General features: G+C 62.0%; 46 protein-coding genes and 1 pseudogene (2 of these 47 running past the window's edge). 29 read left to right on the top strand and 18 right to left on the bottom strand.

Annotated elements, in window-relative coordinates:
* Positions 1–659, bottom strand: partial view of an SDR family NAD(P)-dependent oxidoreductase gene (locus LB532_RS21215; RefSeq protein ID WP_140642490.1) — the 5' portion only. It extends 31 nt beyond the left edge of the window; only the first 659 of its 690 coding nucleotides appear in the window; the start codon lies at positions 657–659; its stop codon lies beyond the left edge, outside the window.
* Positions 660–983: 324 nt separating this feature from the next.
* On the bottom strand, positions 984–2,003 hold the full coding sequence (locus tag LB532_RS21210) for an isopenicillin N synthase family dioxygenase (protein ID WP_140642489.1): 1,020 nt from the start codon (positions 2,001–2,003) through the stop codon (positions 984–986).
* Between the two features lie 373 nt (positions 2,004–2,376).
* Here LB532_RS21210 and LB532_RS21205 point away from each other — a divergent pair, with 373 nt between their 5' ends.
* Complete coding sequence (locus LB532_RS21205) at positions 2,377–4,233, top strand: ABC transporter ATP-binding protein (protein ID WP_140642487.1); 1,857 nt, start codon at positions 2,377–2,379, stop codon at positions 4,231–4,233.
* The gene (locus LB532_RS21200) at positions 4,233–6,125 is read left to right on the top strand and encodes an ABC transporter ATP-binding protein (protein ID WP_140642485.1); all 1,893 of its coding nucleotides are present in this window, start codon (positions 4,233–4,235) and stop codon (positions 6,123–6,125) included. The genes LB532_RS21205 and LB532_RS21200 overlap by 1 nt, the downstream gene beginning before the upstream one ends.
* A 198-nt stretch (positions 6,126–6,323) precedes the next feature.
* Here LB532_RS21200 and LB532_RS21195 read toward each other — a convergent pair whose 3' ends face one another.
* The 4 genes from LB532_RS21195 to LB532_RS21180 form a co-directional block, all read right to left on the bottom strand.
* The gene (locus LB532_RS21195; RefSeq protein ID WP_140642483.1) at positions 6,324–8,603 is read right to left on the bottom strand and encodes a xanthine dehydrogenase family protein molybdopterin-binding subunit; all 2,280 of its coding nucleotides are present in this window, start codon (positions 8,601–8,603) and stop codon (positions 6,324–6,326) included.
* A gap of 2 nt (positions 8,604–8,605) precedes the next feature.
* Positions 8,606–9,625: an FAD binding domain-containing protein gene (locus tag LB532_RS21190; RefSeq protein ID WP_140642481.1), complete on the bottom strand. Its 1,020-nt coding sequence runs from the start codon at positions 9,623–9,625 to the stop codon at positions 8,606–8,608.
* A gap of 1 nt (position 9,626) precedes the next feature.
* Complete coding sequence (locus tag LB532_RS21185) at positions 9,627–10,247, bottom strand: (2Fe-2S)-binding protein (RefSeq protein WP_140642479.1); 621 nt, start codon at positions 10,245–10,247, stop codon at positions 9,627–9,629.
* Positions 10,248–10,466: 219 nt separating this feature from the next.
* On the bottom strand, positions 10,467–11,300 hold the full coding sequence (locus tag LB532_RS21180) for a 3-keto-5-aminohexanoate cleavage protein (protein ID WP_224557140.1): 834 nt from the start codon (positions 11,298–11,300) through the stop codon (positions 10,467–10,469).
* A gap of 80 nt (positions 11,301–11,380) precedes the next feature.
* Between LB532_RS21180 and LB532_RS21175 the strand changes: the two genes are divergently transcribed.
* A complete protein-coding gene (locus LB532_RS21175; RefSeq protein WP_140642475.1) occupies positions 11,381–12,796 on the top strand; it encodes an amidase in 1,416 nt (471 codons plus the stop codon).
* A gap of 10 nt (positions 12,797–12,806) precedes the next feature.
* On the opposite strand, the gene LB532_RS21170 is transcribed toward LB532_RS21175, so the two are convergent.
* From LB532_RS21170 to LB532_RS21150, 5 genes are all read right to left on the bottom strand, one after another.
* Positions 12,807–13,568, bottom strand: coding sequence for an ABC transporter ATP-binding protein (locus LB532_RS21170; RefSeq protein WP_140642473.1), 762 nt, complete (start codon positions 13,566–13,568; stop codon positions 12,807–12,809).
* The gene (locus tag LB532_RS21165) at positions 13,565–14,320 is read right to left on the bottom strand and encodes an ABC transporter ATP-binding protein (RefSeq protein WP_140642472.1); all 756 of its coding nucleotides are present in this window, start codon (positions 14,318–14,320) and stop codon (positions 13,565–13,567) included. Before LB532_RS21165 ends, LB532_RS21170 begins: the two co-directional genes overlap by 4 nt.
* Positions 14,310–15,290, bottom strand: a complete 981-nt coding sequence (locus LB532_RS21160; RefSeq protein WP_224557137.1) for a branched-chain amino acid ABC transporter permease — start codon at positions 15,288–15,290, stop codon at positions 14,310–14,312. The genes LB532_RS21165 and LB532_RS21160 overlap by 11 nt, the downstream gene beginning before the upstream one ends.
* A 10-nt stretch (positions 15,291–15,300) precedes the next feature.
* Positions 15,301–16,200: a branched-chain amino acid ABC transporter permease gene (locus tag LB532_RS21155; protein ID WP_140642468.1), complete on the bottom strand. Its 900-nt coding sequence runs from the start codon at positions 16,198–16,200 to the stop codon at positions 15,301–15,303.
* Between the two features lie 77 nt (positions 16,201–16,277).
* Positions 16,278–17,507: an ABC transporter substrate-binding protein gene (locus tag LB532_RS21150; protein ID WP_140642466.1), complete on the bottom strand. Its 1,230-nt coding sequence runs from the start codon at positions 17,505–17,507 to the stop codon at positions 16,278–16,280.
* A 107-nt stretch (positions 17,508–17,614) separates the two neighbouring features.
* On the opposite strand from LB532_RS21150, the gene LB532_RS21145 reads away from it, so the two are divergent.
* Positions 17,615–18,499 carry a MurR/RpiR family transcriptional regulator gene (locus LB532_RS21145; RefSeq protein ID WP_140642464.1) on the top strand — a complete coding sequence of 295 codons (885 nt, stop codon included), beginning with the start codon at positions 17,615–17,617 and terminating at the stop codon, positions 18,497–18,499.
* Positions 18,496–19,827: an aspartate aminotransferase family protein gene (locus LB532_RS21140; protein ID WP_140642462.1), complete on the top strand. Its 1,332-nt coding sequence runs from the start codon at positions 18,496–18,498 to the stop codon at positions 19,825–19,827. Before LB532_RS21145 ends, LB532_RS21140 begins: the two co-directional genes overlap by 4 nt.
* A 25-nt stretch (positions 19,828–19,852) precedes the next feature.
* Here LB532_RS21140 and LB532_RS21135 read toward each other — a convergent pair whose 3' ends face one another.
* Positions 19,853–20,878: a substrate-binding domain-containing protein gene (locus LB532_RS21135; protein ID WP_140642460.1), complete on the bottom strand. Its 1,026-nt coding sequence runs from the start codon at positions 20,876–20,878 to the stop codon at positions 19,853–19,855.
* 200 nt (positions 20,879–21,078) lie between these two features.
* On the opposite strand from LB532_RS21135, the gene LB532_RS21130 reads away from it, so the two are divergent.
* The 13 genes from LB532_RS21130 to LB532_RS21070 all read left to right on the top strand — a co-directional run bounded on the left by LB532_RS21130 (position 21,079) and on the right by LB532_RS21070 (position 35,837).
* The gene (locus LB532_RS21130; RefSeq protein WP_140642458.1) at positions 21,079–21,915 is read left to right on the top strand and encodes an inositol monophosphatase family protein; all 837 of its coding nucleotides are present in this window, start codon (positions 21,079–21,081) and stop codon (positions 21,913–21,915) included.
* 34 nt (positions 21,916–21,949) lie between these two features.
* A complete protein-coding gene (locus LB532_RS21125) occupies positions 21,950–22,996 on the top strand; it encodes an ABC transporter substrate-binding protein (protein ID WP_140642456.1) in 1,047 nt (348 codons plus the stop codon).
* Between the two features lie 102 nt (positions 22,997–23,098).
* Positions 23,099–25,285 (top strand): ABC transporter permease, encoded by a 2,187-nt coding sequence (locus tag LB532_RS21120; RefSeq protein ID WP_140642688.1) that lies wholly within the window; start codon positions 23,099–23,101, stop codon positions 25,283–25,285.
* Between the two features lie 13 nt (positions 25,286–25,298).
* On the top strand, positions 25,299–26,408 hold the full coding sequence (locus LB532_RS21115; RefSeq protein WP_140642454.1) for an ABC transporter ATP-binding protein: 1,110 nt from the start codon (positions 25,299–25,301) through the stop codon (positions 26,406–26,408).
* Positions 26,409–26,646: 238 nt separating this feature from the next.
* Positions 26,647–27,855, top strand: coding sequence for an ABC transporter substrate-binding protein (locus LB532_RS21110; protein ID WP_140498402.1), 1,209 nt, complete (start codon positions 26,647–26,649; stop codon positions 27,853–27,855).
* Positions 27,852–28,652 (top strand): ABC transporter ATP-binding protein, encoded by an 801-nt coding sequence (locus LB532_RS21105; RefSeq protein WP_181169469.1) that lies wholly within the window; start codon positions 27,852–27,854, stop codon positions 28,650–28,652. The genes LB532_RS21110 and LB532_RS21105 overlap by 4 nt, the downstream gene beginning before the upstream one ends.
* The gene (locus LB532_RS21100; RefSeq protein ID WP_140642453.1) at positions 28,645–29,349 is read left to right on the top strand and encodes an ABC transporter ATP-binding protein; all 705 of its coding nucleotides are present in this window, start codon (positions 28,645–28,647) and stop codon (positions 29,347–29,349) included. Before LB532_RS21105 ends, LB532_RS21100 begins: the two co-directional genes overlap by 8 nt.
* A gap of 7 nt (positions 29,350–29,356) precedes the next feature.
* Positions 29,357–30,244 (top strand): branched-chain amino acid ABC transporter permease, encoded by an 888-nt coding sequence (locus LB532_RS21095; protein WP_140498405.1) that lies wholly within the window; start codon positions 29,357–29,359, stop codon positions 30,242–30,244.
* 1 nt (position 30,245) lies between these two features.
* A complete protein-coding gene (locus LB532_RS21090; protein ID WP_140642451.1) occupies positions 30,246–31,223 on the top strand; it encodes a branched-chain amino acid ABC transporter permease in 978 nt (325 codons plus the stop codon).
* Between the two features lie 227 nt (positions 31,224–31,450).
* Positions 31,451–32,533, top strand: a complete 1,083-nt coding sequence (locus LB532_RS21085; protein ID WP_140642685.1) for an ABC transporter ATP-binding protein — start codon at positions 31,451–31,453, stop codon at positions 32,531–32,533.
* Positions 32,534–32,571: 38 nt separating this feature from the next.
* Positions 32,572–33,897, top strand: a complete 1,326-nt coding sequence (locus LB532_RS21080) for an ABC transporter substrate-binding protein (RefSeq protein ID WP_140642449.1) — start codon at positions 32,572–32,574, stop codon at positions 33,895–33,897.
* Positions 33,898–34,042: 145 nt separating this feature from the next.
* Positions 34,043–34,942, top strand: coding sequence for a carbohydrate ABC transporter permease (locus LB532_RS21075; RefSeq protein WP_411908888.1), 900 nt, complete (start codon positions 34,043–34,045; stop codon positions 34,940–34,942).
* Between the two features lies 1 nt (position 34,943).
* Positions 34,944–35,837 (top strand): carbohydrate ABC transporter permease, encoded by an 894-nt coding sequence (locus tag LB532_RS21070; RefSeq protein WP_140642448.1) that lies wholly within the window; start codon positions 34,944–34,946, stop codon positions 35,835–35,837.
* Positions 35,838–35,847: 10 nt separating this feature from the next.
* On the opposite strand, the pseudogene LB532_RS30335 reads toward LB532_RS21070, so the two are convergent.
* The 4 genes and pseudogenes from LB532_RS30335 to cysT form a co-directional block, all read right to left on the bottom strand.
* Positions 35,848–35,959: pseudogene (locus LB532_RS30335) on the bottom strand (enolase C-terminal domain-like protein); the annotation flags it as partial.
* A gap of 45 nt (positions 35,960–36,004) precedes the next feature.
* Entirely contained in the window at positions 36,005–37,171 is a 1,167-nt protein-coding gene (locus LB532_RS21065; protein ID WP_224557132.1) for a sulfate/molybdate ABC transporter ATP-binding protein, read from the bottom strand.
* A 68-nt stretch (positions 37,172–37,239) separates the two neighbouring features.
* Positions 37,240–38,124 carry a sulfate ABC transporter permease subunit CysW gene (cysW, locus tag LB532_RS21060; RefSeq protein ID WP_140552357.1) on the bottom strand — a complete coding sequence of 295 codons (885 nt, stop codon included), beginning with the start codon at positions 38,122–38,124 and terminating at the stop codon, positions 37,240–37,242.
* A complete protein-coding gene (gene cysT / locus LB532_RS21055) occupies positions 38,117–38,980 on the bottom strand; it encodes a sulfate ABC transporter permease subunit CysT (RefSeq protein WP_140581282.1) in 864 nt (287 codons plus the stop codon). Before cysT ends, cysW begins: the two co-directional genes overlap by 8 nt.
* Before the next feature lie 616 nt (positions 38,981–39,596).
* Here cysT and LB532_RS21050 point away from each other — a divergent pair.
* From LB532_RS21050 to LB532_RS21040, 3 genes are all read left to right on the top strand, one after another.
* Positions 39,597–40,271 (top strand): hypothetical protein, encoded by a 675-nt coding sequence (locus LB532_RS21050; RefSeq protein WP_140642911.1) that lies wholly within the window; start codon positions 39,597–39,599, stop codon positions 40,269–40,271.
* A gap of 535 nt (positions 40,272–40,806) precedes the next feature.
* The gene (locus tag LB532_RS21045) at positions 40,807–42,156 is read left to right on the top strand and encodes a UDP-glucose dehydrogenase family protein (protein ID WP_140642912.1); all 1,350 of its coding nucleotides are present in this window, start codon (positions 40,807–40,809) and stop codon (positions 42,154–42,156) included.
* Positions 42,153–43,181 (top strand): NAD-dependent epimerase/dehydratase family protein, encoded by a 1,029-nt coding sequence (locus tag LB532_RS21040; protein ID WP_140642914.1) that lies wholly within the window; start codon positions 42,153–42,155, stop codon positions 43,179–43,181. Before LB532_RS21045 ends, LB532_RS21040 begins: the two co-directional genes overlap by 4 nt.
* A gap of 56 nt (positions 43,182–43,237) precedes the next feature.
* Here LB532_RS21040 and LB532_RS21035 read toward each other — a convergent pair whose 3' ends face one another.
* Positions 43,238–44,137, bottom strand: coding sequence for a formyltransferase family protein (locus LB532_RS21035; RefSeq protein ID WP_140642915.1), 900 nt, complete (start codon positions 44,135–44,137; stop codon positions 43,238–43,240).
* 433 nt (positions 44,138–44,570) lie between these two features.
* Between LB532_RS21035 and LB532_RS21030 the strand changes: the two genes are divergently transcribed.
* The 8 genes from LB532_RS21030 (at position 44,571) to LB532_RS20990 (ending at position 57,031) form a co-directional block, all read left to right on the top strand.
* A complete protein-coding gene (locus LB532_RS21030; RefSeq protein ID WP_140642917.1) occupies positions 44,571–45,554 on the top strand; it encodes a sulfotransferase domain-containing protein in 984 nt (327 codons plus the stop codon).
* A 17-nt stretch (positions 45,555–45,571) separates the two neighbouring features.
* Positions 45,572–46,675: a glycosyltransferase family 4 protein gene (locus tag LB532_RS21025; protein WP_140642918.1), complete on the top strand. Its 1,104-nt coding sequence runs from the start codon at positions 45,572–45,574 to the stop codon at positions 46,673–46,675.
* Positions 46,676–47,054: 379 nt separating this feature from the next.
* Entirely contained in the window at positions 47,055–48,875 is a 1,821-nt protein-coding gene (locus tag LB532_RS30220; protein ID WP_140642920.1) for a sugar transferase, read from the top strand.
* 289 nt (positions 48,876–49,164) lie between these two features.
* Positions 49,165–50,568: a lipopolysaccharide biosynthesis protein gene (locus LB532_RS21015; RefSeq protein ID WP_263491766.1), complete on the top strand. Its 1,404-nt coding sequence runs from the start codon at positions 49,165–49,167 to the stop codon at positions 50,566–50,568.
* The gene (gene cysD, locus LB532_RS21010) at positions 50,569–51,525 is read left to right on the top strand and encodes a sulfate adenylyltransferase subunit CysD (protein WP_210239925.1); all 957 of its coding nucleotides are present in this window, start codon (positions 50,569–50,571) and stop codon (positions 51,523–51,525) included.
* A complete protein-coding gene (gene cysN, locus LB532_RS21005; RefSeq protein WP_140642921.1) occupies positions 51,525–53,456 on the top strand; it encodes a sulfate adenylyltransferase subunit CysN in 1,932 nt (643 codons plus the stop codon). Before cysD ends, cysN begins: the two co-directional genes overlap by 1 nt.
* Before the next feature lie 6 nt (positions 53,457–53,462).
* Positions 53,463–54,680, top strand: a complete 1,218-nt coding sequence (locus LB532_RS21000; RefSeq protein ID WP_140642923.1) for a glycosyltransferase family 4 protein — start codon at positions 53,463–53,465, stop codon at positions 54,678–54,680.
* A gap of 155 nt (positions 54,681–54,835) precedes the next feature.
* On the top strand, positions 54,836–57,031 hold the full coding sequence (locus tag LB532_RS20990) for an acyltransferase family protein (protein WP_140642925.1): 2,196 nt from the start codon (positions 54,836–54,838) through the stop codon (positions 57,029–57,031).
* Positions 57,032–57,128: 97 nt separating this feature from the next.
* Here LB532_RS20990 and LB532_RS20985 read toward each other — a convergent pair whose 3' ends face one another.
* On the bottom strand, positions 57,129–57,671 hold the 3' portion of the coding sequence (locus LB532_RS20985; protein WP_140642926.1) for a sulfotransferase domain-containing protein. 336 nt of this gene lie beyond the right edge of the window; only the last 543 of its 879 coding nucleotides appear in the window; the start codon falls outside the window, past its right edge; the stop codon is at positions 57,129–57,131.

The following is a 57,671-nucleotide window of genomic DNA, read 5'->3' as shown; positions in this document are numbered from 1 at the left end:
AGTTCCCAGGTCCAGGCACTGCGGTGCTGGCGATGGATGGAGAGATAGGCTTCTGCGATCGCGTCCGGCAATAGCCGCCGATCCTGAGGGTCGGGAGCCTCTCCCGGCGCGGTCGACGCAATGGCGCCATCGATGATGAAATGCGCGACATGGATGTTCTTGGGAGCCAGTTCCCGAGCCATGGATTGCGCCAGTCCACGCACGCCGAATTTAGGCATCGCGAAACCGGCCGAGCCGGCGAATCCCTTGACGCTTGCCGTCGCGCCCGTGAAGAAGATCGAGCCCGAGCCTTGCGAAAGCATCCGGCGGGCCGCCTGCTGGCCAACCAGGAAGCCGCCATAGGCCCCGACCAGCAAGGCCTGCCTGACAGCTTCGGGATCGAGCTCGGCGAGCGGCCCACGGGCGCGTCCACTGGCGTTGAAAACCACGAGCGACAACGGACCGGTCTCCTCGGCGACGTCAAACAGGCGCTGCACCGACGCGGCATCGGAGACATCTGTTGCCACGGCTTGGGCGCCGGTCTGCGCCAGCAACGGGTCGAGCTTCTCGACGTTGCGGGCGGCCAGCACGACACGAAAACCTTCCCTTGCGAGAAGGCGCGCAAGCGAGGCGCTCAATCCGGGTCCCGCTCCGGCAATGACGGCGACATTGGATGTCATGAGCATCTCTCTTTCGCGGTGGTGACTGGATTGGACAGGTTGCGCCTTCCCAAGTGGAACGCAAGAGAAAGCATTTCCAAGAAAATCGCGTGTCGTCGTGGCGCGCTTCCCAGGCCCCAAAAACTGCTCCCGGCAAAGAAAAATGGCCGGGCGCGAGGACGGCCCGGCCAGAAAGAAGGTCATAACCTTCAGAGGGGAACATCGTTCGGAGGAATGGAGGAAACCTCGAACGATAATTTTATCTTGAGCCCATTTTCGCGCGCTGGCGACGAATACGATCCTAAAATCGTGCTGTCCTACAAAAATTTCTACCTGCCGAATGGCTCAGCCTGCCGGGGTCTCGGCCTCAAGCAGATCGGCATAATGACGCCGCGCAACGTCGGGATGGGAGCGCAGCCTGCTCTTCAGCACATTGGTTCCGACATCGCGAAACAGCGGATTGTCGGGATCGCTGGCCGGCCCGCGCGCCTGCGCCGCCAGTTCCTCGGGAAGCTCCAGCAGCGGTATCGTGGCATCGAGCCTGGCGCTGAAGAAGAACGGCACCGAGATGCGTTCGACGCCGGCGGGCGGCGTCACGACTCGATGTATGGTGGCTTTCAAATAGCCGTTCGAGGCGAGCTCCAGCAGCTCGCCGATGTTGACGACGAGCGTTCCGGGAATCGGATCCACATCCACCCAGCTTCCGTCATAGTCGACCTGCAGCCCCTTGTTGTCATCCTGGAGCAGCAGCGTCAGGAAGCCACCATCCTTATGCGCCCCAACCCCCTGGTCGCCACCGGTCGCTTCGCGGCCGGGGTAACGCACAATCTTCATGCGATGATTGGGCTCGCCGCGATAGATCGGATCGAAAGCGTCCTCGGCCTGGTCGAGCGACAGCGCGAAGGCCTTGAGCAGGCGGATGGCCACGGCCGTCGCCTTGGCCTGCCAGGCCAGCAGCGCCGGCTTGAGCTCCGGCAATGCCAACGGCCACTGATTAGGGCCCTGCAGCCGCGTCCAGGCAGGAATCCCCGGACTTTGCGCGATGGACGGGCGTTCGACCCCGATGTCGAGCTGCTCGCGCCAGTCGGCCTTGCCCTTGGTCAGTTCACCGCCGGCGCGGGTATAACCTCGGAATTGCGAGGAATTGACCATCTCGATCGCCAGCTTGTCGGCTTCCGGCAGGGCAAAGAAAAGCCGCGAAGCGGCGAGTACCTCGCTGATGTCGGCCCATGGGATGCCGTGGCCCGCCAGATAGAAAAAACCGATGTCGCGCGACGCGGAGCGCAGATCCGCCAGAAACGTCCGGCGCTCCGACGCGCCTTGTTCGAGACGGCTCAGATCGAGCACGGGCACTATTCTGGGCATATCAGCTCCTTCCCGGGTTCTTTCCGGATGCTGCTTGAAAACTTCACCCGGAAAAACCGGGCCCGTGGATGTGCTGCTCCCTTTTCAGCGGACGAAGCCGCCATCGATGCCTCAAATCTCATGGAGTTAAGCTCGCCGGGAAAGGAACGATCGGCTTTTCGATGCGGCCGGGACGAACAATTTTTCTATTTGGGCGGGCAGCGTGATGATGAGCGCGATCATTGCGCGAAATACGGGCGTGTCATTTCAGGCACAGCGCGAAGCTGTCATTGGCCCTTGAACGGCCGCGTGGGAGGCGCGTAACATCACGCCACTTGAATTTGAGTCTGTTTCATTCGTCCGGGCTAAAGTCCGGATCGGTTTGGATAATTCCTTGAACACGCAAGCAATCGGCAGCGCGGCGGGGCGCGGCAAATCGTTTGCCCATGTGGCGCAAGCCTCCTGGGGCAAGGGCCTTGGCACCTTGCTGCGTATCATGCGCATGACGCTGCGCCATCCCTGGCAAGTCGCCATCACCATCGTCTCGACCTTCATCGCCGCGACGCTGCAGCTTTTCATTCCGCGCCTGCTGGGACGCGCCATCGACCAGGCGCAAGGCGTGGTGGCTGCCGGTGCAAATGCCGCGGCCGAGCAGGCGCTGTGGAATACGGCGCTGACGCTGCTCGTCGTCAGCATCCTGCGCGGCCTCTTCACCATGGCACAGAACTATTTTGGCGAGGCGGTCGGCCATCGGACCGGCTATGAGCTGCGCCTGGCATTCTACGAGAAGATCCAGCGACTGAGCTTCTCCTTCCACGACAAGGTCCACACCGGCGACCTCATCACGCTCGGGCTGCTCGACCTCGACGGCGTGCGCATGTTCTTTTCCACCGGCATACTGCGCGTCGTGCTGCTTGGCGTGCTGATCGGCGTCGGCGCCTATCTCTTGATCAGCACCGATCTCGTGCTCGGGCTCTTGAGCCTGAGCTTCGTGCCGTTCGTCGCCTGGCGGTCTTCGGTTACCCAGCTCAGGCTGCGCAGCACCTGGCTGATGCTGCAGGAGCGGCTGTCGGTGCTGAGCCGGGTGATGGACGAGAATCTCGGCGGCATCCGTGTGGTGCGCGCTTTCGCGGCGCAGAAGCACGAGATGGAAAAGTTCGACCGGGCCAAGCAGAACGCGCTGGACCTCGCCAATGAGCGCGTCGATATCCGCGTCAGCAACACCAGCGCCATGAATTTCTCGTTCCTGGCTGCCATGGGCCTCGTGCTGTGGTTTGGCGGCCAGAAGGTGATGGCAGGCCAGATCAGCGTCGGCACGCTGGCCCAGTTCCTCACCTTCATGACCATTTTGCAGATGCCGGTTCGCCAGCTCGGCCTGATGGTCAACTCCTTCGCGCGCGCTTCGACCTGCGGCACGCGGCTGTTCGAACTGCTCGACGCCGAACTCGACATCAAGGATGCGCCCGACGCCAAGGACCTCGTCATCAGTGACGGCGTGCTGCGCTTCGAGGATGTCGGCTTCCGCTATGAGGGTGCGGGCGAGCGTCCGACGCTTTCCGGCATTTCCTTCGAGGCCAGGTCCGGCAAGACGATCGGTATCGTCGGCCCGCCAGGCAGCGGCAAGTCGACCATCGCACACCTGATCCCGCGCTTCTACGACGTCACCTCGGGCGCTATCACCATCGACGGCCAGGACATCCGCGGCGTCACGCTGCAATCGCTGCGCAAGGCGGTCGGCGTGGTGCAGCAGGACGCATTCCTGTTCACGACCTCGATCGAGAACAACATCGCCTATGGCAATCCCTGGGCGCGGGAGACCCGCATCGGCCAAGCCGCAGAGTATGCCCAGCTGCACAATTACATCATCGGGCTTCCGGCGGGCTACACCACGGTCGTCGGCGAACGCGGGGCGTCGCTCTCCGGCGGCCAGCGCCAGCGCCTGACCATCGCGCGCAGCCTGATGCTGCGACCATCGGTGCTGGTTTTCGACGATTCGACGGCCGCGATCGATGCCGGCACCGAGCAGCGGATCCGGACGGCGATGAAGCGCTTTGCCAAGGACCGCGTGACGCTCATCATCTCGCACCGGCTGAGCTCGCTGATGCATGCAGACCATATCCTGTTCGTGGAAGGCGGCCGCATCGTCGAGCGCGGCACGCATGAGGAATTGCTGGCGCTCGGTGGCCGTTACCGCGCGCTCCACGACCTGCAGCTGCAGCCGGACGACGACCGGCTCGAGGGAGCCGCATGATGTCGACGCAGGACGATGACGAGAAGGAAGACAAAAGCGGGCGGCCGACAAAGGCGGTCGTCGGTTCGCACCGCGACGAGGAAGAGGTTTTCGGCAAAGCCTATGACCCGCGCATCGTGCGGCGCATCTGGAGCTTCGTGAGCCCGTATCAGGGGCGGATTTACATCTCGGTCGCGGCGGTGCTTGTGTTCACGCTGACGCAACTGGCGATCCCGCTGATCATCCGCTACGCGATCGACCATGGCATGGCGCCGGGCAGGCTCGACCGGTCGGTGATGATCTGGGCGACTGGCATCTTCGCCGTCATCATCCTCATCAACTATGCCGCCAGCCATGTGCAGGAAAGCGTCGTAGGCAAGGTGGCCGAGAACGTGCTGTCGGATCTGCGCCGCGCCATGTTCGGCCACCTCCAGCGTGTCTCGCTGAGCTTCATGGACAAGACCGAGGTAGGCCGCCTGATGTCGCGCCTGCAGGGCGACGTCAATTCGATGCAGGAGTTCCTCGAAACGTCGGTCATGTCGGTGGGCGATATCGTGCTGCTGTTCGGCATCGTCAGCGTGCTTTTGTGGCTCGATTTCCGGCTCGGGCTGCTGACGCTGTCGACCATGCCGATGCTGTTCATCGTGCGCCTGTTCTGGCTGCCACGCGCCAAGGTCGCCTTCATGGCGGCGCACGAAACGAATTCAATCGCCAACGGCGCGCTGGCCGAAGGCATTCACGGCGTGCGCACGGTACAGAGTCTCGAACGCCAGCACGTCAATTTCGACCTCTATGACGAGAAGGTGCTGTCCAATCTCAATGCGCATCTCAGGTCGGCGAAATACGCGCAGGTAATGGTGCCGATCGTCGACACGCTGACCGGCATCGCCATGGCCACGGTCATCGTCGTCGGCGGCTCCATGGTGCTCTCGCACGGTCTCGATGTCGGCATCATGGTGGCGTTCCTGTTCTATATCCAGCGCTTCTTCGACCCGATCCGCTCGCTCACCATGCAGTACAGCGTCATGCAGCGCGCCATGGCTTCGGGCCAGCGCATCTCCGAAGTGCTCGACGTGCCGGTGGAGGTCAGCGACAGGCAAGGCGCCATCGCGCTGTCGGGCGACATGGACGGCTCGGTCGAGTTCAGGAACGTCACCTTCGGGTACCGGCAGAACCAGCCGGTGCTGAAGAACATCTCCTTCCGCGTCAATCCGGGCGAGACCGTCGCCCTGGTCGGCCCGACCGGCTCGGGCAAGTCGAGCTCCATGGCGCTGGTCCACCGCTTCTACGATGTCTGGTCGGGCCAGGTGCTGGTCGGCGGGCATGACGTGCGCGACCTCACTCAGGACTCGCTCGGCGAGCAGGTGGCGATGGTGCTGCAGGAGCCGTTCCTGTTCTCCGGCACGGTGCTGGAGAACATCCGCTACCACAAGGCCGACGCCACCCGCGAAGAGGTGGTGCGCGCCGCGCAGGCCGTTGGCGCGCACGACTTCATCGAGGACCTGCCCGACGGCTACGACACCGAACTCGAGCAGCGCGGCGGCAATCTGTCGCTCGGCCAGCGCCAGTTGATCAGCTTCGCGCGGGCGCTGGTGGCCGATGCCAAGATCCTTGTCTTGGACGAAGCCACGGCCAGCATCGATTCCTACACCGAGATGCTGATCCAGAAGGCGCTGGTAAAACTGCTGGAGGGCCGCACCGGCCTGGTCATCGCCCACCGGCTGGCCACCATCCGCGGCGCCAACCGCATCATCGTGCTGCAGAACGGCGAGATCGTCGAAAGCGGCAATCACGACCAATTGATGCAAAGACAGGGCCTCTACGCCCGCCTCTACAACATGAACTACGCCTCGTTCGACGACATTTCGGAAGGCGAGATGGAAATGGACGTGGCCGTCGGCAAGGCGACGTGACCGCGCATTGACCCAACGCTGAGCGCTCTTACGGCCAGTTCCATCCGATGGGGCGGGAAGGATTCCGGCTGTTCCGGATCACCCTGGCACGAACAGTCGGATCTCCTGACGCATCGCATCCCGATCCACAAGGCAGTGAACTTGGACGGGGATAAATCCGTGCCTGTTGCGGCGGAGCAATCCTCATCGCCCCGGTCTTCAAACGATCAGATCGTCAATTCTGATCGGCAAGTCGCGGATCCGCTTGCCTGTCGCGTGGTAGACGGCGCTGGCGACGGCAGCGGCGGTACCGACATTGCCGAGTTCGCCCAGGCCCTTCACACCAGCCGGATTGACCTCATGGTCGATCTCCGGGACCAGTATCACCTCGAGATCCCTGATATCGGCATTCACTGGGACGAGATAATCCTGCAGGTCGCGGTTGACGTAGCGGGCATAGCGGGTGTCGATCTCGGTCGCCTCATGCAGGGCCTGGCCAATGCCCCAGATCATGCCTCCCATCAGCTGGCTGCGCGCGGTGCGCGTGTTCATGATGCGGCCGGCCGCGAACGCCCCGACGATGCGCGGCACACGGATTTCGCGCGTGTAGCTGTTGATGTGCACCTCCACGAATTCAGCCCCGAACGCATATTTCACCGAATCCGCATCGGACTCGCCGCCGTGGAATTCCGACTGGCCGGCATAGAGCTTCTTGAGCGCTTCGGGGGTCGAGCCCTTCGGCGCGAATTCGGCATATTCCTCGATAGCGCCTACCTGCATGGCCTTGAATATGTCGGCAGTGCTTGCCGATGCCCCGCCCTTGGTGAGAATCCGTCCCTCGTGGAGGTCCAGCTCCTCATTGTGCGAGCCTGCAAGAGGGCCACCCTCCGCTACCGCTGCCGCGAACAATTTCGTGCGCACAGCATCACACGCCTTGAGCACGGCCGAACAGACGCTGGCAGTGGATATCGAACCTCCCGATACCGGTGCCGGCGGCAAGGCACTGTCGCCCATCTCGACGGCGACCTTGCCGATGTCGACACCGAGGCGTTCCGCCGCCATCTGGCCGGCAACGGTTCGCACACCGGTGCCGATTTCATGCGAGCCGCACTGCACGCGCACGTCTCCTTCCGACGTCAGGCGCACGCGGGCCGCGCATGGCGCGGCCGCGGTCGGGTAGACTGCCGTCGCGCATCCCATGCCGACGAGCCAGTCGCCGTCACGCATCGAGCCGACTTTCGCATCCCGTCTCGTCCAGCCGAAGGCATCGGCGGCCTGATCGTAGCATTTCATCAGCGACCGGCTGGAGAACGGCTTGCCGCCGATCGGCTCCTTCTGGGGCTCGTTGGTCCGGCGAAATTCGACCGGATCCATGCCGAGCGCGACGGCCATCTCGTCCATGGCGTTCTCGAGCGCATAGACGTAGGGCGTCTCGGGCGGCGAGCGCATATAACCGGGCGTGTTGCGATCCGCCTGAACGAGCGAGACATGCGTCAGCACCGAGCCATAGGCATACATGCGACCGGTGGCCGAAGTCCCGCCGACGACATAGGGATCGGGCCTGGAGGTCACCTCCCAGCCTTCATGGCCGAAAGCAGTGATGCGGCCGTCCTTGCCGGCGCCGATGCGGATGCGGTGCCGGGTTTCGGCCCGATAGGTCTGGGTGCCGAACGCCTGCATGCGGCTGACCACACAGCGCACCGGCCGGCCAAGCCGCCTGGCGGCCACAGCCACGATGGCCGTTCGCGCCGTCATCGGCCCCTTCGAGCCGAACGCGCCGCCTACGTTAGGGCAGACGATGCGCACATTCGCGGGGTCGAGCCTCAATTGCCGCGCCAACTCGACCTTCCAGCCGGTCACGTTCTGGGAGGGCTCGTAAACGGTCAGCTGGTCGCCTTGCCAAACAGCGGTGGTCGAGAACAGCTCTATCGGGTTGTGATGCTGGGTCGGCGTCGAATACCGCGCATCGATCTTCACCGGGGCCAATTCATAAGCGGCATCGAAGTCGCCGGCCTTGACGTCCTCCTTGAACAACGGGCTTTTGCCGGCGGCGTCGATAGTCTTTGTCCCCGGCATGTCGAAACTGGCAGTCGGTTTTTCCTCGGTATAGTCCGCGCGGATTCTTTGCGCCGCCTCCTCGGCCGCCTCGAAGGTCTCGGCGACCACCAGCGCAATGATCTGACCGTCGTGGAAGATCGCCTTGTCATGCAGCGGCCCGATAGAACTCGCGCCGGTGTTTCCGAATTTCGGCGCCTCGACCTTGTCGAGGTCGCCATAGGTGACGATGTCGAGGACGCCGGGCACCAAGCGCGCGTCATCCAGGTAAAGCCTGGCGACCTTGCCCCTGGCGATGCTGCTCGTCGCGAGCACGGCGTGCGCAATGTTGGCGGCCGGGAGATCCGCCGCATATTCGGCCTGACCGGTCACTTTCAGCCGCGCATCGATACGCGGCAGCGGCTGTCCCATATTTTCCTTCGGCTGTGGAGCGGCGACGTTCATGATCACACCTTCATGTCACGGGTTTCGAGCAGCCCCCTGATCAAGGTTCGCTTGCCGAGTTCTATCTTGAATGCGTTGTGCCGACGCGGCTGGGCCTCGGCGAACGCGGCTTCGGCCGCCTCGGCCGCCGCTGCCTCGTCGAGCACCTTGCCGCGCAGGATCTCCTCCGCCGCTCTTGCCCGCCAGGGTACGGTGGCCACGCCGCCAAGCGCGATGCGCGCCTCGTTCACGGTCTCGCCGTCGAGGTCGAGGGCGACCGCGGCCGATGCAAGGGCGAACGCGTAGGATTGCCGATCGCGGATCTTGAGATAGCGCGAGCGCCTGGTCCATGCGCCGGCGGGCACCTCTATGGCGGTGACGATCTCGTCGGGTGCCAGGTCGGTCTCGATGTGAGGGCTGTCCTCGGGCAGGCGATGCAGGCTGGCAAACGGAATCTTTCGCCGCCCGCTATGCCCCTGTACATGAACCGTGGCGTCAAGCGCGATCAGGGCCTGGGCAAAATCACCGTGATAGGTGGCGATGCAGTTCTCACTGGTCCCCAGCACGGCATGCTGGCGGTTGAATCCTTCCATCGCGGCGCAGCCCGAGCCTGGCTCGCGCTTGTTGCATGGCCATGAGGTTTCGCGGAAATATTCGCAGCGGGTCCGCTGCAGGATGTTGCCGGCAAGACTTGCCATGTTGCGCAGCTGGCCGCTTGCCGCCAGTTGCAGGCTTTCCGCGATCACCGGATACCGACGCTTGATCTCGGCATTCTCGGCCGCGTCGCCCATCCGCACAAGAGCGCCAAGGCGCAGACCCTCACCACCGGTCTCGATACGCCGCAGTGCCGGTTCGGAGAGACCGTTCAGATCGAGCAAGCGTTCCGGCCGGGCGACGCCGAGTTTCATATAATCGGCGAGATTGGTGCCGCCGGCGATGAACTGCGCGGGGGCTTGCGTCGGCGGATGCGTGGTGGCCGAGCGCGAGGCGACGGCGACCGCCGCGGAGAGGCTGGCGGGCCTCTCATAGACGAAAGGATGCATCTCAGGCTCTCCTGATCTGGTCGCGGGCCTGTACAATTGCCGCGACGATGTTCGGGTATGCCGCGCATCGGCAAAGATTGCCGCTCATATATTCGCGAACGTCGTCCTCCGAACCGGCATGTCCCTCGTCGACGCAGCCGATCGCGGACATGATCTGGCCGGGCGTGCAATAGCCGCACTGGAACGCGTCGTGATCGATGAAGGCCTGCTGCATCGGATGCAGGCCGCCATCCGTCGACGCCAACCCTTCGACGGTGGTTACCGCCTTGCCTTCATTCATCACCGCGAAGCTGAGGCAGGAGAGCACGCGATGACCATCGACGAGCACCGTACAGGCACCGCATTGGCCATGGTCGCAGCCTTTCTTCGTGCCCGTCAGGCCGACATGGTCGCGCAAGGCGTCGAGCAGGCTGGTTCGGCTGTCGAGCGCCAGATTGTACGGCTGCTTGTTGATGGTGAGTGTCGTCATGACAGGCTCGTTTGGCTTGGCGGCAGCAGACGCTGGCTCCTCGGACCTGGCGGTCGAGGCCAGAAGCGGAGTCACCGCAGCTGCGGAAACGGTCGCGGTCATGAAGCTTCGTCTGCTGAGACCGGAGGAATTTGGGGGAACATGCTCGGACATCGCTGGCTCCGTCGCTGGCTACGTCGCGACCAAACCTCTTATTGGGGCCATTGTTCCGGGCCATCCGCGATAAAACGCAAAAGGAAGACGGCTCGCAAGGCAAGCCGCCCGGTTTGGATGCAGGATCGGAGCGCTTCGTTCGAGACCGTCCCGTCCTTCCGTGGCGAATTTGCAGAACTCTCGGCGTGCGGCCGATCCCCTAACAAGGCGCGCGGGCCGTCACTGCTGGCGGGCAATTCCGAGAATATCAAGCGCCTGCGCGGCAGAAGCTATCGGGCGTCCCGTGCGACCGGCGGCATCGACGATCGCCGCGACCCGTTCGGCATTGTCGCGGGCGAGGCTGCCATCGGCGTGCCAGAGAGAGTTCTCGAAGCCGACCCGCACGTGCCCTCCCGCCGCGATCGCCGCCGTCAGCGCCAAGGTCTCGCCCCGTCCGAAGGCGCAGACCGACCATACGGCGCCTTCAAGACCATGCGCGTCGAGCCCTTCAAGGAAGACATCGAGGTCTTCGGGCCGGCTTTCCTGATCGGCGGCATAGCGCCCAAGGACGAACAGCAGCCGCGGGCTTGTGGGCTCCGTCAGAATGCCTCGCCGCCGCAGATCGATGAAACGGTCGAGATCGGCTCGATCATAGAGAATGTGCTGGACCGAGATGCCTTCCCGGCCGGCCCATGCGAAGAAGCGGGCCGGCTCCGCCTCGCCATCGCTGACTATCTCACGCAAGCCGATCGAGACGGAAACCGGATGAAGCGCCCGAACAAGATCCATCTGTTCGCGTGGCGAATAGAGCCCGACCGCTTCGGTCGTGATCTGGATCGCCATGACGCCCTGCGTCCGCTCCCGGATCGCCGCGATGGCATCCCGGTAAAGCGCGGCGTCAAGCGTGTGCCGGCCTGAAGCATCGCGGACATGCACATGGATGGCGGCGGCGCCGGCAACGAGACACTGCCTCGCCGTTTCGGCAAGTTCGTCGGCGGTCATCGGCAGTCCCGGATGATCGGCCTTCGTTCTGCGCGCTCCGTTCGGCGCAACCATGATCAGCAACGGCTTCAATTTCATCTCCAGGCCCAATTGGCTCTCCCGCAAGCTGGTTTTCCATGCTTCATTTCACCGACTCGCACAGGTAGGACAGCATGAACGCCACCGCCCAAGGGATTTCCGCCTTCGCCACCGCCGCCGAACTCGGCCGCGCGCTCGCGGACGGCAGCACATCTTCGACCGAAATCGTCCGGCGCGCACTGGATCGTGTCGGCGTTCATGACAATTCGCTGCATGCGTTCGTCCGGCTGTTTCCCGAAGCTGCGCTCCAGGCCGCCGGGGAAGCCGACGAGCGTCGCCGTCGAGGCGCCTCGAAAGGGCCGCTGGACGGTATCCCTTTCGCGGCCAAGGATCTGCTTGACGTCGAAGGCTATCCGACCCTGGCTGGTTCGAAAGCGCTTCCCGGCGAACCCGCAACCGCCACGGCAACGGCAATCGAACGCCTTGTCGCGGCCGGGATGATCCTGCTGGGCAAGGTCCACACCGTGGAATTTGCTTTCGGCAGTTGGGGGACCAACCCGGTCGCCGGTACGCCCCTGAACCCGCGTGACAGCGCCACCCCGCGCGCGCCGGGCGGATCGTCGAGCGGTTCGGGCGTGGCCGTCGCCGCCGGACTGGTGCCGGTTGCGCTCGGCACCGACACTACGGGCTCCATCCGCAATCCGTCCGCCATGTGCGGTATCGTGGGCCTGAAGACGTCCTTCGGCCTTGTCGGGCGCGGCGGCTTGCTGCCGCTTGCCATGTCCTTCGACAGCATCGGTCCCATGACCCGGTCGGTGGAGGATGCAGCCCTTCTGCTGGCCGCGCTCGAGGGTCCCGATCCCGGCGATCCGGCCACCTTTGGCGTGGCGCCGACCTCGCCGCTCGACGGGCTCGAGCGGAGCATATCGGGCGTTCGCCTGCGCATCCCCTCGGCCGCGGACCTTGCCGGTGTAGACCCCGGCATACTGGGCCGCTTCGACTCCACCGTCGCCGAACTGGAGGCGCTCGGTGCCAATGTCGATCGGATGCCGATGCCGCAATCTTACGACACCTACAAGGCCCTGGCCGGCGACATCATGGCCGTCGAAGCCTGGCATCATCTCGGCCGTTACGTGGAACCCGCGGGCAGCATCGTCGGCACGGCGATCCGCATGCGGGTTCTCAAGGGCAGGGAAATCGGCCTTGCGGCTTATCACGAGTTGATTGCAAGGCGCCGGGCCGCGCAGATCCAGTTTCATCGCGATCTCGAGGGCGCCGATGCGTTCCTGACGCCGACGGCGCCGATTACCGCGCCGCCATTGTCCGACATCGATGAGACAACGACCCCGCTTGGGACGTTTACCCGCATGGTGAACCTCCTCGACATGGCGGCGCTCAGCGTCCCCATCGGTCTCGTCGATGGTCTGCCCGCAGGATTGCAGATCGCGGTTCGCCGCTTCCAGGATCCGCTGGCGCTGAGGATCGGGCGGGCGCTTGAGATCCGGCGCCGCGGCCTGTTCGAACAGCCGCCGGGCTACGCCACGCCGTAAGCTGCCCCGTTCATTCACCGCTCGCATACAGCCAACGTGCGACAAGAGCGTCGGTGTCGGCACCGAAATCCGCGCGCGCGCCTTCGGAAAAAACCGTGCCGTTCTTGACCACATAGACGTAGTCGGTGATGGCAAGCGCTGCGCGAATATCCTGGTCGACCAGCAGCACCGCCTTGCCGAGTTCGTGGGCAAGATCGCGGACGATATCGTAGATCGTCTCGCTGGTCTGCGGATCGACCCCGGCGGTCGGTTCGTCGATCAGATAGACCGACGGATCGGCCATCAGGCTGCGTGCGATCTCGACCTGTCGCTGCTGCCCCCCCGAGAGCTGGCCGGCAGGCTGCGCGCGTTTCTCGCGAACGACGGGAAATCGCTCATAGACATGTTCCAGTTTCTCGGTCAGCACCGTCTTCTTCGGCCTTGCATGCCAGAGACCGAGTTTCAGGTTCGATTCGACCGAGAGATGAGGAAAGAGGCTCGGCCGCTGCGGCAGGTAGGCCAGGCCAAGGCCCAGCATCCGGAAGGGCGGGTTTCCGGTGATGTCCACGTCTCGCAGAAGCACCCGGCCGGCACTCGGTTTCAGAAAGCCGAACAACGCCTTGAGAAGCGTCGACTTGCCCGTGCCGTTCGGCCCGACCACACAGGAAATGCGGCCAGGCCAGGCCCTGACCGAAACGTCGCGCAATATGTCGATGTCGCGCGTATAGCCGGCGACAAGGTTCTCGCAGGCGACCAGCGGCGGAGTCGACGCCAGGGCAGCGGATTCCATCATTGTGCTTCCCGATGCGTTGCGCGGGATCCCGTATAGGCGTGCACGACCTCGGGATTGCGCAGCACCTCGGCGACCGCGCCGTCGGCGATCTTGCGCCCCCGCGCCATAACCATGACGCGCGTTACGACCGACTGGATGGCCTCGAGGTTGTGATCGACAACGACGATGGTGTGACCGTCGCGATTGAGGCTCCTTATGTGCTCGATGATCTCCTCCAGCAGGCGCGGGTGGACGCCGGCGAAGGGCTCGTCCAGAAGCAGCAGTCTCGGTTTGAGCATCAGCGCCCGGCCAAGTTCCAGCAGCTTCTGCTGGCCCCCCGAAAGCGCTCTTGCATAGCTGTCGGCGAGATGATCAAGCCTCAGGAAAGCAAGAACCCCACGGGCGCGCTCCTCTGCCGCGGCGCGCCGTTCAGCCGGGTCGGAAAGCGCCGGCACGATCAGGTTTTCCAGCACGGTCATGCGGCGGAACAGGCGGGGAACCTGAAAAGTACGGGCAACACCGCGGCGCGCGAAAAGATTAGCCGGCGAGCGCGCCATGTCGGTGCCCTCGACGAGGATGGCACCGCCGTCGGGTTTGAGCGCGCCCGTCACCATGTTGATGGTGGTCGTCTTTCCCGAGCCGTTGGGACCGATCAACCCGACAATTTCGCCGCGGGCCAAGGCAAAGGATAAGCCTTCGACGGCATGGATGCCGCCGAAATGCTTGGCAAGACCACTGACCGAGAAAAAGCTGGTGTCCCTTTCAACCGGCATGGGGTTCCTCGGTGGTAGCGGCAGGAACAGGCGCTTGCTCCCGCGGCCGTGCGCGGAAACGCGCCCAGTTTTCAACCATCGGATACAGGCCGTTCTGCGCGAAGCGTTGCACCAGGATAAGCGCCAGGCCCATCAGCACGAAACGCCATTCGCCGTAGGACCGCAGCGTCTCGGAAAGCAGGAAAACGACGACTGCGCCGACCACGGCGCCGGGCAGGCTTTCGATACCGCCGATCACCGCCATCGCGATGACCAGACCCATCTCCGGAAGGATAGCCATGTTGGGCGTCAGGATGCCGATGAAGTGGCCGTAATAAATGCCGGCTATCGCCGCGATCACGCTGGTCACCACGAAGACGAGGATCTTGTAGCGCGTGATATCGACCCCGCTGGCGCGCGCGGCGCCCTCGTCTTCCCGGATGGCACGCAGAAAAAGACCGACGCGGGTCGCCAATAAGGCGTTCATTCCCAATACCGCCAGGACGACGAGCGCAAGGCCGAGATAATAATAGGGCAGGTCCGATCGACCGGAAAAGAGGCCTGGTACCGGCAAGCCCAGCATGCCGCGTGTGATGTCTTCCTCCGCGACCAGCACGAGGCGGAAGATTTCCGAAATGGCAAGCGTGAAGAGGGCCAGATAAGGCCCGGAAAGCCTCAGCACGAGCGCGCCGATCAGGGCGCCCGCCACGACGGCAAGAGCGATGGCGGCAAGAATGGCGAGCGGCAGGGGCATGCCGATCTGACCAACGAACAAGGCCGAGGCATATCCGCCCAGCGCGGCAAAAGCCACATGGGCGAAGGAGAACTGACCGGCGAACCCGGCAAGCAGCGCCCAGCTCGCGGCAAGCAGCGCATAGTACCAGGCGATGGCGCCGACGTGGGTCCAGTACGGCCCGACGCCGAGCGGCACCAGCAACGCCACCACGAACAGAATCGCCTGGGCCGATTGCGAGAATGTTGGACGGATCATTGCCGTGATCCTATTCCAGCCGCAGATGCGAGCGGCCGAACAAGCCGGTCGGCCGGAAGAGCAACGCAATGACGAGCAGCAGCGCTCCGAACGCCTGCGTATAGGCAAGCGCGCGATTGGGGTCCGGCAGATAGCCGACACCCAGCCCTTGCACCAGGCCGAGCAGGATGCCGCCGGTAATGCTTCCGCCGACGGAACCCATGCCGCCGAGGACGATGATGATGAAGGCCTGCACGGCAGGCAACTCACCCATCGAAGGCGACAGGGCGAAGATCGGCGCGATCAACGCCCCTGCCCCGCCAGCAAGTGCCGAGCCGATGCCGAAGGCGATGGTGTACATGCGGCGCGGATCGATACCGATGACCGCGGCGGATTCGCGGCTCTGGCTCACCGCATCGAGCGCCTGGCCGAGCGAGGTGCGCTTCAGGAAAAACGTCAGACCGACAAGCAGGACGACGGCAGCGACCGCAGCGATCAGCCGGTCGTAAGGCAGGATCAACGGACCGAGGATCAGCGCTCCCGTCATAAAGGACGGCGGCGCCTTGGCGAATGGGCCGAAGACGACGAGGCCGAGATTGGTGATCAGAATGGTGAGACCGAACGTGACGATAATGGCGTATTCGTCCTTGCGCTCGACCTTGTCGGTATACATCGGCGCTATGACGAGCCTCTCGAAGAGCACGCCGAAGATGAACAGGGCCACCATCGCGCCGGCGACACCGACAAGCGGCGGCGCATGGAACCAGCCAATGATGTAGTAGGACGCATAGCCGCCCAGCATATAGAGCGATCCGTGGCCGAAATTGACGACCTTCAGCACCGAGAAGACCAAAGTGAGCCCCGCCGCCGTCAGCGCGAAAATGAGGCCGATGACCAGGCCGTTGACGGCCAGGAGGAGGAAATAGCTCATGGGTTCACATCACCTCGTTGTCGGCCGCCTGTCCAGCGAAGCGGCCGCCGGCGGCCATGGAGCCGCCGGCGTGCCGTTCATTTGCCGGGCATGACCTTGTCGGTGGTGGCCCACTTCTTCGGATAGACGATCGCAGCGTCCTCCGGCGCCTGGTTCACGGCCGTGTATTGAATGATCGTGAACGGCACGTCGACGAACTGATGGAAAGCCCAGTCGGGCGATTTGGTGGTCGGGAAGGTGTAGGTGGCGTTCACCCCTTCATATTTGATCTCTTCCAGTGCCTTCACGATCGCCGCGCGGTCGGCCGAGCCTGCCTTCTTGATCGCCTCGACGACGACACCGAACGTGTCATAGGCCTCCATGGCCACGCCGGTCGGTGCCCTGTTGTAGCGTTCTGTGAACGCCTTCACGAATGCCTTGGCCTTGTCGTTCCATTGCGACTTGGGCTGCGCGACGTTGACGATGAGAAGATTGTTGGCGCATTCGCCGTCGACTTCCCACACTTCCTTTTGCAGCAGACCCGAGGAGCCGATGAGGGCCGTGTCGGCGGTCGGTGCGAGGCCGAGCTGGCAGGCCTGCTTGACGAGCTGGTATTGTGCCTGTCCGGCGATTACCATCTGGATCGCATCGGGCCTCGGGCTCTGGTTCATCAGGCGCAGCAGCGCGGGCGTGAAATCCTGCTGGTTGAGGTCGATCGTCGCCAGCGTATAGGGGACGTTCTTGGCCTTCAGCTCATCGGCGATGACCTTGGCCCCGCCTTGGCCGAAATCCGTGTTTTCGGCGATGATGGCGATGTTCTTGAAACCTTGCTCGACCGTCCAGTCGGCTGCCTTGACGTAAACGAGCGAGTTGGCCGGAGCGAGACGATAGACTTCCGGATACTGCTTGGCCGTGATGGCATCCGCCCATACATCGGTACCGACCCAGGCGACGCCGTATTTGTGCGCCTCCTCGATTTCGGCGAGAGCGACCGAGGAATGGAATTCGCCGAAGATCGCGGCGACGTTGTCCTTGGTGATGAGCCGAACCGCTGCCGCGCTGCCGTCGGCCGGCTGCCCTTTGGTGTCCTCGTAACTCACCTTCAGCTGACGGCCGAGAACGCCGCCGGCCTTGTTGACCTCGTCAACGCCGAGCTGCACCGCCCATTGCATCTCCTGGCCGCCGGAATAATTGCCGGGCGGCGACAGCGGGCCCACCCAACCCAGCGCGATCGGATCCTCGGCCAGAGCCGGTGCGGCAGCGAACGGCAAGGAAGCCAGCGCGAGTGCCGCCAGCGCTCCCAAATGACTGGATATGGTCTGTTTCATGCGAATTTCCCCTGTTCTTGTTTTCTGATTGAATGAAACACTACGCTCATTTCTGGCAGATTGAAATATTCATTGCAGCTCGTCAACGGTCGGCGTAAATTCGCCCCATGTTGGAACCCGCCTTCCGCTCGCGCCTGCTCGAGAGTTTCGAGACGATGCCGCGCCAGCTTCGCGCGGCGGCGCAATGGGTGCTCGACAATCCGCGTGACGTTGCCCTCCTGTCGATGCGCGTCCAGGCGCAGCGCGCCGGGGTGACCCCGGCATCGATGACGCGGCTTGCACAGCGCATGGGCTTCGACGGCTACGATAGTCTGCGCGACCTCTACGCCGAGCAACTTCGCCGCGGCGAGAAGGAGTTTTTGGGCAAGGCCGAAGCCTTGATGGCGCGGCGCAAGCGCGGAGGAGACGGCGCGCTGGCCTTCGAGCTGGCCGAAACGCTCGAGCGCCATATGGCGAAGCTTTGCGATCCGGCGACGCTGGAGGCGGTGACCCGGGCGGCCGCGGTGCTGGCAGGCGCCAAGCGCATCTATGCGCTGGGCTATCGGTCGAGCTACCCCGTCGCTTGCCATTTCGCCTACGTCTATGGTCTCGCCGGGGGCGCGGTGCGTCTGCTTGACGGGGTCGGCGGAACCGGACCTGATCCTTTGTGGGAAGCTGGAGCGGGCGACGTGCTTTTGGCGATCAGCGTCAAGCCCTATACGCGCGCCGCCGTCGAACTCGTCGATTATGCACGCAGCCGTGCGCTCGAAATCGTGGCGATTACCGACAGCGTCGTCTCTCCGCTCGTTAACCGGGCGGGCGCCGTCATCATCGTGCCGACCGAGAGCCCGTCGTTTTTCCACACCATGGCGCCGGCCTTTGCCATCGCCGAAACGCTGGCCGCGATCCTGGCCGCCGCCGCCGGCGATCGCGCGCTGGCCGCCATGCGCGACGTCGAACGTCAGTTCGATACCCTTTCCACCCATATCTACGAAACCAGGCAACGGTCATGACGCATATCCTCCATCGCCAGATCCACCACGATTATCCCGTTGCCGTCAGCGGCGATGGCGTCACCGTCATCGACAGCAAGGGACGCCGCTATATCGACGCCTCCGGCGGCGCGGCCGTCTCATGCCTTGGCCATCAGCATCCGGCTGTTCTTGCCGCGATGCATGCCGAACTCGACCGGCTCGCCTATGCGCATAGCAGCTTCTTCACCACCCGGCCGGCGGAGGAACTGGCGGACGAACTTGCCGCTCACGCGCCGGGCGATCTTCATCACGTCTATTTCGTCTCCGGTGGATCGGAAGGCATCGAGACCGCCCTGAAGATGGCGCGGCAATATTTCGTCGAGCGCGGCGAGCCGCAGCGCCGCCGCTTCGTGGCCCGTCAGCAGAGCTATCACGGCAATACGCTGGGCGCGCTTTCGGTGGGAGGCAACGCCTGGCGCAAAGCGCCGTTCGAGCCCATGCTGATCGAAAACCATCATGTCGAACCATGCTATGCCTATCGGCATCAGCGGCCGGATGAAGGCAGCGAGGCCTACGGCCTGCGCGCCGCCGATGCGCTTGAAACGAAGCTGCAGGAACTCGGGCCGGAAACGGTCATCGCCTTTGTCGCAGAGACCGTGGTTGGAGCGACCCTCGGCGCCGTGCCACCCGCACCCGGTTATTTCAGGCGCATCCGCGAGATTTGCGATCGCCACGGTGTGCTGCTCATCCTCGACGAAGTCATGTGCGGCATGGGTCGCACCGGAACACTGCATGCCTGCGAGCAGGAAGGCATCGCTCCCGACATCATGGTGGTCGCCAAAGGGCTCGGCGGCGGCTACGCCCCGCTCGGGGCGGTGCTGGCGTCCGAGCGGATATTCGATGCCTTTTCGCAAGGCAGCGATTTCCAGCACGGTCACACCTATATCGGTCATCCACTCACCTGCGCGGCCGGCCTCGCCGTCCAGCGGGTCATCGAGCGTGATGGTCTGCTTGCCAATGTCGCGGCACGAGGCACCACGCTCGAACGGCGGCTGCGCGAGCGCTTCGGCAACCATCACCATGTCGGAGACATTCGCGGGCGCGGCCTCTTCCAGGGCATCGAACTTGTCGCGGATCGCTCGGCCAAGGCCCCGTTCGATCCGCGCCTGAAGGTCCATGCCCGGATAAAATCGGAAGCGATGCAGCGGGGGTTGATGGTTTATCCCATGGGCGGCACCGTCGATGGGCGGGCTGGCGATCACGTCCTGCTCGCACCGCCATTCATCGTCGACGATGGCACGGTCGACATCATCGTCGACCGTTTGGGCGACGCCGTCGATGCCGCTATCGGCAGCATTGCCATCTAGCGCACGAGACGCTCACCGACCGGCATCAGACCCGACCCGGCCTCACAGTGCCGCGCCAGACCATCGGCGCGTGGCAGGTCAGGCGGCTGCCGGCGCCGGCTTCCTCGCGCGACCCGGCGGCCAGTCGCACGGCGTGCGTAGCAATCTCCTCAATCGGCGGCGCAAAGGTCGTCAGCCGGTAGGAAGCCCATTCCGCCTGCTCGATGTCGTCGAAGCCGGCGACGCAGAGATCGCGCGGGACATCGACGCCGAACTCGTGGCGCGCCGCGTCCAAAAAACCGCAGGCGATCAGGTCGGTCACGCAGAATGCCGCATCCGGTCGCTGCCGGCCCGACAGCAGGCGCCTTGCGCCTTCTGCCCCAGTCGCATAACCCGTGCGACCCTCGCGCCACTGGATTACCTCCAGCCCTTCCTTGCGCGCCGCGGCAAGAAACGCCGTCTCGCGCGCCACCAGACTGGGCGTGCCGGCTGCCGACGTCACCAGGGCAGGCCTGGTGCAACCGGCACGAAGAAAGGCGTGAAGTGCCGCCTCGGCGGCGGCGGCGTTGTCCACGCCGATGTTATGCGGTCCGTCGAACCGGTCGTCGCGATTGATCAGGATCAGGCGCTGCCCGTTCTCGAGGCAGGTTCGGATCAGCTCCTGCGGCGGCGTGCCGGACAGCACGATCGTCGCATCGGCACGGTAGTTCAGCGTGTTGCGCAGCGCCTGGTCGACATGGTGGCTGGGGCCCGACGTGTTGAATACCATGGCCACTTTGCCGGCATCCCTCAAATGCTGTGTCAGCGCCCGCAGGATACGGGCCTGATAGGGCGTGTCGCCATCGGCGACGACAAGGCAGACGATGCCCGTCGATGCCCGCATCAGGCCGCGCGCCAGATGGTTGACGTGATAGCCGAGCTGCTCGGCTGCCAGCAGCACCCGCTCGCGGGTTTCTTCCGAAACGCTGGCGCCGGGCGTGAAGGTGCGTGACACGGCCGAGCGCGAAACGCCGGCAAGCTCCGCGACCTGCTGGGCACTGGAAAAGCCAATACGGCCTCTCGGTGTCGTCATGCAAACTCCCACTGGCGTTCGCCGATTCTTTGCACGCACGTGCAGCATAGCGCAAGCCGGTCACAGGCGTCACCGCTGCCCTTGACACACATGTGTAAATGAAACAGCTTTGCACAGCCGTGCATGAAACCGGCGCCGGAGGCTACCTTGCCCATTTCTTCGCAGACCGCATCGGAGCTGCCATTGCCTGGACGAACAGCATGAACAGCGTAGCGGTGCAGTCGAAAGCGAGCCGGATGTCCGAAGCCGAACTCGACAGGCGCGCCGATGTTTGCCGGCAACTGCTCCTGTCGTCGGGAAACATGGCGATGCAGGGCTACAGCCAAATCGACGCCGCGCAGCCTGTGGAGATGAAGGGGCCGCAGGATTTCCTGACCGAGACCGACGGCAAGGTCGAGCATCACATCCGCACGACATTGGCCGCGGCCTTTCCGGAGGACGGGTTTTTGGGCGAGGAAACCGGCGGCAGCGGCGGCTCTGATCGAATGTGGGTCGTCGACCCGATCGACGGCACGGCGAATTTCATGCGCGGCATTCCGCATTTCTGCGTTTCGATCGCCTTCGTCCAGGACGGCCGCAGCGAGATCGGCGGCATCGCCAATCCGGCCATTGGGGAGGTCTATTTTGCCCGCCGCGGGCACGGTGCGACACGCAACGGCACGGCGATCCATGTTTCGCGCACCCAGGCCTTCGACCGCGCCTCCGTGGAGTTCGGCTGGTCGCCGCGGATTCCCAACCGCGACTACCTGGACAAGGTGGCCCTGGTCTGGTCCCTGGGCGCCAATGTGCGCCGCTCCGGTTCGGGGGCGCTGGGCCTTGCCTATGTGGCCGACGGCCGCTCGGATGCCTATGCCGAGCTTCATATCAATGCATGGGACTGCCTGGCCGGATTGCTGCTGGTCGAGGAAGCAGGCGGGCGCGTCAACCGCTTTCTCGACGGCGACGGCATGGCGAAGGGCAATCCGGTGCTTGCTGCGGCGCCGGGCGTGGCGGCGAGATTGTCCCAGGTGATCGGAGTGCCGCTCGACGACGAATAATCAATTCCAAAGAGCATGAAGGGAGGAATTATCGATGAAAGGTCCATTTGATCGCAGACAAGGCAGGACATGGCTTGGCCTAGCGGCGCTGGCCATTTTCGGGCTGGCCGGGGGCGCCCATGCGGCGGATCGCAACCTGGTGATGTATTGCGGCGTCGACGAGGCCTGGTGCCGGGCCATGGCCACGACCTACCAGAAGGAAACCGGCGTCAGCGTCGACATGACCCGCATGAGCGCCGGCGAGATCTACGCGCGCCTGCGGGCCGAGAAGGACAATCCGCAAGCCGATATCTGGTGGGGCGGCACGGGCGACCCGCATCTTCAGGCGGCGGAAGAAGGTCTCACCCAGGAATACAAGTCGCCGCAGCTGGCGAACCTGCGCGACTGGGCGCTGAGGCAGGCCGAACGGGCCAAGAACCGCACCGTCGGCATCTATCTTGGCGCGCTTGGCTACGGCTACAACGAGGAAGACCTGAAACAGCGCGGCCTGACGGCGCCGGCCTGCTGGGCGGATCTGGTCAAGCCCGATTTCCAGGGCGAGATCGAGATGGCCGATCCCAATTCCTCGGGTACTGCCTGGACGATGCTGGCGACAATCGTCCAGCTGATGGGCGAGGACAAGGCTTTCGACTATCTCAAGCAGCTCAACAAGAACATCGCCGAATACACCAAGGCGGGCGCCGCACCCGCGCTCGCCGTGGGCAAGGGCGAGACGCTGGTCGGCATTTCCTTCCAGCACGACGTCATCAACGCCGCCAAGCAGAATCCGGCCGTCAAGGTGGTCTCGCCCTGTGAAGGCACCGGCTTCGAGATCGGGTCGATGAGCATTGTTGCCGGGGCCAAGCATATCGACGAGGCGCGGAAATTCTACGACTGGGCGCTGACGCCAGACGCGCAGAAACTGGCGGCTCCGAACGGCAGCTACCAGATCCCGTCGAACACGGGCACCCCGGTGCCGCCCGAGGCGCCGGACCTCAGCAAGATCAAGCTGATCGACTATGACTTCGCCAAATATGGATCATCAGCGGAGCGCAAGCGGCTGTTGAAGAAATTCACCGATGAGGTCCGCAACGGCGGCTGATCTGGTCCGCATGGCCGATCCGCCGGCTGCCTGCGGGGCAGCCGGCGCAACCCCGACCATACCGAAGGAAGATGTCGAATGGCACGGGCTTCGCCCTATCCCATGGCCAATGACCTCCCGGGGCGCAGTGCCGCCGGATGGCTGGCGCTGGCATGGGCGAGCTTCATTGTGCTGCCATGGTACAAAGTCGAAGGCGGCTTGCTTTCCTTTGACTGGCTGGCGCGTCCGGCGGAGGCGGCACCAGCGATCCTGCTGTCGCTGAACGGCCGGCTCTGGCTGCTTCCCTTGATCCTGCCACTTCTCCTGGCAAGCTGGCTCGTCGCGCGCCGGAACCTCCCCGGCCTGGCGACGGCGGGCGCAGCCGGCCTCGCCTGGCTGGCGATCGAGGGTTTTTCCATCATCCATTCGGGTTGGGGGTTTGCCTGGCTTGGGCATCTCGCCAGTACGCCTGGGCCGGTGCAGCCGGGGCTCGGCTGGGGTGCCGTGCTGTACGCGGTGGCGATGCTGATGTTCATCGCCGAGGCGCTGGCCGCGCGTGGCTGGTGCAAAGGCGATCGCTTTGTCGTCGGCTCGCTGCTGGTCGTGATCGCTTCGCTGATCCTGTTCGTGGCCTATCCGCTGTTGTCGATCCTCGCTTCCGCCATCGAGGACAATGACGGCAATATCGTGCCGGCCCTGTTTGCCGAAAAGCTGTTCAGTGCCAACATCTGGAGCCTGCGCTGCCTCTACGGCGACGGTTCCTGCGGCGTGGCGTGGAATACGGCGGCGATCGCGGTGCTGGTCGGATTCTTCTGCACGGCGCTGGGCCTGGCGCTGGCGCTGATTGCGCTGCGCACCAGGCTGCCTGCCAAATGGCTGCTGCGCGGCCTCTCCATCCTGCCGATCATCACGCCGCCTTTCGTCATCGGCCTGGCGCTGATCCTGTTGTTCGGTCGGGCCGGCATCGTCACCAACCTTTTGTCCGAACATCTCGGTATTCCGCGCAGCCGCTGGATCTACGGCATGGCCGGCATCACCATCGCGCAAGTGCTGGCCTTCACGCCGATCGCCTTCCTGGTCCTGGCCGGCGTGCTGCAGGGCGTCAGCCCGAGCATGGAGGAGGCCTCGCAGACCTTGCGCGCCAGCCGTTGGCGCACTTTCAGCACAATCACCTGGCCGCTGATCCGCCCGGGGCTGGCCAGCGCCTTCCTGATCTCGTTCATCGAGAGCATGGCCGACTTTGCCAACCCGCTGGTGCTGGGCGGCAACTTCAACGTGCTGTCGACGGACATCTTCTTTGCGGTGGTGGGCGCTGCGCATGATCAAGGCCGTGCGGCGGTGCTGGCGATCGTGCTTCTGGGATTCACACTCGCCGCTTTCGTCATCCAGCGCCGCTGGATCGGCAGCCGCAGCTACGTCACCGTCGCCGGCAAGGGCGATGGCGGTGTGCCGGCCACGCTGCCCAAGGGCTTGCGCATCGGCTGCTACGCCGCCGTCATTCCCTGGTTGCTTCTGACCGTCGTGGTCTATGGCATCATCCTGGGCGGCGGCTTCGTGCAATCGATCGGCCGCGACAACACGCCGACTCTCGAATATTTCCTCACCGCTTTCTCCGTCGAGAAAGGCGTCAATGGCTGGTTCCTGAGCGGGTCGGCCTGGCCGTCGCTGCTGATGACCATCGGCCTTGCGCTGGTGGCGATGCCGTTCACCGCCGCGCTCGGCATCCTGACCGCCTATCTGCTCGACCGGCAGCATTTCGCCGGGCGCACGATGTTCGAATTCCTCGCCATGATGAGCTTTGCCATTCCCGGCACGGTCGTCGGCGTCAGCTATATCCTCGCCTTCAACGTGCCGCCGGTGCAGTTGACCGGCACCGGACTGATCATCGTCATCTCGTTCATCTTCCGCAATATGCCGGTGGCGATCCGTGCGGGCCTCGCCAATCTTGGGCAGATCGACAAGAGCCTGGACGAGGCATCGCTAACACTGGGGGCGCGTTCCTTCGCCACCTTGCGGCGGGTGATCCTGCCGATCCTGAAGCCGGCTATCGTGACCGCGATGATCTACAGTTTCGTGCGTGCGGTGACCGCGGTCAGCGCCGTCATCTTCCTGGCGACCGGCCGCTTCAATCTCGCCACCGTCTACATTGTCGGGCGAGCCGATGTCGGCGAATACGGCATCGCCATCGTCTATTCGGCGGTGCTGATCGTCGTCATGATGATCATTCTGATCGGCATCCAGCTGCTGGTCGGGGAACGCCGGCTTGGCCGGCGCCGGGCCGAAGCGCAAGCCGTCGTGGCACCAATCTGATCGGGAGAAGCGTATGGATCAAACGGCGAAGAACGCTGCCCCCGGCGTGGTGGACAGACCGGCAGTGCGTTTCGAGGGCGTCACCAAGAAATACGGCGCCGTCACTGCCGTCGACAATGTCAGCTTCGACATCGCACCGGCCAGCCTGGTGACGCTGCTTGGACCCTCCGGCTGCGGCAAGACGACGACGCTCAGGCTGATTGCCGGGCTGGAGCACGCAAGCCACGGGCGCATCGCCATCGACGGCAAGGACGTCACTTTGCTGTCAGCCGCCGAGCGCGACGTCAGCATGGTCTTCCAGTCCTATGCGCTGTTCCCGCACATGAACGTCATGGAAAATGTCAGCTACGGCCTGCGGGCGACGGGGCTCGGCAAGGTCGAGGCCGCAGGGCGCGCCGCCGAGAAGCTGGCACAGGTCGGCCTGTCCGGCTACGAGAAGCGCCAGCCGAGCGAACTTTCGGGCGGCCAACAGCAGCGCGTGGCCGTGGCGCGCGCCATCGTGCTGGAGCCGAAGGTGCTTTTGTTCGACGAGCCGCTGTCCAATCTCGATGCCAAGCTGCGCCGGCGCGTGCGCGATGAAATCCGCGGTCTTCAGCAGGACCTCGCGCTGACCGTGGTCTATGTGACGCATGACCAGGAAGAGGCGCTGGCCGTGTCCGATCGCATCATCGTCATGAACGCTGCCCGCGTCGCTCAGGACGGGACCCCGCGCGACCTCTACAACGAACCCAGGAACTCTTTCATCGCCGATTTCATGGGCGACGCCAACCTGCTCGATGTCGAGGTTCTCGCCAGCAATGGGACGAATGCCGAGGTAAAAGTCGGGCCGCTGCGGCTCGACATGCGGCATCGTGGCATCGCGGCGGGGCCGGCGGTGCTGGCCGTCCGGCCGAATGCCGTGCGCCTCGTCGCCGGCCAGCCGGCAGCCGGCGGGATGAGAGGGCGCGTGGTGAAGAGTTCTTATCTCGGCGACCACATGGAATACCGCGTCGCGATAGACGATCCGGCGGTCGAGCTGTTCGCGACATCGCCGGTCGTCACACCCGCCCTCCCGGAAGGCAGCGTCGTCGCGGTCGATTTCGATCCGGCAAAGATCGTGCTGATAGCGCGCGACAAGTCCTAGCCAGCAGCGCACACCGCTACCGGTGCGCCTGATACGAAAATAGTGGTTCTCGACGTTCCATGTCGATGTTACGAATCTCTGTGCATTCCGAATGTGCGCTTGTGACCATGTGTCCTGGCACGTTGGAGCTGTGGCGAGCACAGGACGTATTCTTCACGCGGGACCAGACGGTGCACTCGAGGCCGTCACAGGGCCGCAATGGGCGTTTTCGACAGTGGCCACAAGGGAGGAAATACCAGTGAAAGCATCCTATCTCATCTCAGCCGCGCTGCTTGTGGGGACCGCGATGCCAGCGGCAGCAGCCGAAATTTCCGACGGCAAGGTCAAGATCGGCATCCTCAACGACCAGTCGGGTGTCTATGCCGATTTCGGCGGCAAATGGTCCGTCGAGGCGGCCAAGATGGCTGTCGAGGATTTCGGCGGCAAGGTCCAGAATGCGCCTATCGAGGTCATCAGCGCCGACCACCAGAACAAGCCGGACATCGCCTCCAACATCGCGCGCCAGTGGTACGACACCGAGCAGGTCGATGCCATAATGGAACTGACCACCTCCTCGGTGGCGCTCGCCGTGCAGGGACTTTCCAAGGAAAAGAAGAAGATCGACATCGTCACCGGCGCGGCTGCGACCGACCTGACCGGCAAGCAGTGCTCGCCCTATGGTTTCCATTGGGCCTACGACACCCATTCCCAGGCCGTCGGCACAGGCGGTGCCCTGGTGCAGCAAGGCGGCGACAGCTGGTATTTCATCACCGTCGACTACGCCTTCGGCTATTCGCTCGAGGAGCAGACCGCCAAGCTCGTCAAGGATCGCGGCGGCAAGGTGCTTGGTGAAGTGCGCTATCCGCTCGGCTCGACCGACTACTCATCTTTCCTGCTGCAGGCGCAATCCTCCGGCGCCAAGATCGTCGGCCTTGCCAATGCCGGTCTCGACACTTCCAACTCGATCAAGCAGGCGGCCGAATTCGGCATCGTCGCCGGCGGCCAGCGGCTCGCGGCCCTTCTATTCACGCTGGCCGAAGTGCATGGCCTCGGCTTGCAGGCGGCCCAGGGCGTCGTGCTGACCGAAGGCTATTACTGGGATCGCGACGACAAGAGCCGCGAGTTCGCCAACCGCTTCTTCAAACGCACCGGCAGGATGCCGAACATGATCCAGGCCGGGACCTATTCGGCGGTGTCGCAGTATCTCAAGGCCATCGACAAGGCCGGCACCGACGAAACCGAAGCGGTGGCCAAGGAATTGCATTCGATGCCGGTCAATGACGTCTTCACCGCCAACGGCAAGGTGCAAGCCGACGGCTCCATGGTGCATGACATGTACCTGTATCAGGTCAAGAAGCCCGAGGAGAGCAAGAAGGATTGGGACTACTACACCTATCTTGCGACCATTCCGGGCGACCAGGCCTTCATGAAGGCCACGGATAGCGGCTGCCCGCTCGTCAGCAAGTGACGACGGCAACCGCCGCGGCCGTCAGGCCTGACGGCGATGTGACCGTGCCGCGGGTGGTGCTTTCCGCCCGCGGCCTCAGGCGCGATTTCGCCGGGTTCGTTGCGGTGAAGGATGTCGATCTCGACGTTCATCACGGCAGGATTCACGCCTTGATCGGGCCGAACGGCGCCGGCAAGACCACGATTTTCAACCTTTTGACCAAGTTCCTCCAGCCGACCAGCGGCACGATTGAACTGCTCGGCACCGATATTACCCGGACACCGCCGGCCAGGGTGGCGCGGATGGGCCTCGTGCGCTCGTTCCAGATATCGGCGATCTTTCCGCATCTGAGCGTGCTCGACAATGTGCGCGTCGCGCTGCAGCGGCCAGGCGGGCTGGGCTTCCAGTTCTGGCGCCCGCTTTCGGCGCTCGACCAACTGACGCCGCGGGCGCGCGAGCTTCTCGGCACGGTCGGCCTCGACGACGCGGCGCACCGGCTCGCCGGCGATCTCTCCTATGGCCGCAAGCGCGTGCTCGAGATCGCCACCACGCTGGCACTCGATCCAAAGGTGCTGCTGCTCGACGAGCCGATGGCCGGCATGGGGCACGAGGATGTCAGCATGATCTCCGGGATCATCCGCGCCTTGGCCCGCGATCGGGCCGTGCTCATGGTAGAGCACAATCTGACCGTCGTTGCCGATCTTTGCGACTGGATCACCGTGATGCAGCGCGGCAAAGTGCTCGCCGCAGGCGACTATCCGACGGTTAGCCAGGATGAACGCGTCCGGATAGCCTATATGGGAACCGAGCATGAGTGAGCCGCTGCTTGCCGTGCGCGATCTGCATGCCTGGTACGGCGAGGGCCACGCGCTGCACGGCGTCGACCTCGATGTGTTCCGCGGCGAAACCGTGACGCTGCTTGGCCGCAACGGCGTCGGCAAGACCACAACGCTGCGCGCCATCATGGGGCTGATCCGCAAGCGCACCGGCAGTGTCGTCTTCAACGGCAACGACTTGATCGGCCTGCCCTTGCACCGTGTCGCCCACCAAGGCATCGGTTTTGTTCCCGAGGAGCGCGGCATCTTCGCCACGCTGACAGTCGACGAGAACCTGATCCTGCCGCCGGTGGTGGCCGAGGGCGGCATGAGCGTCGAGGAGATCTTCGAGCTCTTCCCCAACCTGAAGGAGCGCCGTAACAGCCCGGGCACCAGGCTATCCGGCGGCGAGCAGCAGATGCTGGCGATCGCCCGCATCCTGAGGACGGGTGTCCGGATGCTGCTCCTCGACGAGCCGACCGAAGGCCTGGCGCCAGTCATCGTCCAGCGCATCGGCGAATTGCTTGCGACGTTGAAGAAGCGCGGCATGACGATCCTGCTCGTGGAGCAGAATTTCCGTTTCGCCGCCCGCATTGCCGACCGCTTCTACCTGATGGAGCACGGCAAGGTGCTGAGCGTGTTTCCGGTCGGCGAACTGGCCGCCCACGACGCTCAACTGCACGAGGTGCTCGGAGTATGATGGCGCCATGACGATGATCTTCGGCATCCCCATCCAGGCCTTTCTCGGGCAGTTGCTGGTCGGGCTGATCAACGGTTCCTTCTACGCGATGCTGAGCCTTGGCCTCGCCGTCATCTTCGGCCTGCTGCGCATCATCAATTTTGCCCACGGCGCGCTCTACATGCTTGGCGCCTTCATCGGCTATCTGCTGCTTGTCCATCTCGGCATCGGCTATTGGCCGGCGCTGATCCTGGTGCCGCTCGCCGTCGGGCTGTTCGGCATTGTGGTCGAGCGTGCAGCGCTCTCGCGGCTCTACCAGCTCGACCCTCTCTACGGCCTGCTCTTCACCTTCGGCCTGGCCTTGGTCATCGAGGGCGTCTTTCGCTATTATTACGGCGTCTCGGGAAATCCCTATGCCGTGCCGGCGCTGCTAGCGGGCGGCACCAATCTCGGCTTCATGTTCCTGCCCAACTATCGCGGCTGGGTGGTGCTGGCATCGCTTCTCGTCTGCCTGGGCACATGGCTTTTGATCGAGAAGACCAGGCTTGGTTCCTATCTGCGCGCCGCGACCGAAAACCCAGAACTGGTCCAGGCTTTCGGCGTCAACGTGCCACTGCTTTTGACACTCACCTACGGACTGGGCGCCGCACTTGCCGGGCTTGCCGGGATCCTGGCGGCTCCCGTCTACCAGGTCAGTCCGCTGATGGGGTCGGATCTGATCATCGTCGTCTTCGCCGTCGTCGTGGTCGGCGGCATGGGCTCGATCCTGGGCGCCATCGTCACCGGCTACATGCTCGGCCTTGCGGAGGGCCTGACCAAGGTATTCTATCCCGAGGCGTCGAACCTTGTCGTCTTCGTCATAATGGCGATCGTGCTTCTGCTGCGGCCGGCCGGCCTGTTTGGAAGGGACGCCTGAGATGAGCGAGTTGACGCTTCACGAAAAGCGCGCCGCGGCCTCCGTGCGGCTGGAACGAGCCCTGGTGGCGCTGGCGGTATTGGCGCTCATCGCCGCGCCGTTCTTCGTCTACCCGTTCTTCCTCATGAAGATGCTGTGCTTTGCGCTGTTTGCCTGCGCCTTCAACCTGTTGCTCGGCTACACCGGCCTGCTGTCCTTCGGCCACGCGACCTTCTTCGGCGGCGCAGCCTATTTCTGCGCGCATGCCGTCAAGGTATGGGGCTGGCCGCCGGAGGCAGGCATTCTGCTGGGTACCGCCGGCGCGGCGCTGCTCGGTCTGCTCATGGGCTTCTTTGCCATCCGCCGGCAAGGCATCTATTTCGCCATGATCACGCTGGCGCTGGCGCAGATGTTCTTTTTCTTCTGCGTGCAGGCACCGTTCACGCAAGGCGAGGATGGCATCCAGGGCGTTCCGCGCGGCAACCTCTTCGGCATCATCGATTTGAACGCCACGGTCAACATGTACTATGTCGTGCTGGCCATCTTCCTGATCGGCGTCTTCGCCATTTGGCGGATCGTCAACTCACCCTTCGGAATGATCCTGCGCTCGATCCGCGAGAACGAGAACCGCGCCATCTCGCTCGGCTATTCCGTCGCCAGATATAAACTCGCCGCTTTCGTCATGTCGGCCGCGCTAGCCGGGCTTGCCGGCGCGGTCAAGGCAATCGTGTTCCAGTTCGCGACGCTCACCGACGTGACATGGCAGATGTCGGGCGAGGTGATCCTGATGTCGCTGCTTGGCGGCATCGGTACCATGGTTGGGCCGGTCGTCGGCGCCGGCTTCGTCGTCGGCCTTGAAAACACACTCGCCACCTCAGGCTTTCCGGTGACCATCGCCACCGGCCTGATATTCATGGTCTGCGTGCTTGTCTTCCGGCGCGGCATCGTCGGCGAATTCCATGCGCGGCTGCCCAGGCCGGCGGACGGTGCAAGTGGTTGATATCCATCCCGCGGCCGATCTCCCTGCTGTCTCCAGCCATGTGGTGGACAGTCCAGTGAGCAACCGGGAATGCAGCCTGGATGTTTATCGAAGCGCCTGCTTTACAGGCAGGTTTGGTAGCGCTACCGTCGCCGTGTCGCGTGACCACATGGAGGTTGGAGGCCGTCGCCGGGAGAGGTCAGCGGTTCCTTCGAAGACGTCGCGGGAATCGTTCGGGAGGAGGATCGATGGCGTCTGTCGCGATTAGCGAGGTTTACAAATCATTCGGAACCGTCGAGGTTCTGCACGGCGTCAGCGTGAACATCGACGACGGCGAATTCGTCACGCTGGTCGGGCCGTCGGGTTGCGGGAAATCAACCCTGCTCAGGATGATCGCGGGCCTGGAAAAGATTTCGCGGGGCCAGATCGCGATCGGCGAGCGTGTCGTCAACAACGTTGCGCCGAAGGAACGCGACGTCGCCATGGTCTTCCAGAACTATGCGCTGTACCCGCATATGACCGTCGCCGAGAACATGGCGTTCTCGCTCATGCTCAAGGGCGTTTCGAAGGCTGAGAGCGGCGCCGGCGTTCAGCGCGCTGCGGAGATTCTGGGGCTCGTGCCGCTGCTGGCGCGCTATCCCCGCCAGCTTTCCGGCGGACAGCGCCAGCGGGTTGCCATGGGGCGGGCGATCGTGCGCGATCCGGCGGTTTTCCTGTTCGACGAGCCGCTGTCCAATCTTGACGCCAAGCTCAGGGTGCAGATGCGCGCCGAGATCAAGGAACTGCACCAGCGCCTGAAAACCACGACGGTCTATGTTACCCACGACCAGATCGAAGCCATGACCATGGCAGACAAGATCGTGGTCATGCACGATGGCATCGTCGAGCAGATCGGGCCGCCGCTGGAACTCTACGACAGGCCGGACAATCTCTTCGTCGCCAGTTTCATCGGCTCGCCCGCCATGAATTTGCTGCGGGGCGAAATCGCGACGGACGGGTCGCCGTCCTTTCGGGGCGCGGGCGGAATTTCCGTGCCGTTGGACGCAGCATCGTCCGTCAAAGGCGGCGAGCCGGTGGTGCTGGGTATACGGCCCGAGCATTTGCGGCTGTCCGATCAGGGCATTGCGGTCACCATCGCGGTCGTCGAGCCGACCGGGTCGGAGGTACAGCTCATCGGCCGGACAGCCGGCGGTGAAGAGATCGTGGCCAACTTCCGGGAACGTCATTCCTTCACGCCGGGCGAAACCATCCGGCTCACCGCCGAACCCGGGCTCATTCATCTCTTCCACGGCGAAACCGGGCAGCGGCTTCAAACGCGCAGCAAGCTGTAGAGACCAAAGGGCAAGAGAAACAAACAGGAGGAACGAGCATGAAATTCACCAGACGTGATGTGATCCGCACGACGGCCGGCGCCGCTGCTGGCGTTTTGGGAAGCCGCTTCGCCGGCTCCCCGGCATTCGCCCAGGAAGGCCCGAAGTATAAGCCGGAGGACGGTGCGAAGCTCAGGCTTCTGCGCTGGTCGCCTTTCGTGCAGGGCGACGAGGACCAGTGGCTGAAAAACACCAAGCGGTTCACCGAAGCGACGGGCGTGGAGGTGCGTGTCGACAAGGAAAGCTGGGAAGACATTCGCCCCAAGGCAGCGGTCGCCGCCAATGTCGGTTCAGGTCCGGATCTGATGTTCGTCTGGTTCGACGACCCGCATCAGTATCCCGACAAGCTGCATGACGTGACGGAGCTGGGCGAGTATCTGGGGTCGAAATATGGCGGCTGGCACGATGGACCAAAGCAGTATGCAACGCGGGAAGGTAAATTCATCGGCCTGCCGCTGGCCACCATCGGAAATGCCATCGTCTATCGGGAAAGCTGGGTAAAAGAGGCCGGCTTTTCAGAGTTCCCCAAGGACACGAAAGGCTTCCTCGAACTCTGCAAGGCCCTGCAGGCGAAGGGCCATCCGGCCGGCTTCACGCACGGCCATGGTGTCGGCGACGGCAACAACTATGCGCACTGGCTGCTGTGGAGCCATGGCGGCCAGATGGTCGACGAGAGCGGCAAGGTGACGATCAACAGCCCCGAGACCCTCAAGGCTATCGAATACGCTCAGGAACTCTACAAGACTTTTATCCCAGGCACCGAAAGCTGGCTCGACGTCAACAACAATCGCGCCTTCCTGGCTGGCGAACTCAGTGTGATCGCCAATGGCATTTCCGCCTACAACACGGCCAAGATCAACAAGGACAATGATCCGAAGCTGGCGGAAATGGCCAAAGACATACGCACCACCAACCTGCCGATCGGTCCTGTCGGCAAATCCGTCGAACTCTTCCAGGTGACCACGGCCGTCATCTTCGACTACACGCCCTACCCCAACGCGGCCAAAGCCTATCTGCAATTCATGTTCGAGGACCCGCAAATGCCGGACTGGATCACCTCCTCGGCGGGTTACTGCTGCCAGACGCTCAAGGCGTTCGACAACAATCCGGTGTGGACAGCCGATCCGAACAATGCCGCTTATGCCAAGGCTTCGGCGACGCTGCGGCCCAACGGCTATGCGGGGCCGCTCGGCTATGCCTCCGCGGCGACCATGGCCGACTATGTCCTGGTCGACATGTTCGCCAAGGCCGTCACGGGACAGGCCACGCCCCAGGAGGCAATGGAAGAGGCGGAGAAGCGCGCAAACCGGTATTATCGCGTTTGATCCATGCCAGCTGAGCCTGGCGGCTCTGCCCCGCGCTATCGGACCCTCCGGAAGCGCAGGGCGGCCGCCAGGCCGATCAACGAGAACCTTGCAGGGAGCCCGCCCCATGGCCGTGCCGTCCGTCGCCGCTCAGCCGCGTTCCTCGATGCTGTCGCGCCTGGCCGAGAGCAGGAACGCGCTTGGCTTCGGCTTCATGCTGCCGGCGGCGGCATTGCTGCTTGTCTTCCTGACCTATCCGCTTGGGCTTGGCGTCTGGCTCGGCTTCACCGATGCCCGCATCGGCCGTCCCGGCATCTTCATCGGCATCGAGAACTATGAATATCTGTGGAGCGACGCCGTCTTCTGGCTCGCCGTCTTCAATACCCTGCTCTACACCGTCAGCGCCTCGATCCTGAAATTCGCGCTCGGCCTCTGGCTGGCGCTCATCCTCAACCAGAACCTTCCCTTCAAATCGTTCTTCCGCGCGATTGTCCTGCTGCCGTGGGTGGTGCCGACCGTGCTCTCGGCAATCGCCTTCTGGTGGATTTACGATTCCCAGTTCTCGATCCTGTCCTGGGCGCTCCAGCAGATGGGCCTGATCGACCACCGCATCAATTTCCTCGGCGATCCGCAGAACGCACGCGCTTCGGTGATTGCGGCCAATGTCTGGCGCGGCATCCCTTTCGTGGCCATCACGCTGCTTGCCGGCTTGCAGACGATCCCCCAATCGCTTTACGAGGCCGCCACGCTCGATGGCGCCAACCGATGGCAATTGTTTCGCCATGTGACGCTGCCGCTGCTCACCCCCATCATCGCCATCACCATGACGTTCTCGGTGCTGTTCACCTTCACGGATTTCCAGCTGATCTATGTGCTGACCCGCGGCGGACCGGTAAATGCCACCCATCTGATGGCGACGCTGTCGTTCCAGCGCGGCATTTCGGGCGGCCAGCTCGGCGAGGGCGCCGCGATCGCGGTCGCCATGATCCCATTCCTCCTTGCCGCGATCCTGTTCAGTTATTTCGGCTTGCAGCGCCGCAAATGGCAGCAGGGGGGCGGAGACTGACATGGCTGCGACCAGGAAGACAAAACAGCCGCAGCTCGACGAAGGCGGCATGGGCTATTTGCAGAGCGTGCCGCGTCGTGTGGTGACGGTCTATCTCCCCCTACTCGTGTTCGTCATCGTGCTTTTGTTCCCGTTCTACTGGATGACGATCACAGCGGTTAAGCCCAATGTCGAAATGACCGACTATGCCAATTTCAACCCGCTTTGGGTCGTGCATCCGACGTTGGAGCACATCCGCTATCTTCTCTTCGAGACGTCCTATCCGGGCTGGCTACTCAACACGATCATCATCTCGACCGCCGCCACTTTCCTGTCGCTGGCGGCGTCGGTTTTCGCGGCCTATGCGATCGAGCGGCTGCGGTTCTCCGGGGCACGGCAGGTCGGCCTCGCGGTGTTCCTCGCCTATCTCGTGCCGCCCTCGATACTGTTCATCCCCTTATCGGTGATGGTGTTCAATCTCGGGCTTTACGACACACCCTTCGCACTCATCCTCACCTACCCGACCTTCCTGATCCCCTTCTGCACCTGGCTGCTGATGGGTTACTTCCGCTCCATCCCCTTCGAACTGGAAGAATGCGCGCTCATCGACGGGGCAAGCCGCTGGCAGATCCTGAGCAAGATCGTGCTGCCCCTGTCGGTGCCCGGCCTGATCTCGGCGGGCATATTCGCATTCACCCTGTCATGGAACGAATTCATCTATGCCTTGACGTTCATTCAGTCGTCCGAAAACAAGACCGTGCCGGTCGGGGTGCTCACCGAACTCGTCCGCTCCGACGTCTATGAGTGGGGTGCCCTGATGGCGGGCGCGCTGATCGGATCCCTGCCGGTCGTCGTGCTCTATTCGTTCTTCGTCGAGCACTACGTCTCCTCGATGACCGGCGCGGTGAAGGAATAGCGCCCCTGCCGCGCTCGCAGAGCGCGATCGGGATCGACGTATTGAAGGCAAGCGTGGGCGTGGCTCGCGATATCGTCGTACCAGAGCGGCTCCTCGAACCAACAAATATCGAGATCACGAGCGCGCATCAGCCATTGGCCTCATCGACGTTCTCTTGCGCACCCGATCTAAACGCGCGCCGCACGCGGTGGGATCGAGGCAACGCTATTTGCATACGCGGCTGTCTGATATCTGGCAGCAGCATTTCCTCGTACCGGGAAGGGTTCTGTGTCCGCCTGTGCGGATGCGCTGCCTGCGTGATCGGAAAAGAGCTTCCAGCGGCCCGGGCGGAACGCTACCCGGCTCTTCTGCGCGGCGGGATGGTCGACGGGCAGCTCGATCTCGACGCGCTGGCGTTCGCCGCCGATCTCGAGTTCCACCCGGCGGGTGCCGGCGACGCGGCGGCTGGCGACCACCGTGCCGGCGATGCAGCCGCAGCAGCCATTCAGCAATTCGATGTCATGCGGGCGGAAGTAGAGCGTGGCATTGCCGCTGGCGGCGTCGGGCGCCGACAGCCCGATCGGGCGATCGGCGAGCCAGACCTCGCCATTCTCGACCTTGACGGGAAGCGAGCTCGATTCGCCGATGAAGCCATAGACGAAAGGCGAGTTCGGCCGGTCATAGATGTCGTCGGCGGTGCCGACCTGCTCGATGCGGCCCTGGCTCATCACCACCACGCGGTCGGCAAGCTCCAGCGCCTCTTCCTGGTCGTGGGTGACGAAGACGGTGGTGTGGCCGGTGGCGTCATGGATGTCGCGCAGCCAGCGGCGCAGCTCCCGGCGGACCTGCGCGTCGAGCGCGCCGAACGGCTCGTCGAGCAGAAGCACTTTGGGTTCGATCGCCATGGCGCGCGCCAGCGCGACGCGCTGGCGCTGGCCGCCGGAAAGCTGCGCCGGATAGCGCTTTTCCAGGCCCGAGAGCTGCACCAGGTCGAGCAGCTCGGAGGCGCGGCGGCGGATCTCCTGCGCCGGCGGCCGCGTCGAGCCCTGCCGGACCTTGAGGCCGAAGCCGATATTGTCGGCGACCGTCATGTGCCGGAACAGCGCGTAGTGCTGGAAGACGAAGCCGACATTGCGCTCCTGGATCGATTTCTGCGAGGCGTCCTCGTCGCCGAAGAAGATCTTGCCGCGCGTCGGCCGCTCCAGCCCGGCAATCAGCCTGAGCAGCGTCGTCTTGCCCGAGCCCGACGGCCCCAGCAACGCGATCAGCTCGCCCGACTTGATGTCGAGCGACACGTCATGGAGCGCGGGAAACCGCTCGAACTCCTTGCGCACATTGGCAACGCGAACTTCCATCAACAGTCCCTTTGTAGTGGCTGCATGGCGTTATCCCAAAACCGGTTCCCACTTTTGGGCGACATGCATCAATGTCCACGCGCCGCGGCGATCTCGGCGCCGTAACGCATCTCGAGAAGTGTCTTCAGGACCAGCGTCACCAGCGCCAGGCCGGCCAGCAGCGAGGCGACGGCAAAGGCGCCGACGGCGTTGTATTCATTGTAGAGGATCTCGACATGCAGCGGCATGGTGTTGGTCAGGCCGCGTATATGGCCCGACACCACCGAGACGGCGCCGAACTCGCCCATGGCGCGCGCATTGCACAAGAGCACGCCGTAAAGCAGCCCCCATTTGACGTTGGGCAGCGTCACATACCAGAAGGCCTGCCAGCCATTGGCGCCAAGCGACAGCGCGGCCTCCTCGTCGCCATTGCCCTGCTCCTGCATCAGCGGGATCAGCTCGCGGGCCACGAAGGGGAAGGTGACGAAGATGGTGGCCAGCACAATGCCGGGCACGGCGAACAGGATGACGATGCCGTGCGCCTTCAGCCAGGCGCCGAGCAGCCCCTGGGCGCCGAACAGAAGCACGTAGACCAGGCCCGAGATGACCGGCGAGACCGAGAACGGCAGGTCGATCAGCGTGGTCAGGAAGGCCTTGCCCTTGAACTCGAACTTGGCGATCGCCCAGGCGGCCGAGATGCCGAAGACGACATTGAGCGGCACCGAGATCGCCGCCACCAGCAGCGTCAGCCGGATCGCCGAGCGCGTGTCGGGATGGGCAAGCGCTTCGGTGTAGGCGCCGACGCCCTTGGCGAAGGCTTCGTTGAAGACGATGATCAGCGGCAACAGCAGGAAGATGCCGAGGAAGGCGAAGGCGATCGCCATCAGCACGGCCTGCGCCGGGCGGCTTTCGGTCACCGCCGCCGAGCGGCTGTCGTGATGCGGCTCGTAGGACTTGATCTCCGGATCAGCCATAGCGCTTGCGGCTCCATGTCTGCGCCAGGTTGACGATGAGCAGCATGAGGAATGACAAGGCCAGCATGATCGCGGCGATGGCGGTCGCCGCCGGGTAATTGTATTCCTCCAGCCGGATGACGATCAGGAGCGGCGCGATCTCGGACTTGTAGGGCAGGTTGCCGGCGATGAAGATGACCGAGCCGTATTCGCCGACGCCGCGCGCGAAGGCCAGCGCGAAACCGGTGACGATGGCCGGCGCCAGGCCCGGGAACAGCACCCGGGTGACGATCTGGAAGCGGCTGGCGCCGAGCGTGGCGGCGGCCTCCTCCACCTCCTTGTCGATCTCCTCCATGATCGGCTGCACGGTGCGCACGACGAAGGGCAGGCCGATGAAGACCAGCGCGATGACGATGCCGAGCGGGGTGTAGGCGACCTTGAGCCCAAGCGGCAGCAACAGCTTGCCGATCCAGCCATTGGGCGCGTAGAGCGTGGTCAGCGCGATGCCGGCCACCGCCGTCGGCAGCGCGAAGGGCAGGTCGACCATGGCATCGACGATGCGGCGGCCGGGAAAGCGATAGCGCACCAGCACCCAGGCGACCAGCGTGCCGAAGACGACATTGACGGCGGCCGCGACGAAGGCGGTGCCGAAGCTGATGCGGAGCGCGTTGATGGTGCGCCGGTCGGTGGCGATCGCCCAGAAATCGGTCCAGCCCAGCGCCGCAGAGCGCCAGATCAGCCCCGACAGCGGAATGAGGATGATGAGGGTCAGGTAGGCAAGCGAGAAGCCGAGCGTCAATCCGAAACCCGGAATGACGCTCGGCTGTCGAAACCGCCAACCCGCCCGAGCGGGTGCTGTGATGGCCACTGCTGTCATGGAGTTCTGGATCGCCCCACTCGTTCAAGCCAGATTGCCCTTCGCTATGACTTCAAGAGCCTTGGGCGCGCAAGTTCGTTGAAAGATACGGCGCCTACTTCCATTCGCCCAAAGGCGTGTGGATTTTCTTCCTTCGCCGTCATTCGGGCTTTCTCCAGCTCTTCTGACTACTCCTTACTGCGCAGGTCTTCAGATCTGGTTGGATGAGCACCATCACCGAAATGATAGGGTACGCGTATTCTTCAGCCGTCGAAAAATTAAGCCCCGGGGGACAAGCCTTGCATGTCGCGACCAGCGTTGCGTCCCGAGCATCCACCGCGCGCATATCGCCCCGCAGACGGCGTTGGGCCGATCGGACGACAGAATTTGCCGGCGTCGTCGTGTGGACCAGGCGACGCCGACAACGACGAAAGCGAAGCTATGGCAGCAAGTAGTAGCGAACACTATCGCGCGCGGGTACAGCCGACGGTCGGAAGTGGGACCCTTGCTCAAAAGAATAGGTTGGCCACGTCACTAAGATATCTCGCGCGTTCCCGTGAAGGCATTCTACGCAATACAAAACCAACGCATCATGGAGCGCATAAGTCAGATTAGAAATCCGCCTGGGGAGGAGGATATGAAAAACATCTCAAATGACCTGATGGAAATAGCCGGCCGAATTCGCCCTGCGCGAGAAGCCTTCGCGGAGGCGGACAGGAGGAGGGTCGAATCCGCTTTGGAGGCAGGACGACTTCTTTGCCAGGCCAAGGACGACTGCCTGCACCAGCAATGGATGGCTTTCCTGAGATGGGCCGATATGGATGAACAAGAGGCTCGAAAGCTGATGCAGCTTGCCCGCGCGGGACTGACATCGTGCGTCGTTTCGGAAATCGGCGGCATCGATGCGGCACTGGCCTATCTTGTGGAGGCAAGATTGCCCGAGCCGGAAGAGTGCCTGACCGTGGGCCGCGTAGGCTGGCCGGAAAAGAACACGCCCTTCGCGATTATCAAACCCAATGCCGCGCATCCCGGCTATTACGATATCGCCATTGCCGACATGTGGGCCAATCCAGCAACGGTTTTCTCATCGAGAAAGCCGCTTCGGGGGGAAAGCATGAGGCAAGCCGACGGGTCGTTCTTCAACAGCCTCTGGCATATTGTCGATCGTGAATTGGATGTCCCGCATTCGCAGCGCGAGTTCCAGATGATGCCGGCGGATCTGTTCTCGCGAGATGGTGCCTTCCTCTTCGCCAAGCCTGTCTCCGCGGCTGACAGTGCGACGGAAAGCGAGGCCCTCGGCTACATTCTTTGAATGTTCGCCGGCAAATGCGACCGCGCGCAGCCGGCAACAATTCCATTGCATGGACCGGAAAATCGCCCTGCCGGCCTCGGCGTGCTCAGCCTAGCGTTGTTCGTCACGGCAGAACTCCAGCGCGCAGTCTCACCCGGACGAAGATCCATCAAGCTCAGGCGAGGCTGTCCGAGGGCAATTTCCTGACTCGGCTCCTGGACGGCAAGTTGAAGCGAGAACCGAGCTACCTCCAAGAGCATGGCAAAAGACCGAACGGCCGCTGAGCGGAATTTTGACGGAAAATGAACTCAAGCAATCGACGCGCCAATGAAGCGCCGTCAGCCGGCTTGCAGCCGAGCGTGGCTAGGCGCCAGATCATCTCGTCTCGTCCATTTGCAATGGCCATCAGCACTTAGCGTTGTCAAACTGCGCCAGACGACCGTCCGGCCCCATACCAGGTCTCGGAAGTGGTAATGTCTTATCCGATTGCGCACTCCATTTTCTTGGCCGCTGCTGGCTTAATCGCGTCAGTTGTCATCATCAGAGTGGCGGTTACATGCGCATCGCGATTGTTGGTTCGGGTTACGTGGGTCTTGTATCGGGCGCTTGCCTGGCTGATTTCGGCCATCAAGTCGTCTGCGTCGATAAGGCGGAGGCCAAGATTGCCGATCTCCAGGCCGGAAGAATGCCGATCTATGAGCCAGGTCTCGACGACCTCGTCGACAAGAATTCCGCGAGCGGCCAGCTCACCTTCACCAGCACGCTTGCAGCGGCAGTCGCCGATGCGGACGTGGTGTTCATTGCAGTCGGGACGCCTTCGAGGCGGGGCGACGGCCATGCCGATCTGTCCTATGTCTACGAAGCGGCCCGAGAAATCGCGGCCGCTGTTCACGGGTTCACCGTGGTGGCAATCAAATCCACGGTGCCGGTGGGCACGGGGGATGAGGTCGAACGGATCATTCGCCAATGCAATCCCCTGGCCGATGTGGCGGTCGTCTCCAACCCGGAATTCCTGCGCGAAGGAGCCGCGATCGACGACTTCAAACGACCAGACCGGATCGTTATCGGCCTGCCGTCGGACGAGCGTGGCCGGGAGGTGATGGCGGAGGTGTATCGGCCGCTTTATCTCAACCAGGCACCAATCCTGTTTACCGGCCGCCGCACGTCCGAGCTGATCAAATATGCGGCCAACGCCTTCCTGGCGCTCAAGATCACGTTCATCAACGAGATCGCGGATCTGTGCGAGAGCGTGGGCGCGAACGTGCGCGAGGTAGCGCGGGGCATCGGGCTCGACAATCGCATCGGCTCAAAGTTCCTGCACGCCGGCCCGGGCTATGGAGGATCCTGTTTTCCAAAAGACACGCTGGCTTTGGTCAAGACGGCGCAGGACAGCGGCGCGCCCTTGCGCCTGATCGAAACGACGGTTGCCGTGAACGACCAGCGAAAACGCACCATGGCGCGCAAGATCGTATTTGCCTGCGGCGGCGATGTCCGCGCAAAGACAGTGGCCTTGCTGGGCCTTACCTTCAAACCCAACACCGATGACGTCCGTGAAGCGCCTTCCCTCTCGATCATCCAGGCCTTGATCGATTTTGGGGCCCATGTCCGAGTGTATGACCCCGAAGGCATGGATCAGGCGAAAATCGTGCTCGGCAACAGCGTCAGCTATGCCGAAGGCGCCTATGAATGCGCCGAGGGCGCCGACGCGCTGGTCATCGTGACCGAGTGGAATCAGTTCCGCGCCCTGGATTTTGAACGATTGTCCCGCACGATGTCGAAACGGGTGGTGGTCGACCTGCGCAACATTTACCGGCGGGAAGACATCTCCAGACACGGCTTCGAGTACGTGAATATCGGTGAGGGAGCGGTCGGAGACAAGGCAGTTTTCGCCGCGGCCGCGGAATGAGGTATCTGATCACCGGCACCGCAGGATTCATCGGTTTTCACCTGGCGCGCCGGCTGCTCGACGACGGTCATCGCGTCACCGGATTCGACGGGATGACGCCATACTATGACATGGTCCTGAAGCAGTCGCGACACACCCTGCTTCAACGGTACGACGCCTTTCGCGCCCATATCGGCCAACTGGAAGACATGGACGCCCTTCGCCGCGCCGCAGACTCCGCCCGGCCCGACGTGATCGTGCATCTGGCCGCGCAGGCCGGTGTCCGCTACTCAATCGACAATCCGCGAAGTTACACGGACAGCAATCTCGTCGGCTCGTTCAACGTCCTTGAGCTTGCGCGTGATCTCAAGCCCCGGCATTTGCTCCTTGCGTCCACGAGCTCGGCCTATGGAGCGAACGACAAGATGCCATTCGTCGAAACCGACAAGGCTGATTGGCCGTTGACCTTTTATGCGGCCACGAAGAAGGCGATGGAGGCGATGGCGCACTCCTATTCACATATCTTCGGAACGCCGACCACATGCTTCCGCTTCTTCACCGTATATGGCCCCTGGGGCCGGCCCGACATGGCGCTCTTCAAATTTGTCGACGCGATCCAGAACGGCCGTCCGATCGAAGTGTATGGCGAAGGCCTGATGAAGCGTGATTTCACTTATATCGATGATCTCGTCGAAGCCGTCGTCCGGCTCGTCGAATGCACGCCGGCGACAGGTCGCACGGCGTCCGCTCCCGGCGTCGTCGACACGCTGTCACCCGTCGCGCCGTGGCGTGTCGTCAACATAGGCTGCGGCGAGCCTGTCGGGCTGCTGCCTTTTATCGAGACAATCGAGAACTGCCTGGGCAAACGAGCCATCCGCAAGATGTTGCCGATGCAGGCTGGCGACATGCGGGCAACCTATGCCGACCCCCGCCTGCTGGAGGCCCTTACCGGCTTTCGCCCTTGCACCAGCGTCGAGGACGGGGTGACCGCCTTCGTACGCTGGTATCTGGAAGAACGGCCGTCGCGGCCGACAATAGCCGCCTGAAGCGCGTAGCCTGTAATAAGTGCACGCGCCTAAACCCTTGGCCCGACACAGGTTGGTCATGCCGAGGCCAGCTTGGCGTGTATCCTGGGCCTCTCGCCATGCCAGGATGTCACCTCAATGGCGGCTCCGTCTCCACAAAGCACTGTAAAGCCGCTGTCGGTATGAGTTTGGACCTGGCCGGTCAGCCCGATATGGCGCCCAGGCGGGGCAAACATGCGCGCCATGTCGATCACGATCTTGGCACCGGCAGTGAAAGTGAAGGCGCCCGGATAGGGATCGCCGACGGCGCGGACAAAACGAAGGACATTCTCGGCGGCATCGCTCCAGTTGATCATTCCGTCATCGGCCGTGCGCTTTGCGCAATAGCTGGCAAGGGATTCGTCCTGCGCGACGCCCACGGCCTTGTCACGACTTATCGCCGAAACGACAAGCGGCGTCATCTCGAACAGGGCCTGCTTGTGCTTGTCGTAGAGCGAGCGCGCGGTCTCGTCCGGTGCTACGGCAAAAAGCTTCTGGAGGACGATAGGGCCACTGTCGACACCCTCGTCCAGCCGGAAGAAAGTCGAGCCCGTCTCCTTTTCATTCGCAATGATCGTCCAGGGGATCACCGCCCTCCCCCGAAAACGCGGTAACGGCGCCGGGTGAAAGCCGATCGAGCCATATCGGGCGACCGAGCGAAATTCGCCGCGGCAGATTTGCGACCAGCCGACCACCATCGTCAAATCGGGCCGCTCGGCTTCGAGCCTGTCGATCGTGTCGGGGGCATTGATGTCCTTGGTCAGGTGGACCGCGGCCCCGGCCAGACGTGCCGGCCCCGCCAGATCGACGAAATCGGAATGGCGTTTGGAAGCTTCGCCCGCAAGAGTGACAAGCAGCGATGGCGTCATGCCGGCTTCGACAAGGGCATCGAATGCGACCCGAGATCCCTCCACCGCACCGACAAAGGCTATGCGCATGAATTCAAGGCTCCAACTCACCGGCGTGAGCGATAGATGGACACAGATCTCTTCTATTGTCTGCTTCGTTTCTGCGCCCAAGTCCTCCTTTAGAGGTAAACGGCAGCCGGCGATGCATCCCTATGTGCAACTCGTCGGTTCAAAGAAAGCTGGGTATTTAGGGGTTGCGACAGCGGGATTGGAATACGCGATGGACAGCTTCGCCGGCTTGGCATTTCTGGATCGCAGCGCCACTACAGTCGGGAAGGGCGGATCTGATCTGCTACGCATGGCGATCCTGCCTTCTGGACGCCGACGCATTTGTGCTTTCGTCCCGCTACGAAGATTGCGCGGTACCACTCAAGGCCATGGCCAGCAGCCCTCCCATCGCGTCCTTCGACTGCGACGTCATACATGCTGCGCTACGATCCCCAAGGACTGAAGACCTGTCACCATGCTGACGACCACCCGTCTGACATTGCATAAGATCGACGCCCGGATCAGGATGACCTGGGCTGCGTCGGGCGCAGACGCGTTTCTTGTCTCCTATCCCGAATCCGGAGCAACCCAGCTTAGACATATACTTTCGGAATACTTCAGTCGCCACGCCAACGGCGAGAACGTCGATCTTTCGCCAATGTTCGAAGTTCTTCCGGATTTCGATCTCGATCCGACGAGGGGCATCCCGGCTTTTCGTTACACAGATGAGCGCCATCGCGTGCCGCTCGTCCTGGTTTCGCACCTCACCTATAGACGCTCGCTTTTCCTCAACCGACCCATCATCTTCATGACTCGAGATCCGCGCGACGTAATCGTGTCAGCTTATTTCGATGCCACACGTCACAAACACTGCTTTGAAGGCACCATGGACGCGTTCATTGCCGATCGCGAACAAGGCCTGCCGGCTCTGATAGTATATCTGAATGATTGGGGTAGAGGTCTAAAGCATCACGTGAGTGCAGTATTGGGCTATGAGGAACTGACTGAAGATCCTATGGGTGCCTGCACGCGTATCCTGAGATTTCTTGGCCACACACCGTCCGCGCGCGCGCTTCAGGATTCTATCGACGCTTCGCGTTTCTATGTGATGCGTGAGCATGAGATGGCGGGCGGCCTAACGGCGCACGATGGCGAAAGTCAGCATGCGCGTCTCGGCAAGGTCGGCGGCTTTGCCGATCATCTTAGTGATGCGCAAGCCGAGCTCATTGAGCAGACCTGCATCGACTGGCTAACTCCAGCCGCGATGGAACTGCTTCGCCGTGGCGGAACGCAGCTCGTATGCGGCTGGTATGAACTTCGCCGTCAACTCATGGATGAACACGGCCAAGGCGAGATGATCAAGAGAGATCTTCCTGTCATCGAATCCCTTTCCACCAATCCATGCAGCAACTTGGCGGAGATCGCCGAGAAGTATGGAAATAATCCATCGACGTCTTGACGTTAAGAGGGGAGTAAATGCGACTTGCGATTGTGCAGGCGGGCCTGGGTGCAGGAGGGACGGAGCGCGTCGTCAGTCTGCTTGCCGCAGATCGATGCAGGCGCGGAGATGAAGTCCATCTATTTGCTTTCGTGGGAGAGCAAGATAAGAGCTATTTTGCCCTGCACCCGAAGGTCACCGTCCACAGACTTGTAGAGGACGGAGCTTCGCGGCTTTCGAAACTCGGATTTGTCCGCAGCTTGCGGCGCGTGGCCGTGTTGCGCGCGGAATTCAAGCGGCTTCAGCCCACTCTGATCGTTTCGTTTCTAACAAAAATTAATATTCTCTGCCTGCTGGCGGCGAAGAATCTTGGCATCCGGGTTATTATCTCGGAAAGAAACAATCCAAAGGCGCAGAAGAAACACGCCGCTTGGCGGCTCGTTTCTGGCATTATACTTCGGCAAGCGGATCGGCTTGTCATGCAGACCGATGCGATTGTCAAGACGCTTCCAGATACGCTCAGAAAAAAGGCCCACGTTATCGGAAATCCTTGCGAGGTCATCGGAAATCCGTGCGAGGCGACCGATGCCTACAAAGACCATGGCAATGAAATGTTTCGCCTGGTCGGCGTCGGACGCCTGGTGGAACAGAAAGGCTTCGACACGCTGATAAAGGCGTTTGCTAAAATCGCCACCGAATTTCCGGCATGGGCATTGACGATCTTCGGCGAGGGACCTGATCGGGTTCTTCTTCAACGTCAGATCGATGCGTTTGATTTGGAGGACAGGGTAAAGCTTGCCGGCATTACCGAGCGTCCGGGCGAATGGGCACGCGACGCCTCCCTCTTTGTCCTGCCGTCACGCTACGAAGGCTTTCCCAACGTGCTGATCGAGGCGATGGCGGCCGGCCTGCCCGTCGTCGCAACGGACTGTGATTTCGGTCCCTCCGAAATCGTCGAACCAGGCGTTTCGGGTCTGCTGGTACCAGTCGACGATGTTGCCGAGTTGGCATCTGCAATGGCATGCCTGATGCGAAATAATGCTCTTCGCCACAAAATGGGAAGATCGGCCCGGAAAACGATCGATCGGTTCTCAATGCAGCAGATTGCGGAAAAATGGGACTCCGCTTTGACGAAATTCTGAGTGAAGGCAATTGATCACGAACCCAGTTGTTCAGGTTCGCGATCTGCGAATGAAAAATATCCAATGCCGGACAAGAACACCTCGAGCGTTTTCAAATCCGGCGCACATATCCTGATGTTCATCCGGAGATGATCTTTGATAGGCGCACTTTACAGCCAATATAACTAAAAGCGGCGACCTGTCGCGCGTCGCCTGGGGCAAGGCAATGCCCGCACATCGTCCCTGGCTGGGATCGGCCTCAAGACACAAGGCTACATGTAGACTTTCGAGATTGTGTCCCTTGGCGTGGCCTGGCTTTTGATCACTACGGAGCCTTGCGGTTGGCCAGAGGGCGTATCAGCGAGCCGGGGCAGGCATGCTGATGAAAGGAGCATCGCTCATGAAACGCACGTTCGACCTGCTCGGTGCCGCCTGCCTTCTGCTGCTGATGTCGCCCCTCATCGCGGTGCTTTCAATAGCAGTCGCGCTGCTTCTTGGGCGTCCTGTTTTTTTCCGCCAGGAACGTCCCGGCCTCCACGGAAAACCATTCAAGATAATCAAGTTCAGAACGATGACCGATCGTCGGGATCGTCATGGCCGGCTGCTTCCCGATGCTGACAGGCTAACTGGCTTCGGCAGCTTTCTGCGCGCAAGCAGCCTTGATGAGCTGCCCGAATTGATCAACGTATTGCGGGGTGAGATGAGCCTCGTCGGGCCTCGTCCACTCTTGATGGAGTATCTCCCCCGCTATAGCCCTGAGCAGGCGCGTCGTCACCAAGTCATTCCCGGCATCACAGGTTTGGCGCAGGTGAACGGCCGCAACGCACTTGATTGGGAGAACCGCTTCGTCCTGGACGTCTGGTATGTCGATCACCGAACCTTCGCACTTGACCTGAAAATTCTCTGCCTGACCTTTTACAAGATCTTCACCCGAGAGGGGATCAGCGCCGCGGGACACGCCACCATGCCCGAGTTCATGGGCTCGCAGGTTTCGCAGTCGGGCGGGCCGTTGAGGACATCTGGATCGCGCCTGCCACGGTTCGCTGCAAGGGTTGCAGCCATCGGTATTCTGCTAGAGCTTGGGACTGCCGCTTTCGTTTTTGTTGTCGATCCATATGGGATCAACCATCATCTGGAGATTCCTGATTTCAATGCCGAAAAGACACATCGCCTTTCGATCGGTACGACAGCCGAGCGCTCACTACGTCTATGGCTCACCGATTACGACACTTTGATCCTCGGCGGCTCGCGGGCGCGCGTCGGGCTTGATCCCGCCGGACCGAGCCTAGCTAGGCTGAAGGCCTACAATGCCGCTGTTCCGCATGCGAGCATGGCCGAACTCTATGACATTGGCATGTTCGCCTTGGCTCATGGCGCACCCCGCCGGATGATCGTCAATCTCGATTTCTCCATGTTTGAGGCGGACCGAACGGAAACCCAAGATTTTCCGGAGTCCGGCTTTGCCGGAGTTCCAATGCCTATCGTTTATGCGCGGTCCTTGTTCTCCCCCGAAAGCTTTATCGACGCTTTGCGGACGGTGCACGCCAACAGCATTGGATTTCGGGAGACCGACAAGGAAGACGGTTTTCACCAGATCATGTTGACGCACAATTACAGCTACAGACAGGTGTCCGACCAGAGGCTGAATCGGTTGATGGCGGAGTTTTCCTCTCCCGGCAGCTTCGATTATGACCTCACCAGAATCGGCCTGTTGCGTGACCTGCTGGATCGTCTCACCGCCGCTGGAGTAGACGTCACGCTCTTCATCTCACCGATACATGCTCGTCAGATGGAAGCACTCAGGGCCATGGGGCTACTCCCGGTTTACGACCGCTGGCGTGTGGATCTGACGTATACTGTAAGTCAGGTCAATGCATCCAAGACAGCCACGTCTGAAGTGAAACTGTGGGATTTTAGCGGCTATAACTCCGTTACAATGGAAGACATTCCGGATCCGGGCGATCGTCATCAGACGATGCGGTGGTACTGGAGCTCTGCGCGCTACACTCCGGCCTTGGGAGAGTTGATGCTGGATCGCATGCTCGGCCAGGCCTATTCGGGCCCGTCGGATTTCGGCATATCTCTTACCGGATCCAACCTTAGATCAGTCCTCGACCAACAGCGAAAGAGGCGCACCATATATGTTGCGCTTCATCCCGAGGAGATTAATAGGATATGGAGCCGTTTGCTTTTCTTGAAGATTACAAAGCCAAATATTTAAGGGATTTTCTCTTTATTAGTTCGGTATGTCTTATAGTTCTACTTTTTCGCGCCGTATATATTTTATCGATAAACGGCCATGAAGCTGCTACCGCTAATGGGGTAGGCCATCGGTCGTAGCGGCGATCAGGTCCTAGCTTATTGGGGTTGCGACAGGACCAAACTTGGTCGTGGCGGCTTTCTGGTTTCTGCCGATGATGGATGTCATCGGCAGAAACAATCCCGCAGAACGACCAAGGGACGCGTATTGCCGATCAAGAATGAGCGGGGCGACTTTGGCTACGGTTGCGATGATCGGAAGACTGGCTCGACGGGTGCTGCAAGCTGCCAGGCGCAAGAGTGCGGGCCGCACGCGCCTGGCCAATATCGCACACCTTCTGACCGGCAATTTTCTTGGCTCATTGCTGGCGCTTGTAGCCTTTACGCTTTCAGCACGCGCGCTTGGCGTGACGAATTATGGTGAGCTTGCATTGATCATCGCGTTCACAAGGGTCGTGGAGCGCGTTGTCAGCTTCCAGTCGTGGCAGCCAATTATCAAATACGCAGCCGGCATGAACGCATCCGAGGGCCACGAGAATTTGCGTGTCCTCATGAAGTTCGGCCTGCTTATCGATGTCGGCGCCGCTGTCTGCGCTTGGGTCGTCGCCATTGGCGCGGCCCTTCTCCTTGCACCGGTTTTCGGTTGGTCGACGCAAATCGTGCATCTTCTTGTTCTCTACTCCAGTGTTCTGCTGTTTCAGATTTCCGGCGTCCCCGTGGCTGTCCAACGCATGGCCGGCAACTTCCGCCTACTCGCCTATGGGCAGTTGCTCAACGCGGTTCTGCGCGTATTGCTGTGTCTGCTCGGCGTGCTGCTCAATGGCGATCTCGCCTATTTCACAGCGGTTTGGGCCGGAACGCAGATCCTCGGCTCCCTGGCGCTCCTGACGCTGACCATGCGCGCGCTACACAGGCAGGGTGTCCACAATGTCCTGGGCGCGCCTTTGGCCGGCATCACACGCCGCTTCCCTGGCATCTGGAATTTCGCGTGGTCGTCGAACATTTCACTCACTTTGCGCGCGAGCGCGCAAGAGCTCGATACACTGCTGGTCGGATGGCTAGCCGACCCGGCCTCGGCTGGCTTGTACCAGATCGCCAAGCGCATAGGCCGCGTCGGCCAGCAAGTAGGCCCGCAGGTGCAAAACGTTCTCTATCCCGACGTCGCCCGCCTTTGGGCAAAAGGCAGCATCGAGGAATTCAAGCGGGTGATCTTTCAGACCGAAGCCATGCTGCTCTGCTTTGGCGTCATTTGCGTCCTGGTCGTGGCGGTGCTCATCCGGCCGCTGCTCGCCTGGACCGCAGGACCGGAGTTCATAGGCGCAGCCAGCCTAGTCATCGTGCAGATGGTGGCTGTCACGTTCGTGCTTTCAGGCTCAGCCGCCCGCTCGGCGCTGCTTGCCATGGGCCGGCAACGTGAGGTGTTGCGCATTGTTGTCGTTGCGACAGCCGCCTTCCACGTGACGGCCCTCCTGCTCATCCCGCGGATCGGCGCGATGGGGGGCAATATTGCCCATATCGTCCTGGGCATTCTGTGGGCCTTCGGCCTGGCGTTTTCGTTGCGACAGGCACTCAAGACCGCCCATCACCCCGCCCGGCAAACCCCGCCGGCGGACGCTCTCAACCAAGCAAGTCTTGCCCCTTCAAAGGCGATCTAGATGTCTCTTGCACCTCAAGCCCTGGCCACTTTGCCCATAGCGCAGCGACGCTCGCCGTCATCGCTTACCCATCTGCAACGGCTCGAGGCAGAATCGATCCATATCATTCGCGAGGTCGCCGCCGAACTGCGCAACCCGGTGATGTTGTATTCGGTGGGCAAGGACTCCGCCGTGATGCTCCATCTCGCGATGAAGGCCTTCTATCCGTCGCAACTGCCGTTCCCCCTTCTCCACATCGACACGACGTGGAAGTTCAAGGAAATGATCCGTTTCCGCGACGAGACAGTCGCGCGGCTTGGCCTGAAGCTGCTGGTGCGTCGCAACGAGGCCGGCCTGGCCGAAGGGATCACGCCATTTACACATGGCTCGTCGACCTACACGCAGATCATGAAGACGGAGGCGCTGAAATCGGCACTGACCTCGCTCGGCTTCGATGCCGCTTTCGGCGGCGCGCGCCGCGACGAGGAAAAGAGCCGCGCGAAAGAACGGGTGTTTTCGCTGCGCAGCGATAGCCACGGCTGGGATCCAAAGAACCAGCGCCCGGAACTATGGAACCTCTACAACGGCCGGCTGAAACCAGGGGAGTCGGTCCGGGTTTTTCCGCTCTCGAACTGGACCGAAATCGACATATGGCAATACATCATGAGGGAGAACATTCCCATCGTCTCGCTGTATTTCGCGGCCAAGCGCCCGGTGGTGGAGCGCGACGGACAGTTGATTATGGTGGACGACGACCGTCTGCCGCTTCGCCCGGGCGAATCCCCCGAAATGCGCTCGGTCCGCTTCCGCACGCTTGGTTGCTATCCCCTCACCGCGGCTACCGAAAGCACTGCCGCGTCTGTTCCCGAAGTGCTCCAGGAAATGCTTGTCGTGAGGACCTCCGAACGATCGGGCCGGCTGATCGACCATGACGAAGCAACATCGATGGAAAAGAAAAAGCGCGAGGGGTATTTCTGATGCTGGGTTTTGCTCAAACCGCGGAACTCGAATCTTCCTCGATAGACGAGATCACTTCGCAATATCTTGCTGTCCACGAGAAGAAGAGCCTGCTGCGATTTTTGACATGCGGCAGCGTGGACGACGGCAAGTCGACGCTGATCGGCAGGCTGCTCTACGACACGAAGCTGCTGATGGAAGACCAGCTTGCCACACTTACCCGCGATTCCCAACGCCACGGCACAACCGGCGGCGATCTCGACTTCGCCCTTCTGGTCGACGGTCTCGCCAGCGAGCGCGAACAGGGCATTACGATCGACGTGGCCTATCGTTTCTTCGCCACGGAGCGGCGCAAATTCATAGTCGCCGACACGCCAGGCCATGAGCAATACACCCGCAACATGGCTACTGGCGCATCCAATGCCGACCTGGCGATCATTCTTGTCGATGCGCGGCAGGGCATTCTGACCCAGACACGCCGACATTCCTTCATCGTTTCGCTGCTCGGAATCCGGCATGTCGTTCTTGCGGTCAACAAAATCGACCTGGTCGATTATTCGCAAACGGTATTCGACGAGATCGAGGCGACCTATCGAAGCTTCGCGGAACCGCTTGGCTTCGTTTCTCTGGAGGCCATCCCGCTTTCGGCGCGTTATGGCGACAATGTTCTTTCGAAAGGCGAGAACCTGCCCTGGTATCGAGGCCGGACGCTCATCGAGCATCTGGAAACCGTCGAGGTGGAACGAGACCGCCGTAGCGCGCCTTTCCGGATGCCGGTGCAATGGGTCAATCGTCCGAACCTCGACTTTCGCGGGTTTGCCGGCACCATCGCCGCCGGCGTGATCCGGCCGGGAGACCGTGTGGTCGTGGCACGCTCCGGCGTGACAAGCTTGGTCAAGCGCATCGTTACCCAGGACGGAGACCTGTCGGAGGCAGCGGCGGGCGAGGCTGTCACGCTGACGCTCGAAGATGAGATCGACGTTTCTCGCGGCGACGTCCTGGCGGGGGCGGCGGAGCGCCCGGAAGTGTCAGACCAGTTTGCGGCCCATCTGCTCTGGATGCACGAGGATCCATTGATCCCCGGCCGCCCGTATCTGATCAAGCTCGCCACCAGCGTGGTGGGTGCGAGCGTCACGCAGATAAAACACCGGGTCGACATTAATAATTTTGCAAAACTGGCAGCAAAAACCCTCGAGAAGAACGACGTCGGCTTCGTCAACTTGACGACGCAGGCGCCGCTCGCCTTCGACCCGTTCTCCAGCGTGCACGAAACCGGCGCGTTCATCGTCATCGACCGGATCAACAACCACACGGTCGGTGCCGGAATGATCGACTTCAGTCTGCGCAGGGCGAACAACGTCCATTGGCAAGCACTGGATGTCGACATGAATGCGCGGGCGATCGCCAAAGGTCAAAAGCCCGTGGTGCTGTGGTTCACAGGCCTGTCGGGCTCCGGAAAATCGACGATCGCGAATCTCGTGGAGAAGCGCCTCCATGCGCTCGGCAAGCACACCTACCTACTTGACGGCGACAATGTTCGCCATGGCTTGAACCGAGATCTCGGCTTCACCGATGCTGATCGCGTGGAGAACATTCGACGCGTGGCCGAGGCCGCCAAGCTGATGGTCGATGCCGGACTGATAGCGCTTACTTCATTCATTTCGCCATTCCAGGCTGAACGGCGGATGGCGCGCGACCTCTTCGGCCCAGGGCAGTTTATCGAGATCTTCATCGATACACCACTGGAGGTCGCCGAAAGCCGCGACCCGAAGGGCCTTTATCGACGCGCCCGAAACGGCTTGATCCAGAATTTCACCGGCATCGGCAGCCCCTATGAGCGCCCAGAAGCGCCACAGATCACGGTTACGCCGGATCTGAGTGCCGAGGAGGCCGCGGAAGAGATCGTCAGCTACCTCGAACGAGGCAGCTATCTCGGAACTGCGACCGGGTAACAGGCGATGGTTGGAGGAGCTAGCCAAGGGCCGGTACGGGTTTGCTTTCCATTTATCGGTGATGATGTCGGTGGAAGCCACATCTCGGCGCTCAAGCTCATCCAGAACCTCGATACATCGAAGGTCGTTCCCATTCTGGTGCTTCAGGAAACGGCCGGGCCTCTGGCGGCCTTTCTGCAAATGGAAGGCCAGCCCTTCATGGGTTTTCCGCTGCCGACGACTTCGCCTGGAAAGGGAACAATTCCCGGCGATGTCATGACCTATCTGACCAGTACGCTCCCGCGCATGCGGCGTTTCATCAAGGAGCAGAAGTTCGATATCGTTCACACCAATGACGGCAGGACGCATGTGAATTGGGGCATTGCGGCGAGGCTGGCAGGTGCCCGGCTGGTTTGGCATCATCGCGGCGACCCCGACGCCAAGGGCGCCAACGTGCTTGCGCCGCTCATCGCGCATCGCATGGTGACAGTGTCGCGATTTTCGCGACCGCGGCATCCGATCAGATCCCTCAAGGGACGGCTTAGCGTCATCCATAGTCCCTTCGACCATCCGTCGACTGTGCCTGACAGGATCGCGGCCAAGGCCGCACTTCTGGACGAGCTAGGCCTTGCACCAGGAACACGCATCCTGAGCTTCATCGGCGGGCTGATCGAACGAAAGCGGCCGCTCCTCTTCATCGATATCCTTGATCGTTTCGTGCGGGAGCACCCGCAAATCCCGGTCGTCGGCTGCGTGTTCGGGACTTCACCCGCGGGCTCGCAAGATCTTGAAGCGGCCGCCCGCGTGCGCTGCGCCGAGCGCGGGCTCGGCCAAACGGTGCGCTTCATGGGTTTTCGCAACCCGATCGAACCTTTCCTCGCGGCAACGGATGTTCTGGTCGTTCCCGCCATGGGAGAGCCCTTCGGCCGAACCCTTATCGAGGCGATGTTCCTTGGGACGCCGGTGGTTGCAACCGATCATGGCGGCAATCCGGAAGCTATCGAGAACGAGCGGACCGGATTTCTGGTCACACCGGAAGACGCCGGGGCCTTCATGGAGCCGCTATCGCGGTTGCTGTCCAATCCGCCGCTCTGGGCCCGGATCAGCGATGCAGCCCGCGACCACGCCTTCTTTTCCTACAGCACGCACCGCCATGTCGAAAATGTCATGAAGATCTATGACAGGGCGCTTTGCTCCCGCAAAGCCGGCTTGGCGACCGACCTAACCAGCGAAATCGGCGGTTAAAGGGTTTTCACAATGCGGGTAGAGCACATCGATTTCCTTGTCATCGGAGCCGCAAAAAGCACGACGACCTGGCTGAAGCAGCAGCTTCAGGCCGATCCGAGCGTCAGCACGCCGGTATCTTGATAGACGCATCCAAGGGAAGGGCCTCCTTTGACATGAGTGAGTTTCGCGGAAAGTCAGCTGCGCCATTGACATATGGTTCCCCCGGCATTGATCGAGGGTTGCCGTACGAAGCCCATCATCCTGCTCGCAATGCGAACCAAGACACGGGAGCTGCCCAGAGTGGGATCATTGCCACCCGGACCGGTCAAGTTGGATATCGCCGCGAAATTGACGGCCTGAGGGCGATCGCAGTCGTTCTGGTGATTCTCTACCATTCAGGGCTTCGCGTCGCGGGCCTTGACCCCTTTGCGGGCGGTTTTATTGGCGTTGATGTTTTTTTTGTTATTAGCGGCTATCTGATTGGCTCGATTGTACAGCGGGAAGTCATGGATGGGACTTTCTCGTTCGCCAGCTTTTACGAGCGTCGCGCGAGACGGATCTTACCCGCGCTGTATACCGTCTTAGCAGTAACGATCCCCTTCGCTTGGCTCTATATGCTGCCGAGTGCCTTCAGAGACTATTCGGCGAGTCTTTTGGCAACCGTGTTTTCAGCATCCAATCTATATTTCTGGCATGTTGCGAGTTATGACGCAACCGACAATCTTTTTCGCCCGTTAATTCACACTTGGAGCTTGGGGGTCGAGGAACAGTTCTACGTGATCTTTCCTTGCTTTCTCCTACTGGTGTGGAAATATGCTCGGACGTTTTTAACCGCCATCCTGTGCCTTGGGCTCGTCGTTTCGTTCATTCTTGCGGAGTGGATGACAAGGCATTTGCCGGATGCATCTTTTTTTCTACTGCCGCCTCGGATCTGGGAACTAGGGTTGGGGGTGTTTCTGGCAAGACGCGAATTGACTGGCGGCCGGCTTGTGTCGATACGCTCTTCACGAGTCGCGCCTGCGGTCGGTTTGGCGCTCCTGATCTGCGCGGTGCCGCTGATGAGGCCGCAGTGGCACCACCCAGGACTTGTAACGCTGATCCCGGTTGCAGGAACGGCATTGCTTATCTGGTATACAGGGCACGGCGATCCCATTACACGAGCGCTTTCCTCCCAGCCGTTTGTATTTGTCGGCCTGATATCATATTCCCTCTACCTTTGGCACCAGCCGATATTTGCTTTCGGCAGAATGAGTGCGACCAATTCTGTCGATGGCACGATGGTATTTTGTTGGATTTTGATGTCTGTTATACTTGCCATTGCGACTTACCGCTTCGTTGAGATGCCGACCCGCAGCAGAAAGCGAACCAGCAAGCCCGTTATATGGCTGATTGCCTCACTTGGAGCCGTACTACTCAGCGGCGGCGGATACTACTGGTATGTCCAAAATGGCATGCCAAGCCGTTTTGCGGACGGCCTTGCCCCGATTGCCGCTGCATCCGATATTCGTGAGGCTCAGATTTTTCAGAACGGGAAGAGCTGTCTCAACTTTGCGCCTGAACAGGGCCCTTGTACCTTTCATGGCTCGAATTCCGAGGGCTATGCTCTTGTTAGTTTAGGTGACTCTCACGCTCGCACTCTGCTTGGTCCGATGCGAGACAGCCTCGACGACTACCGAGATATCGCTTCGTTCACACCGCTCAATCGAGGCGGCTGCGTATTTCTCCTGGGTGTGCAAAGGGTTGACGTGGACCAACCGGGTTGTCCAGGCGACTACAATGACAAGAGGCTCGACTACATAGGCAAGCTGAAGCGACCGATAGCCGTGCTCTTATGGCGTCTCCCCATTCTCGTGGAGCAGAGCCGTTATGACAATGGCGAGGGGGGAATCGAGCCGGGCGACGATCACCCGCATTTGGCCAAGCTGGGTGAAACCGGGCCAGCCGATCCGGCTGCAGTCGCCACGGCCATTTCCCACACCATAAACACACTTCTGGAGCGCGGGGTGAAGGTTGTCTTAGTCTATCCTGTCCCGGAGATGGGTTGGAACGTCCCGCAGGTGCTTCTCATGCGGGCCAGACGCCAGAACGATCCTGCAGCTTATATGCAGGCGGAACCGATTTCGGTTTCCTACGGGGATTTCCGCCGGCGAACGCAACGGACATACGAATTATACGATAATGTCGGATCCGATCCAAATCTCGTGCGCGTGTATCCGGAGAAGGCCTTCTGCGATCAACAGCGCTGTTTCGCCAATCGAGGCTCTCAGATTTTCTATCGGGACGACAACCATCTCAGCGAGACCGGCGCGTCCAAGCTCAACGTTTTGATCATGGACGCCATCAAAGCACGGTGGGGAAATGACCGATGACAGACGAAGGAGAGCCGTGGACTTTTTCGACGGAGAAGCCTTGTGCGACGTTCCAGCACGGAGGCGACAAGGCCGCCCCTTGCAGTAGAGCTCGACGCTATGCCTTGCGGTGGTATATTTGGAAATACGGGTCCAAAGAGCTGGCAATTCTCTCATCCATGTAAGCGATCTCGTCTCTGTTGAAATAGTCGACATAACCCCCGATTTTACCCCGCCGCACCTTAAAACTGTCGGGATTCGACTGGTCTGTCGGGCGCATTCTCTCGTGACCGAAAGCGTCTGCCATTTCGATCTTTCGCAAATTCTCGAAAGAGCCAAAGGTTGTCGCCTCATCGAGGATCATTTCCGGCACGCCCTGAATGCCCAGAAAATCCAGCGCCGTACGAAGCGCCGATTTTGGAGCTTGGCGCATGTGTTCGTAGGACAGCAATTGAAATGCCTTCACCTTGTCGCGGTTGTGCGCCCAGGCGTTGTAGAACGCTATGATGGAATCAATGCCGCCGACATCCTGGGCAAGAAACTCACTGATCGTCCCGTCAAACACCTTCATCCGGTGCGTTGCGTCGAAATAGTATGAAACAAGCACGTCTCGCGGATCCCGAACCAGAAATAGGATCTTTTTTCCTGAATATCTTGACTT

Origin of the sequence: Mesorhizobium sp. ESP-6-2, from assembly GCF_020164675.1 — a bacterium.
Lineage (GTDB): Bacteria > Pseudomonadota > Alphaproteobacteria > Rhizobiales > Rhizobiaceae > Mesorhizobium.
Note: the sequence above shows the minus strand (reverse complement) of the source record. Positions and strands in the feature narration are given on the sequence as shown.

Excerpts from the sequence above, each read along its gene's own strand:
- LB532_RS21085 (WP_140642685.1), top strand. The coding sequence starts at position 31,451 with ATGGCGTCTGTCGCGATTAGCGAGGTTTACAAATCATTCGGAACCGTC.
- LB532_RS21095 (WP_140498405.1), top strand. The coding sequence starts at position 29,357 with ATGACGATGATCTTCGGCATCCCCATCCAGGCCTTTCTCGGGCAGTTG.
- LB532_RS21210 (WP_140642489.1), bottom strand. The coding sequence starts at position 2,003 with ATGCCCAGAATAGTGCCCGTGCTCGATCTGAGCCGTCTCGAACAAGGC.
- LB532_RS21200 (WP_140642485.1), top strand. The coding sequence starts at position 4,233 with ATGTCGACGCAGGACGATGACGAGAAGGAAGACAAAAGCGGGCGGCCG.
- LB532_RS21150 (WP_140642466.1), bottom strand. The coding sequence starts at position 17,507 with ATGAAACAGACCATATCCAGTCATTTGGGAGCGCTGGCGGCACTCGCG.
- LB532_RS21155 (WP_140642468.1), bottom strand. The coding sequence starts at position 16,200 with ATGAGCTATTTCCTCCTCCTGGCCGTCAACGGCCTGGTCATCGGCCTC.
- LB532_RS21025 (WP_140642918.1), top strand. The coding sequence starts at position 45,572 with ATGCGACTTGCGATTGTGCAGGCGGGCCTGGGTGCAGGAGGGACGGAG.
- LB532_RS21135 (WP_140642460.1), bottom strand. The coding sequence starts at position 20,878 with ATGACGACACCGAGAGGCCGTATTGGCTTTTCCAGTGCCCAGCAGGTC.
- LB532_RS21090 (WP_140642451.1), top strand. The coding sequence starts at position 30,246 with ATGAGCGAGTTGACGCTTCACGAAAAGCGCGCCGCGGCCTCCGTGCGG.
- LB532_RS21120 (WP_140642688.1), top strand. The coding sequence starts at position 23,099 with ATGGCCAATGACCTCCCGGGGCGCAGTGCCGCCGGATGGCTGGCGCTG.
- LB532_RS21165 (WP_140642472.1), bottom strand. The coding sequence starts at position 14,320 with ATGCCGGTTGAAAGGGACACCAGCTTTTTCTCGGTCAGTGGTCTTGCC.
- LB532_RS21075 (WP_411908888.1), top strand. The coding sequence starts at position 34,043 with ATGCTGTCGCGCCTGGCCGAGAGCAGGAACGCGCTTGGCTTCGGCTTC.
- cysW (WP_140552357.1), bottom strand. The coding sequence starts at position 38,124 with ATGGCTGATCCGGAGATCAAGTCCTACGAGCCGCATCACGACAGCCGC.
- LB532_RS21100 (WP_140642453.1), top strand. The coding sequence starts at position 28,645 with ATGAGTGAGCCGCTGCTTGCCGTGCGCGATCTGCATGCCTGGTACGGC.
- LB532_RS21160 (WP_224557137.1), bottom strand. The coding sequence starts at position 15,290 with ATGATCCGTCCAACATTCTCGCAATCGGCCCAGGCGATTCTGTTCGTG.
- LB532_RS21145 (WP_140642464.1), top strand. The coding sequence starts at position 17,615 with ATGTTGGAACCCGCCTTCCGCTCGCGCCTGCTCGAGAGTTTCGAGACG.
- LB532_RS21195 (WP_140642483.1), bottom strand. The coding sequence starts at position 8,603 with ATGAACGTCGCCGCTCCACAGCCGAAGGAAAATATGGGACAGCCGCTG.
- LB532_RS21065 (WP_224557132.1), bottom strand. The coding sequence starts at position 37,171 with ATGGAAGTTCGCGTTGCCAATGTGCGCAAGGAGTTCGAGCGGTTTCCC.
- LB532_RS21140 (WP_140642462.1), top strand. The coding sequence starts at position 18,496 with ATGACGCATATCCTCCATCGCCAGATCCACCACGATTATCCCGTTGCC.
- LB532_RS21185 (WP_140642479.1), bottom strand. The coding sequence starts at position 10,247 with ATGTCCGAGCATGTTCCCCCAAATTCCTCCGGTCTCAGCAGACGAAGC.
- LB532_RS30220 (WP_140642920.1), top strand. The coding sequence starts at position 47,055 with ATGAAACGCACGTTCGACCTGCTCGGTGCCGCCTGCCTTCTGCTGCTG.
- cysT (WP_140581282.1), bottom strand. The coding sequence starts at position 38,980 with ATGACAGCAGTGGCCATCACAGCACCCGCTCGGGCGGGTTGGCGGTTT.
- cysN (WP_140642921.1), top strand. The coding sequence starts at position 51,525 with ATGCTGGGTTTTGCTCAAACCGCGGAACTCGAATCTTCCTCGATAGAC.
- LB532_RS21080 (WP_140642449.1), top strand. The coding sequence starts at position 32,572 with ATGAAATTCACCAGACGTGATGTGATCCGCACGACGGCCGGCGCCGCT.
- LB532_RS21040 (WP_140642914.1), top strand. The coding sequence starts at position 42,153 with ATGAGGTATCTGATCACCGGCACCGCAGGATTCATCGGTTTTCACCTG.
- LB532_RS20990 (WP_140642925.1), top strand. The coding sequence starts at position 54,836 with ATGAGTGAGTTTCGCGGAAAGTCAGCTGCGCCATTGACATATGGTTCC.
- LB532_RS21115 (WP_140642454.1), top strand. The coding sequence starts at position 25,299 with ATGGATCAAACGGCGAAGAACGCTGCCCCCGGCGTGGTGGACAGACCG.
- LB532_RS21035 (WP_140642915.1), bottom strand. The coding sequence starts at position 44,137 with ATGCGCATAGCCTTTGTCGGTGCGGTGGAGGGATCTCGGGTCGCATTC.
- LB532_RS21030 (WP_140642917.1), top strand. The coding sequence starts at position 44,571 with ATGCTGACGACCACCCGTCTGACATTGCATAAGATCGACGCCCGGATC.
- LB532_RS21050 (WP_140642911.1), top strand. The coding sequence starts at position 39,597 with ATGAAAAACATCTCAAATGACCTGATGGAAATAGCCGGCCGAATTCGC.
- LB532_RS21130 (WP_140642458.1), top strand. The coding sequence starts at position 21,079 with ATGAACAGCGTAGCGGTGCAGTCGAAAGCGAGCCGGATGTCCGAAGCC.
- LB532_RS21015 (WP_263491766.1), top strand. The coding sequence starts at position 49,165 with ATGATCGGAAGACTGGCTCGACGGGTGCTGCAAGCTGCCAGGCGCAAG.
- LB532_RS21000 (WP_140642923.1), top strand. The coding sequence starts at position 53,463 with ATGGTTGGAGGAGCTAGCCAAGGGCCGGTACGGGTTTGCTTTCCATTT.
- cysD (WP_210239925.1), top strand. The coding sequence starts at position 50,569 with ATGTCTCTTGCACCTCAAGCCCTGGCCACTTTGCCCATAGCGCAGCGA.
- LB532_RS21170 (WP_140642473.1), bottom strand. The coding sequence starts at position 13,568 with ATGATGGAATCCGCTGCCCTGGCGTCGACTCCGCCGCTGGTCGCCTGC.
- LB532_RS21175 (WP_140642475.1), top strand. The coding sequence starts at position 11,381 with ATGAACGCCACCGCCCAAGGGATTTCCGCCTTCGCCACCGCCGCCGAA.
- LB532_RS21045 (WP_140642912.1), top strand. The coding sequence starts at position 40,807 with ATGCGCATCGCGATTGTTGGTTCGGGTTACGTGGGTCTTGTATCGGGC.
- LB532_RS21190 (WP_140642481.1), bottom strand. The coding sequence starts at position 9,625 with ATGCATCCTTTCGTCTATGAGAGGCCCGCCAGCCTCTCCGCGGCGGTC.
- LB532_RS21125 (WP_140642456.1), top strand. The coding sequence starts at position 21,950 with ATGAAAGGTCCATTTGATCGCAGACAAGGCAGGACATGGCTTGGCCTA.
- LB532_RS21070 (WP_140642448.1), top strand. The coding sequence starts at position 34,944 with ATGGCTGCGACCAGGAAGACAAAACAGCCGCAGCTCGACGAAGGCGGC.